Origin of the sequence: Methylobacterium symbioticum, from assembly GCF_902141845.1 — a bacterium.
GTDB lineage: Bacteria > Pseudomonadota > Alphaproteobacteria > Rhizobiales > Beijerinckiaceae > Methylobacterium > Methylobacterium symbioticum.
Genome location: NZ_CABFPH010000010.1, coordinates 54,906 through 99,027, shown reverse-complemented (window position 1 = coordinate 99,027; position 44,122 = coordinate 54,906). Strand labels below are relative to the sequence as shown.

Genomic DNA, 44,122 nt, shown 5'->3' with positions numbered 1-44,122 from the left:
CGGGCCGGCGCCCGCCGCGGAGGCGCGGCTCACCGCGCTCCTGTTCCTGGCCGGCGCCGCCGCGGGCCTCGTCTACTGGCTCGTCGCCGGGCGCCACGGCGCGCCGCGGCCGGCGCGCTGAGCGAGGACAGCGTGCCGCGCCCCTGCTATCTGGGGTCGTCCGGTCGAATGAAGGGGAGCGCGCCGTGAGCGAGATGCCGAGCCGGGAGGCGATCCGCAGCCATTACGGCGAGCCGACGCCGCGCTCGCAGGCCAAGGAGCGCGACCGGCTCGACGATCATGCCCGCGCCTTCATCGCGCGCTCGCCCTTCCTGGTGATCGCCTCGGCGGACGGGGCGGGCCGCTGCGACGCCACCCCCCGCGGCGACGCGCCGGGCTTCGTGGCGGTGCCGGATGCGGGCACGCTGCTGATCCCGGACCGGCCCGGCAACCGCCGGGTCGACACGATGATGAACCTCGCCGAGAATCCCCGCCTCGGGCTGCTGTTCTTCGTGCCGGGCCTGCAGGAGACCCTGCGCGTCAACGGCCGCGCCGCCCTCGTCACGGAGGCGGCGGCGCTGGCGCCGCTCTCCGCCCACGGCAAGCTGCCCTGCGCGGCCCTGCGGATCGCCGTGGAGGAGGTCTATTTCCACTGCGGCAAGGCGCTGATCCGCTCGGACCTCTGGGCGAAGGGCGCCGGCCCGCGGCCGGATTTCCCGAGCCTCGGGCGCATCCTGTCCGACCAGATCGGCCTCGACCGGGCGGAGACGGAGCGCTCCGTGGCCGAGGGCTACCGCGACCGGCTCTACTGAATTCAGGCGGTCGGCGCGCGGCGGCCGTAATAATCGTCGACGCGCCCGCCGTAGCGGGGATCGGCGAAGGCGTCCTCCCCGGGGCCGTGGCTCGGCGCGCCCTCAAGCACGCCCGGGTCGATGTCGACCACGTAGCCGCCGAGTTCGGTGCTGTAGGTCAGGGCCCGCCAGGGCAGGGGATGGTGGTTCTCGCCGAGCCCCAGGAAGCCGCCGAAGGCCAGCACCGCGTAGGCGACCTGGCCCGAGACCTTGTCGACCATGAAGTTGTGCACCGTGCCGAGATGCCGGCCGTCGCGGTCGTAGACATCGGTGCCCTCGACCTTGTTCGACGCGATCAGGCGCGGGGTCTCGTCGATGGCCACGCCCTCGCCCGTGGGGTCGAGCTCCATGGACCCGGTCTTGCGGATGCTGCGCTCGGTGGGCAGGTCGGTCGGCATGGGGTCTCCCGCGAGGATGCGCGCCGCGGCCGCGGCCGAAGGGCGCCGGTCACGGGAGTTAGCGCGCGGGCGCGGCCGACGGTTCCGTCCGCCGGTCCAGATGCCCGGTCAGGTCAGACCAGGCCGCAGCCCCGGCCAGGCGCGGCGGGGGCCGCCTCGGCGTTGATGCCGATCCCGAGGCCGAGAACGAGGCCGGCGGCGAGGAGGACAGCGAGGGCGAGCGCGGGCACGAGCATGCGCACGAGGCTTCGCCCGCGCGCCTTAAGGGATGGTTTCCGCGTGGCCGCGGTCCACAGGTCGTGCCCCGAGAGGCGCCCGAAGGCGCCTGCCCTGTGGATGAGAGCGGGGAACCGATGAAATTCCCCTTGGAACGGGTGCCTCACCGCTTAGTTGTTGCTGCTATGCTGCCTTCGCTGCGGCGCTGGCTCGTTCGCGCGCCGCAGCGGGAACCGGAGGAAATCCATGGCGACGAAGACGACGGACAAGGCCGCGCCCAAGGCGGCGAAGGCCAAGGCACCCGCGGCCACTGCCCCCAAGGCGACCAAGGCCGCTGGCGCCACCAAGCCGAACGCCCTGCAGCAGCCGCTCAAGCCCTCGGCCGAGCTCGGCGCCATCGTCGGCACCAGCCCGCTGCCGCGCGGCGAGGTGGTGAGCAAGGTGTGGGACTACATCAAGAAGCACAACCTCCAGAACCCCGAGAACAAGCGCGAGATCGTTGCCGACGACAAGCTGAAGAAGGTCTTCGGCAAGGACAAGTGCAGCATGTTCGAGATGAACAAGCATCTCGCCGCGCACCTCAAGGCCTGATCCCCTCCGGCAGCATCGGCCAGACCGCGCCGGGACGGACGAACCCGTCCGTCCCGCGCGTCGTCAGGCGATGCTGGTGAGAACGCCGCCGTCGACGCGCAGGGCCGCACCGCTCGTCGCGCTCGCCGCCGGGCTGCACAGATAGGCCACCATGCTGGCCACCTCCTCGACGGTCGCGAGACGGCCGATCAGCGAGGTCGGCCGGTGCTCGGCGACGAACTGCCGCCCGAGCGCGTCGAGGTCGGCGTCGCCCTCGACCCCTGCCATCTGCTTCATGAAGTCGGCCACGCCCTCGGACAGGGTCGGGCCGGGCAGGACGCTGTTGACGGTCACGCCGGTGCCGGCCACCGCCTGGGCGAGGCCGCGCGAGACCGCGAGCTGCGCGGTCTTGGTCATGCCGTAATGGACCATCTCGTTGGGGATGTTCAGGGCGGATTCGCTGGCGATGAAGATCACGCGGCCCCAGCCCCGCGTCGTCATGCCCGGCGTGTAGGCCCGCGACAGGCGCACCCCGCTCATCACGTTCACCTCGAAGAAGCGCTGCCAGTCGGCGTCCGGGATCTCGAAGAAGGGCTTCGGCTCGAAGATCCCGGTATTGTTGACCAGGATGTCGACCGCCGGCAGGGCCGAGAGCAGCGCGCCGACGCCCGCCGCGCTCGCCACGTCGCCGACCGCCGCGAAGGGGCTGCCGGCACCCGTCCGCCCCGCGATCTCGCCGCGCAGCCGTGCCAGGGCAGCCTCGACCCGCTCGGCCGTGCGCCCGTTCACCCCGACATCGGCACCGAGTTCGGTGAGCGCGAGGGCGATGCCGTAGCCGATGCCGCCGGTGGAGCCGGTGACGAGGGCGCGCCGGCCGCTGAGGTTCAGATCCATGGGCTCGCGAATCCGTGAGGGCAGGATCCGGGACAACGCGCGGGAGCGTGGCCGGTGGCATGCGCCGGACGCTGGCCCGCTCAGCGGACCGGTGCGCGGCGCAGGATGCTGGTGACGATGCCGGCGAGCGCCAGCATCACGGCCCACCACAGGGAGACATGGACGCCGAAACCCGCGCCCTGCGCATGGGTCAGCCCGAAGATCACGGCCACCAGGGCAGCCCCGAGGGACTGGCCGGTGAGGCGGGCGGTGGATTGCATGCCGCTGGCGCCACCGCTGCGCTCGCGCGGGGCGGCCGTGATGATCACCCGGTTGTTCGGCGACTGGAACAGGCCGAAGCCGAGCCCGCAGAGCGCGAGCCGCCAGGCGATGTCGAGGGCGTGCGGCTCGGGCGGCAGCAGGGCGACCGCGGCGAGGCCCGCCGCCATCAGGCCAAGCCCGATGCCGCCGAGCAGCCCCGGCGGGTAGCGGTCGGCGAGCCGGCCGGCGAGGGGCGCCATCAGGGCGATGGCGATCGGCCAGGGGGTCAGCAGGAAGCCGGCCTCGGTGCTGGAGCGGTGCAGCACGTCCTGGAAGTAGAAGGGCAGGGCGATGTAGGCGATGAGCTGCGACGAGAAGGCCAGGATCGAGGAGGCCATCGAGAGCGCGAAGGCCGGGATCCTGAGGAGGTCGACGGGCAGGAGCGGCGCCGCGAGCCGCATCTGCCGCCGCACGAACACGGTGCCGACGAGGAGCGCGCCGGCGAGGACGGCGAGCGCCTGCGGCAGCCGCTCCGGCTCGCCGAGCTTGTCGACGCCGACGATCATCAGGCCGAAGGTGAGGGCGTTGAGCACGGCGCTCACGCCGTCGAAGCGCGCGCCGCTGCGCGGCGTGACCGGCAGGGTGCGCGAGGCGACGGCCAGCGCCGCGAGGCCGACCGGCACGTTGACCAGGAACAGCCAGGGCCAGTCGGCGAAGGAGAGGATCGCGGCGGCGACCGTCGGGCCCGCCGCCGAGGCCATGGCCACCATCAGGGCGACGTTGCCGACGCCGCGGCCGATCATCCGGTGCGGATAGATGAAGCGCACCAGCGCGATGTTGACGCTCATCACCCCGGCCGCCCCGAGACCCTGCGCGATCCGGGCCGCGACGAGGAGGGAGAGGCTCGGCGCGAGGGCGCAGGCCAGGGAGGCCGCCACGAAGACGGCGAGCCCCGCGAGATAGACCCGGCGGTAGCCGAGGATGTCGCCCAGCGAGGCCAGCGGCAGCAGCGCCGCCGTCACCGCGATCTGGTAGGCGTTGACCACGAAGATCGCCGCGTCGGGCTGAACGGCGAGGTCGCGCGCCATCACGGGCAGCGCCACGTTGACGATGGCGCCGTCGAGCACGGCCATGGTCATGGCGAGCGCGATCGCCAGCATGGCGAGCAGCCGCTCGCGAACCGGCAGCCCGTCCTGCTGCGCGCGCGTCTCGGGTCCGGCCGCCTCGGCCATGATCGTGCCTGCTCCGTCTGCGGGTGACGCAAGGGGCCATCTCACCGCGCGGGCCCGCCGTCGAGGCGTGCGATGTGCCCTATGTCACGCCGCGTGCAGCGCGGCCGGTCCAAGCGGCGCCGGCCCCCGCGACGACGGAGCCTCCCGTGCGCCATGTCCTGACCATCCCCGCCCTCGGATTCAGCCTGGGCCTCGCCCTCCTCGCGGGGACGGCGCCCCCGGCCGCCGCCCAGACGGCCGAGCCGCTGGGCATCGCGCTCGAGGGCTTCGCCTACCCCTATCCGGTCTCGTACCTGCCGCTGACCCGCGACGGCGAGGCGCAGCGCCTCGCCTACATGGACGTGGCGCCCCAGGGCAGCCCGAACGGACGCACGGTGGTCCTCCTGCACGGGCGCAACTTCCCGTCGAGCTACTGGGCCCCGGTGATCGCGGCCCTGTCCGGCGCGGGCTACCGGGTGGTGGCGCCGGACCAGCTCGGCTTCGGCAAGTCCTCGAAGCCGGTCGGACCCTTCACCTTCGACCGCATGGCCGCCGACACCGTGGCGCTCCTCGATGCCCTCGCGCTGGCCCGCGTCGACGTGGTGGCGCACTCGATGGGCGGAATGCTCGCCGTGCGCCTCGCCCGCAACGCGCCCGACCGGGTGAACAGCCTGCTGCTGGAGGCGCCGATCGGCCTGGAGGATTACCGGTTCAGCGTGCCGCTGGTGCCGGATTCCGAGCTGCTGAAGCGCGAGGGCGCGCTCACGGCGGAGGCCTATCGCAAGCAGCTGATGACGACGCAGTCGATCTCGCTGCCGGAATCGGCGATCGAGCCCTTCGTGGAGATCCGCGAGCGGGTGAAGGGCTCGGGGGAATATCCGCGCTGGCTGCAATCCTTCGTGAATTCCTATCAGGCGATCTGGGGGCAGCCGGTGGTGCACGAGATCCCGCTGATCCAGGCGCCGACCCTGTTCGTGATGGGCGGCAACGACCACAACGCCCCCGGCAAGCCCTTCGCGCCGCCCGATCTCGCCGCGGCGATGGGCCGGAACGCCGAGCACGCGCGCAGCCTCGCCACCCGCATGCCGAGCGGGCGGGCGGAGGTCTTCGACGGGATCGGCCATCTCGTCCACATGGAGGCGACCGACCGCTTCAACGCCCGGATGCTCGATTTCCTCGACGGGCATTGAGCGAGGGCAGGGCTCACATCGTGGTCATCGGCTCGGATCGACCGGCCGAGGCGACCCCGCAGGCCGGCTCTCCGCCTGCCATCGGCGCGTGCATGTCGAGCGCTTGGGCGCCCGCGCCATCGTAGGCGTCGAACAGGGCGGTGAGGATCAGCCGCGCCGGGATGTCGAGATCGGGCGGCATGCCGAGATCGACGGTGCGCTGGAAATTGCTCTTCGGATCGGGCTGCGAGAAGCCGAGCCGATGCAGGGCCGCGACGGCCTCCGGTCTCAGGTGGCGACGGATGCCGGAATCGTCCCGGTCGCGATAGGCTCCCGACGAGGCTTCGCAGAGCATCGTCCGGTCTTCGTCAACGAAGATGCATTGCACGTAGCTCTGCGGCTCGCCGCGGATCGCGACGACGAGGAACCGGTTTCGGGAGGTGTCCCGCGGGCCACGCTCGTGGATGTGCGTCAGGCGCGTGCGCACGGCGCAGAGATGATCGGTGACAAACTGGTCCCGCGGGGTCGGGGCCGCCTCGGCGGCCTGCGCGAGCAGAAGAGCGAGGGCCGCCGCGACGAACGACCGTCGCGGACCCGTCACCGCGTGCCGTCCCGCCGCAGCAGGAACACGCCCTGCGCCCCGATCAGGTTCCAGAACCACCAGGGCATCGAGAAGCGCATCGGGCGGCCGCTGGCGTCGAGGGCGGCGGCGGTCTCGATCTTGGCGCCGACGAGCCGGCACAGGCCGACGAAGTCGCGGATCGTGCAATGGTGGATGTTGGGCGTCTCGTACCAGGCTTCCGGCAGGATCTCGGTCATCGGCATGCGCCCGCGGAAGGCGAGCTCGGCCCGCACGCGCCAATGCCCGAAATTCGGGAAGGAGATGATCACCTGCTGGCCGATGCGCAGCAGGTGCTCCAGCACGATCTTCGGGTTGCGCGTCGCCTGGATGGTCTGGGACAGCACCACCACGTCGAAGGCGTCGTCCGGGTAGTTGGCGAGGTCGGTGTCGGCGTCGCCCTGGATCACCGGCAGGCCGCGGGCGAGGCAGGCATTCACGCCTTCGCGCGACAGCTCGATGCCGCGCCCGTCGACGCCGCGCCGGTCGCGCAGGAGCGCCAGCAGGGCGCCGTCGCCGCAGCCGATGTCGAGCACGCGCGCCCCCGGCGGCACGAAGCCGAGCACCACGAGATGGTCGACGCGGGTGGCGCCGCCCTCGGCCTCGCTGCGCGGCAGGGCCTCGGTCGCCTGCCAGGGCGCGAGGCCGGTCTTGTGCGCGCCGCTCACAGGCCGCGGGCCCGGGCGGCGGCGTCGATGAAGCCGCGGGCGGCCGAGAACATCGCCGGCTCGTCGAGCAGGAAGGCGTCGTGGCCCTTGTCGCTCTCCACCTCGACGAAGGCGACGGGCGCCGCGGCCGCGTTGAGCGCGTGCACGATCGCCCGCGAATCGGAGGTCGGGAACAGCCAGTCCGAGGTGAAGGACATCACGCAGAACCGGGTCTTCGAGTCGCGGAAGGCGTTGGCGAGCACGCCGCCGTGGTCGGCGGCGAGGTCGAAATAGTCCATCGCCCGGGTGAGGTAGAGATAGGCGTTCGCGTCGAAGCGCTCGACGAAGCTCAGGCCCTGGTGGCGCAGATAGCTCTCGATCTGGAAGTCGGCGTTGAACGAGAAGGTCGGCGCGCTGCGGCCCTGGAAGCGCCGGCCGAACTTCCGGTGCAGGGCCGGCTCCGACAGGTAGGTGATGTGTGCGCCCATGCGCGCGACGCCGAGGCCCTTGGCCGGCCGCGTGCCGGCCTCCAGGTAGCGCCCCTCCGCCCAGGCCGGATCGGCCATGATCGCCTGCCGGCCGACCTCGTGGAAGGCGATGTTCTGGGCGGAGTGGCGGGCGCCCGTGGCGATCGGCATCGCCGCGAAGACCCGCTCCGGAAAGAGCGCGGCCCATTGCAGCACCTGCATGCCGCCCATCGAGCCGCCGATGCAGAGGAACAGGTCCTCGATGCCGAGATGCTCGATCAGCATCGCCTGGGCCCGGACCATGTCGCGGATGGTGACCAGGGGGAAGTCGAGCCCGTAGGGCCGCCCCGTCGCCGGATCGAGGGAGGCCGGGCCGGTCGAGCCCATGCAGGAGCCGATCACGTTCGAGCAGATCACGAAGTAGCGGTCGGTATCGACCGGCTTGCCGGGGCCGACGAGGCTCTCCCACCAGCCGGGCTTGCCGGTGACCGGGTGGCGGTGGGCGAAATACTGGTCGCCGGTCAGCGCGTGGCAGATCAGCACCGCGTTCGAGCGCGCCGCGTTCAGGGTGCCCGCCGTCTGGTAGGCGACCTGGAACGGGCTGAGATCGACGCCCGAATCCATCGCGAGCGGCCGGTCGGCGCCGAACAGGGCGACCGGGCTCTGCGGCTCGAGCGCCTGGCTGAGTTCGAGGCTCGGGCGCATCCCGCGGCCGGGCTCCACGGTGGGGCCGATGCCGAGGGCGGTGTCGGGGGCGTTGTCCATGACCGTTCGCGTGCGGGCGCGCTGCCGGATGAGGCGCGGGGCTCCGGGAGGCGCGCCGTGCGTGATCGCCCGAGGTAGTATGCGGGGCCCGCAGCGTCAACGAAACCCGGGCGGCGCCCCCGTTCAGAGGCGCCCCTCATGTCCGTCCGCGAGGCCCCGGCCCGCTGGCCCTCCGGCCTGCGGGATCGTACACACGGGGCGCAAGCCGTCCCGGCCGAACACGCGACACCCGATGCGCTTCTCCAGCAAAGCTTCGTCCCAGGCTTCACCGCGCGAGGATCTCGCGGCGCTCCGCGCCGAGATCGACCGGATCGACGCCGAGATGCACGCCCTCCTGATCCAGCGCGGCACGATCATCGACCGGCTGATCGCCGTGAAGGGCACCACCGCCTCCGGCTCGGCCTTCCGCCCGGGACGCGAGGCGGCGATGATGCGGCGCGTGGCCGAGCGCCATCGCGGGCTCCTGCCCCTCGACACGGTGGAGGGGATCTGGCGCGTCATCATCGCCACCTTCACCTATGTGCAGGCCCCGTTCTCGGTGCATGCCGATGTCTCGGGCGGCGATCCGGCGATGCGCGATTCCGCCCGCTTCCATTTCGGCTTCACCGTGCCCTACCGCCCGCACCCGACCTGCGCGGCGGTGATCGAGGCGGTGGCGGCCTCGCGCGGCGATCTCGGCATCTTCCGCTTCGAGTCCAAGGGGACCACCGGCGCGGTGCGCCCGCCCAAGGGCGAGGCGTGGTGGGAGGGGCTGATCGGCGAGGGCCGCCCGAAGGTGATCGCGCGGCTGCCCTTCATCGAGCGCCCGACCCATCCGGCCGGCACGCCGGTCTTCGTGGTGGCCAAGCCCCTGGAGGATCCGACCGCGGCGCAGCGCGACTGGGTGCTCCATGCCGCCCGCACCGCGACCTGGACGGCCGAGACGGAGCGCGCCCTGCAGGACCTCTACGGCGAGGTGGTGGGCCGGGCCAAGCCGCGCGGCGAGGGCGAGCGGCTGCTGATCGCGGTGCCCGGGGGCGTCGGTCCGCGCCAGCTGCGCGAGGCCCTCGACCGGGCCGGCGCCGAGGTCGCCGCCCTCGACGAGACCGGCAGTCACGCCGCCCGCTTCCGGGTCTGAGGCCGATCCCTCAGGGAGCCCCGACACGGCACGCGACCCGGCTCGCCCGGGGCCAGCCGTAATAGGTGACGCTGCCCTCGGCCCGGCCGGACAGCGCCGGCACCGAGCCCGCGACCTGTTCGAGCACCGCGCCGGCACCGTCGAGAAAGCGGCAGATGAAGGCGACGGGCCCCGCGCCGCCGGGCCCGTCCCCGTGCAGGATCACGTGGGCCCGCTGCGGCTCGTGCGAATCCGAAGGCTGGCCGAGGCGGGCCTCCGCCACGACCGGTTCGGCGCGCGCGGGCCCCGGCAGGCCGGCGAGCAGGAGCAGGGCCGGCAGGACCGCCCGTATCCGCAGCGCCGCAGGCGCGCCGCGGGCTTCATCGGCCGCGGAAATGCTGTAGAGGGGCGGCTCGGCTCTTCTGACCCCCGACGCTCCATGTCCGCCGCCCCGTCCTCCGCTTCTCCCCTCCGCCCCGTGCCGCGCCCCGGCGTGATGGCGATCGAGGCCTACGTGCCCGGCAAGAGCGGGGCGCCCGGCGCGACCAAGATCCATAAGCTGTCCTCCAACGAGACGCCGCTCGGCCCGAGCCCGGCGGCGATCGCCGCCATGCAGGAGACGGCCGGAAAGCTCGCACTCTACCCGGACGGCAATTCCACGGCGCTGCGCGCGGCCATCGCCGCGCGCTACGGGCTCGACCCCGCCCGCATCGTCTGCGGCGCGGGCTCGGACGAGCTGCTCTCCTTCCTCGCCTACGCCTATGTCGGCCCCGGCGACGAGGGCCTGTTCAGCGCGCACGGCTTCCTCGTCTACCGGATCGCGATCCTGGCCGCGGGCGGGACGCCCGTGGTCGCGCCCGAGCGCGACCTCACGACCGATGTGGACGCCCTGCTGGCGCGCGTCACCGAGCGGACCAAGATCGTCTACATCGCCAACCCCAACAACCCGACCGGCACCTACCTGCCCTTCGACGCGGTGCGCCGCCTCCATGCCGGGCTGCCGCCGCACGTGCTCCTCGTTCTCGACGGGGCCTACGCCGAATATGTCCGCCGCAACGACTACTCGGCCGGGCTCGACCTCGTGCTCGACGCCGACAATGTCGTGATGACCCGCACCTTCTCGAAGATTCACGGTCTCGCGTCCTTGCGCATCGGCTGGATGGTGGCGCCCGCCCATGTGGCGGACGCGGTCAACCGCATCCGGGGGCCGTTCAACCTCTCCGGCGCGGCGATCGCGGCGGGCGCGGCGGCGGTCGCCGACGACGCCCACCTCGCCGCAGCGATGACCCACAACGAGACGGGGCTGCCCCGCCTCACCGAGGGGGCGGAGGCGCTGGGGCTGACCGTGACCCCGAGCGTCGGGAACTTCATCCTGGTGCATTTCCCGCCTGAGCCCGGCCGGTCGGCGGCGGAGGCGGACGCGTTCCTCGCCGAGCGCGGGGTGATCGTGCGCCGCGTCGCCTCCTACGGCCTGCCGGACGCGCTCCGGGTCACCGTCGGCAGCGCCGAGGCGAACGAGGCCTCCCTCGCCGCCCTCTCCGATTTCGTGCGGGGCGGGCATGCCTGAGGCGGGCAGGGACGGCGCCGCACCCGTCTTCGGGCGGCTGGCCATCGTCGGGCTGGGGCTGATCGGCTCCTCGACCGCCCGCGGGGCCCGCCGCTACGGCCTCGCCGACACGATCGTGGCGATCGACGCGGACGCGGCGGTGCGCGCCCGCGTGAGCGAACTCGGCCTCGCCGACCGGGTGACCGGCGACGCGGTCGGGGGGGCCGCCGAGGCCGATCTCGTGATCCTGTGCGTGCCCGTCGGCGCGGTCGGCACGGTCGCGGCGGAGATCGCGCCGCACCTCAAGCCCGGTGCCATCCTGTCCGATGTCGGCTCGGTGAAGGGCTCGGTGGTGGCCGCGGTGATGCCGCACCTGCCCGCGGGCGTCGCCTTCGTGCCGGGCCATCCCGTCGCGGGCACCGAGTATTCGGGGCCGGATGCGGGCTTCTCGACCCTGTTCGAGAACCGCTGGTGCATCCTCACGCCCCCCGAGGGCACGGCGGAGGCGGCGACCGCGCAGGTCACGCGCTTCTGGGAGGGGCTCGGCGCCATCGTCGAGACGATGAGCCCCGAGCACCACGACCTCGTGCTGGCCATCACCAGCCACGTGCCGCACCTCATCGCCTACAACATCGTCGGCACCGCCGCGGACCTGGAAGAGGTGACCCAGTCCGAGGTGATCAAGTTCTCCGCCGGCGGCTTTCGCGACTTCACCCGGATCGCGGCCTCCGACCCGACCATGTGGCGCGACATCTTCCTGACCAACAAGGACGCGGTGCTGGAGATGCTGGGGCGCTTCAACGAGGACCTCGCGGCCCTCGCCCGCGCCATCCGCTGGGGCGACGGCGAGGCGCTGCACGCCCTCTTCACCCGCACCCGGGCGATCCGCCGCGGCATCGTGGCCATGGGCCAGGAGACGGCGGAGCCGGATTTCGGACGGCGGCCCAAGGTCGAGGGTTGATGACCAAGGGCTGATGGCCGAGGGCTGCGGAGGGCTGATCGAGCCCTCCGCAGCCCTCGGGCCGGCGCCGGGGTCAGCGCTGGAAGGCCGAGCGCAGGAGGCCTTGCTGGGCCGCCACCGGGCTCTCCAGCGGGATCGGCATCGGCCGGTCGTCGGAGATCAGGGTATCGAGGTGCAGGATGCGGGCGTGGAGCCGGCGGGTGCGCAGGACGAGATCCTGCAGCCGCACCGGCAGCAGGCTGAAGCTGTCGGGTTTCGGGGGCTCGGCCGTGGCGAGGCGGACCCGGTTCTTCTCCTGCAGGGCCTGATCCGCGGTCAGCTCGCCCTCGGCGACGGCGCGTTGCACCAGGAGCCAGGAGGCGACCTGCATCAGGAGCGTGGTCAGGCGCATGCTCTCGGAGGCGTAGCTCAGGGTGGCGTCGCGGGAGATCAACCGCGATTCCTCGCGCCCGTCACCGTCGAGATAGGCCGCGGTCTCCTCGACCAGCGCCATGCCTTCGCGGAACAGCACGCGGAACGCCTCGGAGCCGACATAGGTCTGGCCGAAATCCACCCAGTCGCGCTCGTCGCGAAACGTAACGTCGAAGCCGATCATCTTGCCTCCTCAACCCCGCTTCGGGCCGTCGCCTGTCCCGTTGCGGGACGCGCCGGCCGATCACGGGGTCACAGCCGCAATCCTAACGCCGAATGCGGCGGCACGTCGGACAAAGCTTTCCATACCGTTAACGCCGTCGATGCGCGCCGGTCCGGGGGGGGGCGGGGCGCCGATCCGCCTCACTCCCCGGATCGCACCGTCAGCCCCATCTCCCGGGTCTCGATCCGTGCGGGGAGGGCGGTGTTGACGCTGCGGGCGATCACTCTGGGGCCGGGCGCCGATCTCGCCGGCTTCCGTGCCGCCACGCGCGCCCTCGTCGGCGCGGGCGTCCCGCCCGAGCGGGTCGCCTGGAGCGTCGGCGGCGCGGCCCAGCTCTTCGGCGAGGAGGCCGGGGCCGGCGGCGCGCCCCTGCGCCTGCCGCGCGCGCTGGCCGACCTCGTGCCGATGGTGGTGCCGCACCGCGATCCCGAGCGCTACGGCCTGCTCTACGCCCTGATCTGGCGGGTCGCGGCGGGCGAGCGCCACCTCCTCGAAGTCGCGAGCGACCCGCTCGTGCACCGGCTCGGGCTGATGCGGAAGGCGGTGGCCCGCGACCTTCACAAGATGCACGCCTTCCTGCGCTTCCGCCGCGGCGAGGACGCCGGCGCTGAGCGCTTCACCGCCTGGTTCGAGCCCGACCATCACATCCTGGAGGCCGCCGCGCCCTTCTTCGTGGAGCGCTTCCGCGCCCTGCGCTGGTCGATCCTGACCCCGGAGGGCTCGGCGCATTGGGATGGCGCGGCGCTGCGCTTCGGCCCGCCCGGGCGCAAGGCGGACCTGCCCGAGGGCGACGGCTTCGAGGAGGGCTGGCGCGACTACTACGCCAGCACCTTCAACCCGGCCCGCACCAACCTCAAGGCCATGCGCGCCGAGATGCCGAAGAAGTACTGGCGGAACATGCCGGAGACCGCGCTGATTCCCACTCTCGTCCGCAACGCCGAATCCGGAACCCGCGCGATGATCGAGAGGAGCCCGAGCGTGCCAGCCAAGCGCAATCCCGAGCGGGCGGTCGCCGCCATGGCCGATCAGGAGCCGCGCTCCCTGGAGGCGCTGAACGCGATCATCGCCCGCAGCGAGCCGCTGGTGCCGGGCGCGACCCAGGCGGTGCTCGGCGAGGGTCCCGTCGGCGCAACCCTCGCCTTCGTCGGCGAGCAGCCGGGCGACCAGGAGGACCGGCAGGGCCGGCCCTTCGTCGGTCCGGCCGGCCAACTCCTGTCCCGGGCGATGCAGGAGGCCGGGATCGACCGGTCCGCGAGCTACCTCACGAATGCCGTCAAGCATTTCAAGTTCGAGGAGCGCGGCAAGCGCCGCATCCACCAGAAGCCCACCGCGGGCGAGGTCAGCCACTATCGCTGGTGGCTCGACCGGGAACTCGATTTCGTCGGGCCGCGCCTCGTGGTGGCGCTCGGCGCCACCGCCGTGCTGGCGCTGACCGGCAAGGCGGTGCCGATCACCCGGGCGCGCGGACCCTTCCGCTTCGAGCGGTTCCACAACCGCTTCGAGGGCTTCATCACCGTCCACCCCTCCTACCTGCTGCGCCTGCCGGACGAGGCCAAGGCGGAGGCCTACGCCGCCTTCGTGGACGACCTGTGCCGGGCCGAGGCGCTCGGGCGGGAGCTCGCAGGATGAGGCACGGTTTCCCTCCCCCGCAGAGGGGGGAGGGAATGCGCGTCTGCTGACGCGCGATGCCGTGCCGATGCGGGCCCAACAGGCCTCCGCGCTGCCAAGCCCGTCAGGCCAATCTCAACCTTTCCGGTTCATGAAGGGCGGATGAGAGGCGGGCCGGCGTATCCGGGCTCGCGGAGACGCGTGCATGAGCTCCAGTCTCGCGATCGGACATTCCGTGCCGGGCCGGCCGCCCGCCCGGCGGGAGAGCGCCCGTCCAGGCCAGGCGCCCGCCGGCGGCATCCGCGTGCTGCGGCTGGTGACCGGGCTCGCCAAGGCGCTGTTCGTCGCCTTCATCTTCTTCGCCTGCTTCGCCTTCTCGGACGCCTCGCCCTACGACCTCGTGGCGCTGCCGACGATGCTGCTCTGGCTCTGCCTCGGCCTCCGCCTGCACCGGGGCGTGGTGCCGCTGGTGGGGCTGCTGCTGCTCTATCTCGTCGCGATCGGCCTCGCGCTGATGCCCTATCTCGACGAGAGCGTGCCCGTGACTTGGACGGTCCAGCTCGTCTACCTCGCGGTCACGGGCATCTTCTTCGCGATGTTCTTCGCCGACGAGACCCAGTCCCGCATGGAACTGGCGCTCCAGGCCTATACCGTGAGCTGCCTGTTCTCGGCCGTGCTCGGCATCGCGGGCTATCTCGGCCTGATCGGCGTCGAGGACCTGTTCTACAAGTACGGCCGCGCGTCCGGCACCTTCCAGGACCCGAACGTGTTCGGCTCCTTCCTCACCCTCGGCGCGCTCTACCTGATGCGCAACCTGCTCACCGGGGAGACGCGCCGGCCGGTCCTCTCCTTCCTGAGCCTGCTCGTCCTGCTCGCGGGCATCTTCCTGTCCTTCTCCCGCGGCTCCTGGGCCGGCTCGGTGGTCGCGACCGCGGTGATGGTCGGGGCGGTCTACCTCACCTGCGAATCGCCGCGGCTGCGGCGGCGCATCCTGGTCCTCGTCGGCGCCACCCTCGTGCTCGGGATCGTCATCCTCTGCGCGCTGCTCTCCATCGAGAGCGTGCGGACGATGTTCCTGGAGCGGGCCACCGTCACCAAGGATTACGACGAAGGCGAGACCGGGCGCTTCGGCAACCAGATCCGCGGCATCGGCATGCTGCTCGAGATGCCGCTCGGCATGGGCCCGATGCATTGGCGCCTGATCTTCGGCCTGGAGCCGCACAATTCCTTCATCGGCAGCTTCGCCAATGGCGGCTGGCTCGGCGGCGCGGTCTTTCTCGGCCTCGTCCTGGCCACGGGCTTCGTCGGCTTCCGCCTGATGGCCCGGCCCTCGCCGTTCCGGGCCCATGCCCAGATCGTCTGGCCGGCGCTGCTGATGTTCTTCCTGCAGGCCCTGCAGATCGACATCGAGAAGTGGCGCCACGTCTACATGATGCTCGGCATGGTCTGGGGCCTGGAGGCCGCGCGGCTGCGCTGGGCCGCGCGGCGGACCCCTCACGCCGCCGGCATCTCCGCCTCGGGCTCCGGATCGGCCGTCCAGGCGGTGGCAAAGGCCGCGAGCTGACGCGCATCGCCGAAGGCGAGCACCGTCACCGTGCGCTCGGCCGGGGCGGCGCCCGGATGGGGCGCCAGCGCGATCGTCACCCGGACGAGCCGGGCGTCGGGCGCCTGCGCCGCGATCCAGCCTTGCGCCTCCGCGTTCAGCCGGTCGGGCGCCGCGAGCGCCCGAGAGTCGCCGCGCAGCACGATCACGTAGGATCCGAGGCTCGGATCCTTCTCCTGCACCGCCTTGACGATGTCGATCACGGGTTCAGCCTTCGGGGAATGCGTTGATCTGGACCTGCGCCTGCCGGTCGGTGAATTTCGGGATGTCGCCGAAGATCTCCGGCCCGTGCGCCGCCGCGGCCTTGGCGAAGGCGTCGGCCGAGTCCCAGGTCAGGAGCGCCATCACCTGGAAGGGGGCGGCCCCGCCATCCGGCGTCGAGACGCCCTTGACCACCTTCGCCTCGTGCAGGCCGAAGGAGGACCAGCGCTCCCGCACCAGCGGCATGTGGTGGCCGAGATAGTAGTCCATGTCGAACCGGCCGCCGGCCGGGTACATCACGCTGACGAGCACCATGGGACGTCTCTCCTGACGGACCCGTCTTCGCGCGGGCCGCGGCGACAGGAGCACCGAACGGCCCGGCACGCAACGGGCGGACGCCGAAGGAGCGGGTGTCGCGAGGGATCATCCCTCGCGCGGGTCCGGGCGGAGTCCGGGAACGCCTGCCGGGGCTTTGCCCCTGCACCCCACCGAAGGGATGATCCCTTCGGAATCCCGCGACCCCGCCCGCGGCCGCGTCTCCTCAGTGCAGCTTGATCCGCGGCTCGGTGCGCCGGGTCAGCGCCCGGGCGACGGCGTCGAGGGCCGTCTTGAAGGTGCCGTGCAGGGCCCGCTGGTGCATCTTGTAGAGCGAGCGGTACATCAGCCGCGCGAACAGCCCGGCGATGAACATGTTCTTGCCCTGGATGAAGCCCATCAGGCTGCCGACCGTCGAGTACTCGCCCAGCGACACGAGCGAGCCGAAGTCGCGGTACTTGAACGGGATCAGCGGCCGGCCGTCGATCTTCGCCGGGATCTGCTTGACGAGGTAGCTCGCCTGCTGATGCGCGGCCTGGGCGCGGGGCGGCACCGGGGTGTCCGAGCCCGCCTCCACCAGATAGGCGCAGTCGCCGATCGCGAAGATGTCGGGATCGCGCGTCGTCTGGAGCGTCGGCGTCACCACGAGCTGGTTGGTGCGCGTGGTCTCGAGGCCGCCGATCTCCTTGAGGAAGGGCGGCGCCTTCACACCCGCCGCCCAGACCACCAGCTCCGAGGGGATGAAGGCGCCGTCGGCCAGCGCTACGCCGTCGGCGCGCACCTCGGTGACGCGGGCGCGCACCCGCACCTCGACGCCGATCTTGGTGAGCAGCGCCATCACCTCCGCCGAGAGCCGGTGCGGCACCGCCGGCAGGATGCGGTCGGCCGCCTCGACCAGGGTGATCTTGAGGTCCTTGTCCGGATCGATCCGATCGAGCCCGGTCGAGACCACGTGCCGCAGCGTCCGGTGGAGCTCGGCCGCGAGCTCGGTGCCGGTGGCGCCCGCGCCGATCACCGTGACGTGGAGCTGGCCCGGCCGGACCGGCCCGGTCTGGGTGTGGGCGCGCAGCATCGCGTTGACGAGGCGCTGGTGGAAGCGCACCGCCTGGTTCTGGGTGTCGAGGGCGATGGCGTGCTCGGCGACGCCGGGCGTGCCGAAATCGTTGGTGGTGGAGCCCACCGCCATCACCAGCGTGTCGTAGGGAACGGCGCGCTCGGGCGTCACCTCGCGCCCCTCGGCGTCGTGGCTCGCCGCGAGCTGGATGGTGCGCGCCGCCCGGTCGAGCCCGACCATCTCGCCGATACGGTAGCGGAACTGATGCTCGTGGGCGTGGTGCAGGTAGTCGACCGCGTGGTGGCCGACATCGAGGCTGCCGGCCGCCACCTCGTGCAGCAGCGGCTTCCAGATATGGGTGCGGGCGCGGTCGACGAGGGTGACGTGGGCCTTGCCCTTCCGCCCGAGGGAATCCCCGAGCTGCGTCGCGAGCTGCAGGCCGGCGGCGCCGCCCCCGACCACGACGATGCGGTGCAGGCCGGCTTGGCTCTCGGCAGGTACCATCGATGCTCCCCTCGGACCCCGAAATCGTGTCGCGCGCGCTCGCGCCGACCGGTATCCGCTTCGGCGAACTGCGCTTTAGAATCGTTTCCGATCGCATTGCAATCGGAACGGTTCCAGGCGGTTGCGCCGAGGCGGCCCGATCCGCCGGGCAGGCCTCCGCGCCCCCGACCCTCGATCGCCCCGGCCGGGCTCGGCCACCCTCAGGACGTCGGCGCGCCGGGCTGGCGCAGCGGGTGCGCCGCCTGCACCTCCGGCAGCGCGAGGATCGCCTCGGCGATCCGGGCCACGGTCGGGTAGGGCTCGGTCGGCACCGCGAAGATCTTGGTGCCGACCCAGAGGCTGACGAGGCAGAGGTCGGCGTGGCTGATCGCGTCGCCCTGGCAGAAGCGGCCGGTGCCGGGCTCGTCCGCGAGCCGCGTCTCCAGGGTCTTCAGCCCGGTCTCGAAGCTGTGGCGCACGAATTCCATCATGCGCTCCTTGGGCAGGCCGTAGGCCTCCATCAGATAGGTGCGCACCCGCGGCACGTAGAGCGGATGGGTATCGCAGGCCACCACCTGGGCCAGAGAGCGGGCCCGGGCCCGGGCGCGGGGATCTTCCGGCAGCAGCCTCACGCCGCCCTTGGTCTCCTCCAGATAGTCCAGGATGGCCAGCGACTGGGTGAGGGGCGGCCCGTCGCCGTCGAACAGCGCCGGGACCGCGCCCTGCGGGTTGATCGCCCGGAATTCCGGCTTGTGCTGGTCGCCCGCATCGAGGTCGATGAAGGTCTCCTCGTAGGCGAGTCCCTTCAGCTTCAGGGCGATCCGGACCCGGAAGGCGGCGGCCGAGCGCCAGTTGCCGTACATCTTCATGGAGGAATCCAGTCTCCCGCTGCGTATCCCGGAGGACAGCGCACATCGCGCGGGACCGCAAGGGCCGACGCGCCCGACGCGCATCACATCCGCCGGGCGACATCCCCGCCGCCCGCGCGTTGCCCCGGGGCGCGGTTCCTGCGTAGACACCGGGAGAGCGGGAACTGGCGCGCGGGGCTCGGCGCGCTTCCGGGAGCGCAGCGCATGCAGATCGCCACACCCTACCTGATGTTCCTCGGCGACGTTCCGGACAGGCTGGCCGCCAAGACCGCCTACGGCATCGCCGACTGGCGCCCCGACTGGTGCGTCGGCCAGATGCGCCTGCCCGGCTGCGCGGCCGATCTCGGCATCCCCGACCTGACGCTCGACGAGGCGGTCGCCCAGGGCTGCCGCACGATGGTGATCGGCGTCGCCAATGCCGGCGGCGTGCTGCCCGAGCACTGGGTCTCCGAGATCGTCGCGGCGCTCGATGCCGGGCTCGACGTGGCGAGCGGTCTGCATGCCCGGCTCGGCGCCGTGCCGGCGATCGCCGAGGCCGCGCAACGCAACGGCCGCCAGCTCCACGACGTGCGCCACACCAGCGAGACCTTCGCCACCGGCAAGGGCACCAGGCGGCCCGGCCTGCGGCTCCTCACCGTCGGCACCGACTGCTCGGTGGGGAAGAAGTACACGGTGCTGGCGCTGGAGAAGGGCATGCGCGCGCGCGGCCTCGACGCCGATTTCCGCGCCACCGGCCAGACCGGGGTGTTCATCTCGGGGCGGGGCGTGGCCATCGACGCGGTGGTGGCCGACTTCATCTCCGGCGCCGTCGAGTGGATCGCGCCGGCCGCCGATCCGCGGCACTGGGACCTGATCGAGGGCCAGGGCTCGCTCTTCCATCCCTCGTTCGCGGGCGTGAGCCTCGGCCTCCTGCACGGGGCGCAGGCCGACGCCTTCGTGGTCTGCCACGAGCCGACCCGCACGACGATGCGCGGCGTCGGACACAGGCTGCCGACCATACAGGAGGTCATCGACCTCACGGTGCAGCTCGGCTGTCTCACGAATCCGGACATCCGCCCGGTGGGCATCGCCGTGAACACGCAGGCCCTCGGGGAAGCCGAGGCGCGCAAGCTTCTGGACGACCTCGCCGCCGAGCACGGCCTGCCGGCGACCGATCCGGTGCGCTTCGGCGTCGAGGGGCTGGTCGACCGGATCGTCGCCGAGTTCCCGGCCGCGAGCGTGGGCTGAGGACGGCGCCATGACCCGCCGCCTCACCGTCTCCGTCGAGCGCTTCCCGATCGCGGGCGCCTTCACCATCTCCCGCGGCAGCCGCACCGAGGCGGCCGTGGTCGTCGCCCGGGTCGCGGACGAGACCCTGCACGCGGCCGGCCAGGGCGAGTGCGTCCCCTACGCCCGCTACGGCGAGAGCGTGGAGAGCGTCGCGGCCCTGATCGAGGCGCAAGCAGAGGCGGTCGCCGCGGGGCTGACCCGGACCGAACTGCTCACCCGGCTGCCCGCGGGCGCGGCCCGCAACGCCCTCGATTGCGCGCTGCTCGACCTTGAGGCCAAGACGATCGGCCGGCCGGCCTGGGAGATCCTCGGCCTGTCGCCGCCGCAGGCCGCGGTCACCGCCTACACCCTCAGCCTCGGTACGCCGGAGAGCATGGAGGCGGCCGCCCGCGCGGCTTCCGCCCGGCCGCTCCTCAAGGTGAAGCTCGGCGGCGCGGGCGACCCCGAGCGCATCGCCGCCGTGCGCCGCGGCGCGCCGGATTCGCGCCTGATCGTCGATGCCAACGAGGCGTGGCGCCCGGAGACGCTCGAGGCCAACCTCGCGGCCTGCGCGACCGCCGGCGTCGGCCTGATCGAGCAGCCGCTGCCCGCGAGCGAGGACGCCCTGCTCGGGGAGATCGCGCGCAGCATCCCGATCTGCGCCGACGAGAGCCTGCACGACCGGGCCGGCCTCGACGCGCTCAGCGGCCGCTACGACGCGATCAACATCAAGCTCGACAAGACCGGCGGCCTCACCGAGGCGGTGATGCTCGCGCATGAGGCGCGGGCGCGCGGCCTCTCCCTGATGATCGGCTGCATGGTCGGCACCTCGCTCGCCATGGCGCCGGCCATGCTGCTCGCCCACCACGCCGACTATGTCGATCTCGATGGCCCGCTCCTGCTCGCCCGCGACCGCGAGCCGGCCCTGCATTTCGAGGGCAGCACGATTCATCCGCCCGAGCCGGCCCTGTGGGGGTGAGGCAGGCACTGGCATTGCGCGCGGTCCTGCACCATATTGGTGTCGTGCGGCCGTGACGGAGAAGCGGAAGCCGACCTACGATCTGGACGCGGTCCGGGCCTGGGCCCGGTCCTCGCGCTTCAGCATTACCGGATCCGCCCTGCGGAGCGCGGCTGCACTCGGATTCTCTTCGCCGGACGTCGTTACTGCAATCCAGACGATTGAGCGCAAGCACTTCGCGAAATCCATGACCTCGTATGCAGATCATCGCGAATGGCAGGATGTCTACCATGTACCCTCTGAAGCTGGGCTCCTCTACGTCAAGTTCCGAGCCGACCTCGTGACCGAGTTCCTGTTGCTCTCGTTCAAGGAGAAGTCGGATGGCTGATGCACCGCTCTGCCCGCTCAGCGGCCAGCCGATGCGGCGGGACGTCCGTCCTTTCACCATCACGTACAAGGGGCGCGGCCGAACGTTCGACATGCCGGGCTGGTACAGCGATGCCGGCGATGAGAGCGTCTTCACCCGGGCCGATCTCAAGGTCTCGGACCGCCACCTCGCGACGCTGAAGGCCGAGGTCGAGAACCTTGCCGGCCCGGACGAGGTCGCGCGCCTGCGCAGGCGGCTCCGACTCTCCCAGGCGGAGGCTGGCCGCCTTCTCGGTGGCGGGCCGCGCGCCTTTCAGAAGTACGAGAGCGGGGAGGTTGTCGCCAGCCGTGGCATGACGAACCTGCTGCGCCTGCTCGCGCGGCATCCCGAGGAGATGGCGCAGATCGCCGCGGAGGCGGCCGGCACTCTTCAGAACGCATCGCGCTGACCGCCGCTGCGCGCTACTCCGCCAGATCCAGGAAATGCCGCCCCGCGCGATCGTCGATCTCGATGATCCACAGATCCGAATCGAAGCGGATCTCCTTGGCGAGGCGCTCCTCCACGTCGAGCGGGCTGGCGCCCTGAAGCAGGGGGCTGAAGCGGCGCGCGCCGGAATCCTCCGCCTCGAACAGGGCCTGCGGGGCCGGCCCGTAGAGATCGGCGCTGCCGTCGAGGCGGTCGACCTTCACGAAGATCGCGCCGGCCTCGGCGGCGCCGCGGCGGCGCAGCGCCGCCGGGATGGTCGCATCGTTCAGGCGGCGCAGATGGGCCGAGACGAGGAAGTCGGAGCGCAGGCGCGGCATCGGTGTCTCCGGGGGAGCGATCCGCGGGCCCATGCGCGCATCCGCCGGCCGAGGCAAGGCGCGGGGCGCGGGCCCCGCCTTACCCGGCGCGGGCGGCGAGCTCCTTCAGCGTCCGGCCCGCGGCCTCGCCCTTCACGGGCAGCTTGCGGTCGCGCTCGAACTTCTCGATCGCGGCGCGGGTGCCCGGGCCGATCAGGCCGTCGGCCTTGAGGGGCCCGTAGCCGAGCTTGTTCAGGGCGCGCTGCGCCTGCAGCACGGACTTGTCGGCCTTGTCCCCCTTGTCCGTCTTCTCGGGCCGGTCCGCCTTCGGCGTCACCGAGGCGGTGGTCTCCTCCTGGCGGATCAGCGCGGCGATCGGGTCGCGGGTGGGCTTGGCGGCGGCCTCCTGCGGACGGTCCGGGGTACGCGGGGCGGCGCGGGCCTCGTCGGCCAGCTTCTCCACCGGCGGCACCTTCGCCTCGCGCGGCGCATCCTGGCGGACGGCGACCTTCGGCAGGATCGGCGCGGGATGGCGGCCGCTCTGCGAGCCGAGGGCGTTCAGGCAGACCACCACCACGGCGCCGAGCGCCGCCAGCGCCCCCAGGACCGTCGCGGGGCGGGCGCGGCCGTAGCGGGCGAGGCCGAGGCCCAGGCCGCGCCAGTCCACGGCCTGGACGGCGGCGGCCCGGCGCGGCGGGGCGCTCCGGCGTTGGGCCGGCTTGCGGGCGCCGCGATCCTCGCCGGCCACACTGATCTCGCGATAATCGGCCATCCTCGATCCTCTCAGGCGCTCCGCTTCAGCGGGACGGCGAGCCCGGTCTCGCCGTCGCCGTGCCCGGCCACGGGGCCGGCCTCGAACAGTCCCAGCGGCAGGCGCAGCAGCGGCGCGCCGGCCACCGCTGCCGCCGCAGCCGGGCGGCCGGCGCGCCGCACCGCCGTGGTGACCGGCGCGAGCGCGATCGGCGCGTCCGGCCGGCGGCAATCGAGCGGCAGGGTCACGGTCACGCTCGTCCCGGCCTCCGGCGCGCTCTCGATCGCGATGGCACCCCCGTGCAGCCCGACGAGGCCCTGCACCACCGAGAGGCCGAGGCCGGTGCCCTCGTGCATGCGCTTGTAGTCGCCGCTGCCGCTCTGGAAGAACGGTGTGCCGAGGCGGGGCAGGGCCGCCTCGCGGATGCCGCTGCCGGTATCGGCCACCGTGATGTCGAGGCCCGTGCGCGTCCGGCGCAGGCGGATCTCGACGCGGCCGCCGCGCGGCGTGAACTTCACCGCGTTCGAGAGCAGGTTGATCAGGATCTGGCGGCAGGCGCGCGCATCCGCCGTGATCTCGGTGCCGCCCTGCGCCGGCATCTGCACCAGGCTGATCCCGGCCGAGTCGGCGCGCAGCTTCATCAGGTCGCAGCAGGTGCGCACCAGCGCGTCGGCATCGATCACCTCGGGCGCGTAGTCGAAATTGCCGCTCTGGATCCGGCTCATGTCGAGGAGCGAGTTGACCACGTCGAGGAGGTGCCGGCCCGAGGCGCCGATGATGCCCGCATATTCGCGGGCGCGCTCCGGCCCGAGGGTAACCGCGCCCTCGCCGCCGAGCACCTCGGAGAAGCCGATGATGGCGTTGAGGGGGGTGCGCAGCTCGTGCGTGACGTTGGCGAGGAAGCGGCTCTTGATCTCGTCGGCGCGCTCGGCCTCGGTGCGGGCGCGCTCCAGCGCCTCGGCGTAGCGGCGGTGCTCGCTCACGTCGCGGGTCACGGCGACGACGCTGACGGGCCCCGAGCCGAACTGGCCGCGCTCGATCCGGTGCGCCCGCATCTCGGCATGGATCAGCCGGGCGCCGTCGGCGCGCTCGGCGCCGGGGTCGAGGTGGAGCCGGAACTGCAGGGTCGCCGGCTGGCCGTTGGCGGCGACGTTGCTGATCGCCTGCAGGAAGGCCGGCCGGTCGGCGACGTGGATGCGCTCCAAGAGCCCGTGGCCGCGCAGGCGGTCGGCCTGGACGCCGACGAAGCGCGCGGCGGAGCTCGCGGCCTCCAGAACCCGGCCGTTCGCGTCGTGCCAGGTCACGAGGTCGTCGATGGCCGACAGGAGCAGGCGGTCCCGGGCCTCGTTGTCCCGCATCCGGGCCTGCCACCGCTTCTCGGTGCGCAGATGCTCCAGGATCTGCGCCGCCACGTGGCCGATCGCGGTGATGACGAAGGCTGGCATCGCCACCGCCGCCGAGACGTCGACGATCCGCTGGCTGCCGAGCCAGGGCCCGGCACAGGCGACCACGAGCGCGCCGATGGCGGCGATGATCGCGGCCGCCACGGTCGCCCGGCGCGAGCCGGAGAACGCGGCCTCGAAGGGGATCGCCACCAGCCAGACCGCGGCGGCCGAGGCCGCCCCGCCGGTCATGCCGGCGAGGCAGACCACGAGACCGGTGAGGCCCGCCGAGGCGACGGCGTGGGCGAGCCAGAGGATGCCCGTGCGCGACAGGAGCGCCGCGCCCAGCAGCGGCAGCAGCAGACTCGCGACCGCCATGGCCTCGATGCCGGACGGCACGCCGCGCCAGAGCAGGTAGGGCGGCAGCGCCGCCATCATCACCGCCCCGGTGGCGAGCCGCGAGACCAGGAAGCGCTCGTGCCGGAAGCGCGTGCGCGGATCGGCCAGCGCGGAATCGTGCACGAGGCTCGCGAGACGCGCGTCGATCAGGGAAGGCAGAACATCGGGGATACGCAAGACAGGCACCGCAGCGCTGGGCCCAAAACGGGCCGTCGCGTCCCCCGCTCGACTTCGGAAGACGGGCCGAACCTCGCAAGCCCGGCTTAAACGAGTGTTGCGGCGCGAGGCTGATCGGTCCTGATGCTTTCCGCGAGGTAACCGGGCGGGCCGCCACTGCGGCGCTCCGGATTCACCATTCCGGAAGGTTTCCCGGGGGCGTTGACGGAGGCTTCAGGGCCGGCGCGGAAGGCTCGCGCGCGAAAGAAGGCGGAGTGGCTCCGATGGCCCTATCGTTCCTGCTGCGCGCGAGCCTCGTCATCGGCGCGCTCTCCTACCTCGCCCTCGAGCGCGGCCGGCAAGACCCGCGTGCCGCCGTCGAGGCGGCCGCGGGCGCGGTGTCGCATGCGGTGTCCCATGCCGTCACCGGCGCGGCGGGCGCGGCGCTGGCGCAGTCGGTCGCCGCGCTGCCGCCCGAGGCCTCATCCCGCGTCGCCCGCGAGGCCCTGGCGGGCCTCGTGCTCCGCGCCGGCCAGGCCGTGCCCGAGGTGCAGGACCCGCCCTCGCGCGACACCCTGCTCGCCGCCGACCGGGCGCCGCCCTGGCGCGGGGCGGATGCACCGCGCTGAGGCGGGCGCGCCGCAGCCGCGCGCGCCTGAGTGATGCTATAGGGCGAGCCCGAGCCGATCCCGCCGCGCTCCGAGGACCCTCCCCGTTGCCAACGACGACCCGCGCGCGCCGTCTCGGCCGACTCGCTCTGCTCGCGATCCTGCTCGCCGGTCCCGTCGACGCGCAGGCCGCCGACCCGAACCTGCTGCCGGCGGCGCCGGCCTATGCGCGGAACCCCGGTTGCGCGCCGGCGCGGATCGCCCTGCCGCCCGCCACCCACGCGCTGCCGGGCGGTGTCGCGATCTCGCCGCGGCCCGCCGACATCCCGGTGGGGCAGGGGGACAGCGCGATCTGCTTCGCCTACGCCACCGCCGACATGATCTCGCAGCGGGTCGGGCGCGCCATCTCGCCCCTCGACGTGGCGACGAAATTCTACTTCGCCGACCCCGCGCGGCTGGCGACGCTGAGGGACGGGCGCATCGCCGCGCATCTGCGGGCGCACCCGCACTACCTCGCCGACATCGCCTGGAGCCGCAACGCGGTCGATATCGCCAAGGAGCACAATCCGGGGCTGGAGCCGTATTTCGACAGGCTGGAGGGTGGCGAGGAGGATGCCGCCGCGCTCCTCTACAACCTCGACGGCCTCTGCGACGAGCGCGACCTGCCCTCGCACGAGGGCTACGCGCATTTCACCCGGTTCTTCCTGGCCGCCCGCTACGGCGCCGTGGTGCGCGCACCCCGGATGTGCTTCCGCAGCACCGGGGCGACCGTCGACAAGCTGCGCAGTCGCCGCGCCGACGCCGTGAACGACGCGTGGCTGCGGGAGGTCGCGAGGCGCTGCCGCCGCCGGCCGTCGCCGGTGCCGCTGCTGCCGGTCTCCTACCGGGTCGCCGCCAACCAGCTCGAATTCATGGATCTCCTGGAGGCCGGCACGCCGCCGGGCCGGGCCCAGCTCGACCGCATGCTCGCCATGGTGGACTACGCCCTCGACCATGGCCGGGCGCCGACCATCGGCTACAGCTGGTACATCCTGGAGGAGCGCGACCCGAAGGACCCGGATCTCGCCGCCGACCATTCGAGCACGGTGATCGCGCGGCGCAAGGTGGGCGGGCGCTGCCAGTACCGGGTGCAGGACAATACCGGCGAGTACTGCGCTCGCATGCGGCCCGGCATCCGCGAGCGCTGCGACAACGGCCGGATCTGGCTCACGGAAGCGGAGCTGCGGGCGACGCTCTACAGCGTGATCTACCTGCGCTGAACCGGAGCGCGCCCCGCCCCCGTGGAGGCCGGTTCGGCGGAGAGCGCTCTAGGCGACCGGCTGCGCCATGCGCGCGAGCCGCGGCGTCGCGCCGGAGGCCCGGCGCAGGGCGGTGACGGCCTGCTGCCTGCCCCCGGCCGCGATCGCGGGCGGGCGCTTCTGCGCCGGGGCGGGCAGGCGCACCAGAACGATGGTCCCGACATTGACCTCCGAGCGGAGCCGGAGGGAGCCGCCATGCAGCTCGGCCATGGAGCGGGCGATGGCGAGTCCGAGCCCCGAGCCCTTGTGGCTGCGGGTCATGTTGGTCTCGACCTGCACGAAGGGCTGGCCGAGGCGGGGCAGCACGGATTTCGGGATGCCGATGCCGGTATCCTCGACGAAGAGATGCGTGAAGCCGCCGGCCGTGCGGCCGCGGACGAGGACGCGCCCCTCGGGCGGCGTGAACTTCACGGCGTTCTGCAGCAGGTTGACGAGGACCTGATGCAGGGCGCGCTCGTCGGCGAGGAGGCGCAGGCCGGGCATGAGATCGATGCTGATCTCCAGGGATTTGGCGCGGGCCGCCTCGGCGACGAGCTTGAGCGCACCGCCGAGCGCCGCCTCGGCATCGATCTCGCGCGGGTTCAGCCGGACGCGATGCGCCTCGATGCGCGACATGTTCAGGATGTCGTCGATGACCGAGAGCAGGTAGTGCCCGCTCTCGCCGATGTCGCGGCAATACTCGGCGTAGCGCGGTGAGCCGAGGGGGCCGAACACCTCGTTGGCCATCACGTCGGCGAAGCCGATGACGGCGTTGAGCGGCGTGCGCAGCTCGTGGCTCATATTGGCGAGGAAGTCGGACTTGGCTTGGCTCGCGCTCTCGGCCGCGGCCTTCTGGTCGAGATAGCGCTCGGCGAGGTCGGCGAGCTGCTGCGTCTGCACCTCGAGGGTGCGGCGGGAGCGCTTGAGATCCTTGACCGTCTCGATCAGCTCGCGCTCGGAGGCGACGAGCTGCTCCTGATGGCGCTTCAGGCTGGTGATGTCGGTGCCGACCGAGACGTAGCCGCCATCCTTGGTCCGGCGCTCGCTGATCTGGAGCCAGCGCCCGTCGGCGAGCTCCGCCTCGAAGGTCCGGGCGGTGGCCGCACCGGTCTCGGGCAACTCGCGGCGGACCTGCGGGAGCACGCCCCGGCCCATCACCTCGGCGTAGCGGCGCCCCGGTTGCGCGTCCTCCGGATTGAGCGCGTGCAGGTGGCGGAACTTCGAATTGCACAGCACCAGGCGGTTGGTGGTGTCCCAGAGGACGAAGGCTTCCGAGATCGCCTCGATCGCGTCGCGCAGGCGCATGTCGGCGGTGGCGCTGCTCTCGGCGAGGTGATGCTGCTCGCTCACGTCGATGGCGATGCCGACGAGGTGATGGCCGCCATCGGTGGCGTCGGGCACCACCTCGGCGCGGGTCCGCAGCCAGACATAGGCGCCGTCGGCGCCGCGCATGCGGAAGGCGTGGTCGACGACGGTCTGGTTGGCGGCAAGCCCGCGGGCGAGGCTGTAGAGGTCGCCGTCATCCGGGTGGACGAGGGCGTTCACCTCGCCGAACGAGAGATATTCGTGCTCGCGCTGGTAGCCGAGCAGGGCGTACATCGAGTTCGACCAGTAGATCCGCCCGCGGGGGATGTCCCAGTCCCAGAGGCCGCAACCGCCGCGGCCGAGCGCGATGTCGAGGCGCTGGCGGATCTGCTCGCAGACCCGGTCGGCCCCCTCGGCGCGGCGGCTCTGCAGGCCGTAGGCGAGGCCCACGCCGACGATGACGAGGGCGGAGGCGCCGATCAGCACGATCTGGTCGCGGGTGCGCGTGTGCCAGCCCCTGAGCAGCGGCTCCAGGCTCTGCACCACCGCGATTCGCCGCCCGTCCGGCAGGCGGTGCATGGCGGCGATGAGCGGCTCGCCGTCGATCGGGGCGAGCTCGGTCGCGCCGAGGCGCTCGCCGAAGGTCGTGAGCGGCTCGCTCTCGCCGAGCAGGCGGGCGAGGCTCGTCCCGGCTTGATCCAGCGGCGGATGGGCCGCGAGGATCCGCTCCTCCGCGGAGATCAGGAGCAGGCGGCGGCCGTTACGGGCCGCGGCCTCGCTCGTCAGGCTGCGCAGGTCGCCCTGGTCGCCGGGCCGGGTCGCCGCGACGGCACGGGTGAAGGCCTCGATCTCGCTGGCCGCGGCGGCGACGATCTCGTCGCGCTGGCTGCGGATGTGCAGCGCCGCGATGCCGACGAGGCAGGCGAGGAAGGTCGAGAGCAGGGCCGGGATCGCGTAGCGCAGGGCCGCCTCGGCCCGGATCAGGCGGGCATTCCGTGCCCGCGCAGGCCAGTGGACACCGAGAATCGTGCCCGCACGCGCGGAGAAGGAAGCGGAAGCCGCCTCCGGCATGAGCGAACCTCAACCGTGGGAAGATTGCATCGCCGGGGGGCGCTCCGCGCCGCCCCGAATCTGGATGCAATATGAGCGGTCGCCGCGCTCCTTGTCCACGGGTTTTTCGGATTCGGCGTTGACTCTCGCAGCGTGTTGCGGAATCGCCCCGATTCGCGATTGTTCAAGGTTTACAATTGGTTAACCGGTGCAAGCGTCCGGGTGACGATGTCCGCCACGTCGCGGGACAGGCCCGGGATCGCCTTGATCCGGTTGAGCATTTCCTCCGCCTTTACAGCTCGCGATTTTTTCAACTTCCGCCAGGATCCGAAGGCTGTGAGCAGGCGCGCGGCGGCCTGCGGATTGGCCCCGTCGAGGGCCGCGACGGTGTCCGCGACGAGGGCGAAGCCGGTCCCGTCCTCCCGCGTGAACTGGGTCGGGTTGCCGAAGGCGAAGCTGCCGACGAGGGCGCGGACGCGGTTGGGATTCGTCAGCGCGTAGGCCGGATGCCGCTTCAGGCCCTCGATCCGCTCCGGCGTACCGGGCTCGGGGATGGTGGCCTGGAGGGCGAACCACTTGTCGAGCACCAGTGGCTCGTCGGCGTAGCGCGCGCCGAAGGCGGCGAGCGCCGCCTCGCGGGCGTCGCCGGGGATCAGAGCCAGGGTGCCGAGCGCGGCGAGCCGGTCGGTCATGTTGGTGGCCGCCTCCAGCCGCGCAGCGGCGCGGGCGGCGCCCGCTTGCGGGTCGCCCGCGGCGAGGAGGTCGAGGGCGGCGTTGCGCAGCGCCCGCCGCCCGGCCGCGGCGGCGTCGGGGCTGTAGGGCGTGCCCACGGGCTCGGCGAGCCGCGCCTCGATATCCTCCAGCCGGTCGCGCAGGGCGCGGCCGAGCGCGGCCCGGAGGGCCTTGCGGGCGCCGTGGATGGCGTCGGGGTCGACCTCCGCCTCGATCTCGTTGGCGACCTCGCCCTCGCCGGGCAGGCTGAGCATCAGGGCGGCGAAGGCCGGGTCGCGAGGGGCCTCGGCGTCGAGGAGGAGGCCGAGCGCCTCGGCGAAGGCCTCGGCGGGGCCCCCCGCCCGGATCAGCCGCAGGGCGAGGCTCTGGCCCGCCTGCCAGCGGTTGAACGGATCGGTGTCGCGCGCCAGCAGGACGAGATGGTCCGCCTCGGTGAGCGCGCCGTCGAGGCGCACCGGGGCCGAGAAGCCGCGCAGGAGCGAGGGCACCGGCCGTTCGGTGACACCCCGGAAGCGCAGCGTGGCCTCCCGATCCGTCAGGACGTAGACGCCGTCCGCGAGGTCGGGGCAGTCGGCGTCGAGCGCGCCGCCCGGGCCGACGAGGCCGAGCGCCACCGGCATCACCAGCGGCGGCCCGCCGTCGAGGCTCTGCGACAGGGTGAGGTCGCAGGTTCGCGCGGCCGGGTCGTAGGCGGTTCGGAAGGCGAGGCGCGGGGTGCCGGGCCGGGCGTACCACTGCGCGAAGGCCGCGAGGTCGCGCCCGCTGACGCTCGCGAAGGCGTCGAGGAAATCCTCGACGGTGGCGGCGCGGCCGTCATTCTCGGCGAAGTAGCGGTCCATGCCGGCGCGGAAGGCGTCGGGCCCGAGCAGGGTCTTCAGCATCCGCACGATCTCGGCGCCCTTCTCGTAGACGGTCGCCGTGTAGAAGTTGTTGATCTCGGCGTAGGCCGTCGGCCGCACCGGGTGCCTCAGCGGGCCGGCATCCTCCGGGAACTGGCGGGCGCGCAATTGGCGCACCTCCGCGATGCGGTGCACCGCGCGCGAGCGCATGTCGGAGGAGAATTCTTGGTCGCGGAAGACGGTGAGGCCTTCCTTGAGGCAGAGCTGGAACCAGTCGCGGCAGGTGACGCGGTTGCCCGACCAGTTGTGGAAATACTCGTGCGCGATGATCGCCTCGATCGCCGCGTAGTCGGCGTCGGTGGCCGTCTCCGGGCTCGCGAGCACGTATTTGTCGTTGAAGATGTTGAGGCCCTTGTTCTCCATCGCGCCCATGTTGAAGTCGGAGACGGCGACGACGTTGAACACGTCGAGGTCGTAGGGACGGCCGAAGGCCTCCTCGTCCCAGCGCATCGAGCGGACCACCGCATCGAGGGCATAGGCCGCGCGCGCCTCCTTGCCGGGCTCCACATGGACGGCGACGGCGACGTCCCGGCCCTCCATCGTCGTGAAGCGCGTGGCGACATGGCCGAGCCGCCCGCCGACCAGGGCGAAGAGGTAGGCGGGCTTCGGATGCGGGTCGTGCCAGACCGCGTAATGGCGGTTGCCGTCGAGGGCACCCGCCTCCACCGGGTTGCCGTTGCCGAGCAGCACCGGCGCCTCGTCCCGGTCCGCCTCGATACGGGTGGTGTAGACCGAGAGCACGTCCGGCCGGTCGAGGAAGTAGGTGATGCGCCGGAACCCGTCCGCCTCGCACTGGGTGCAGTAGACCGCGCCCGAGCGGTAGAGGCCCATCAGCTTGGTGTTGGCACCCGGATCGAGCTCGGTGACGATGGCGAGCGTGAAGGGCCGCCGCGGCGGCGCGGACAGGACGAGGCCGGAGGGGCTCACGGCATAGGCGTCCTCCGGCAGGGGCTGCCCGTCGAGCGCGAGGGCGACCAGGGCGAGCTCGTCGCCGTCAAGGCGCAGCGGCGCCGTCGGATCGCCCGCGGGGTTCGGGCGCAGGGCCAGCATGGCCGTCACCCGGGTCCGGCTCGGATGGAGCCGCACGTCGAGATCGACACGGTCGATCAGGAAGTCGCTCGGCCGGTACTCCGCGAGATGGATCAGCGGGGGCGTCTCGGTGCGCATCGTCGCGGGGCTCTCCGTTCGGGCTGCCGGGCCGGAAGGGAAGCCATGCCGGCTCCGCATCCCTGCCGCCTGTCCCGCCTGTCGGTCCTGCCCTGTCTAGAGCCGCGCCCGATCGCGTTGCAATCGGACGCGGCTCCGCCTGGTTGTCCCGACGCGCTCTCCTTCGCCGAACGGGGAGCCACGTCGGCTGAAGGGCGCTCCGAGGCGCAGTCCCGGCCCTGTCGCCAGGGCTTGCGCGGGCCCCGCCCCGCTGCGGGTCCACCGCCGGATCGGGCCGCTTGCTTGATTTCCCGGGCCGGATCGCGGAAAGGGTCTCACGGCAACGGGTTACCCGCGCACGGCCGGCTCACGCGTCCGCTGGCTCGGCTCACGGATCGAAGGCACGGATCAGGGTAGGCATGGCGAACGTCGTCGTTGTAGGCGCCCAGTGGGGCGACGAGGGCAAGGGCAAGATCGTCGACTGGCTCTCCGAGCAGGCCGACATCGTGGTGCGCTTCCAGGGCGGCCACAATGCGGGCCACACGCTCGTCATCGACGGCGTCACCTACAAGCTGGCGCTGCTGCCCTCTGGCGTGGTGCGCGGCGGCAAGCTCTCGGTGATCGGCAACGGCGTCGTGGTCGATCCCTGGCACCTCGTGGACGAGATCGCGCGGATCCAGGCGCAGGGCGTCGAGGTCTCCCCGCAATCCCTGCGCATCGCCGACAACGCGACGCTGATCCTGCCGCTGCACCGCGAGCTCGACCATTTCCGCGAGACCAGCAATGTCGGCCTGAAGATCGGCACGACGAAGCGCGGCATCGGCCCGGCCTACGAGGACAAGGTCGGCCGCCGCGCGATCCGCGTGGTGGACCTCGCCGATCCCGAGATGCTGCCGGCCAAGGTCGAGCGGCTGCTCGCCCACCACAATGCCCTGCGCCGCGGCCTCGGCATCGACGAGGTCGACGCGCAGGCCCTGCTCGGCGAACTGAAGGCCATCGCGCCGACCATCCTGCCCTATGCCGCCCCGGTCTGGTCGCTGCTCGACGAGGAGCGGCGTCAGGGCAAGCGCATCCTGTTCGAGGGCGCCCAGGGCGCGCTCCTCGACGTGGACCACGGCACCTATCCCTTCGTCACCTCCTCGAACATCGTGGCGGCCCAGGCGGCCACCGGCTCCGGCCTCGGGCCCGGCGCCATCGGCTACGTGCTCGGCATCGCCAAGGCCTACACCACCCGCGTCGGCGAGGGCCCGTTCCCGACCGAGCTGTTCGACGAGATCGGCGAGACGATCGGCCGGAAGGGCCGCGAGTTCGGCGTCAATACGGGCCGCAAGCGCCGCTGCGGCTGGTTCGACGCCGTGCTGGTGCGCCAGACCGTGCGCACCTCGGGCATCCACGGCATCGCGCTGACAAAGCTCGACATCCTCGATGGGTTCGAGACGATCGAGATCTGCACCGGCTACCGCCTCGACGGCCAGGTCATCGACCACCTGCCGGCGAGCCAGGCCGCGCAGGCCCGGGTCGAGCCGATCTACGAGACCATGCCGGGCTGGACGGAGACCACCGCCGGGGCGCGCTCCTTCGCGGAGCTGCCGGCGCAGGCGATCAAATATGTGCGTCGGATCGAGGAATTGATCGGCGCGCCGGTCTCGCTGCTCTCGACCTCGCCGGAGCGCGACGACACCATCCTGATGCACAACCCCTTCGAGGATTGAGCGCGTCTCGCAGGACGCCCGCTGCGCTGTCGCGGCTGGAGGGAGGACTTCCGGCGAGCGGGAGTTTTGTGAGGAGCACGTGGGGAGCCCGCGCGGAGGCGCGGGCTTCGAAGGGGATCGGACCGGGGCACGATGGCCGACTACTACCCGCTGCTGGCGCGTGCCTTGGAGGCTCTGCCCGACCGCACGCCGGCCATGCGCCGCGCCGTCTACGAGCGGGCCCGCAACGCCCTGGTGACGCAGCTCCGCTCAATCGAGCCGCCTCTCTCGGAGGGCGACATCGACGTGGAGCGCAAGGCGCTCGACGCGGCGATCGCCCGGTTGGAGGCGAGCTACGACGTCCCGGCCCCGGCCAACGACGCCGCGAGTCCGCCGCCCGCCCAACCGGCCGAGCCCGCCAGACCGCCGCAGGATTCCAAGCCGCCGGAGGCCTCGAAGCTGCCGCAGGCCTCGAAGCCGCCGGCGCCCGCGCCCCTGCCTGCGGAAGCCGAACGGATCGAGCCCGAGGCGCCTGAGCCCGTCTCCCGCGAGCCGAGGCCGTTCGAGCCGAGGGACCTGCAGACGCGGCGTCCCGAGCCTGCGGGGGCGCCCGACCCCGCCGCGCTGCCCGAACCGTTGCAGCCGGCGACGAAGCCTGAGCCGTTCCTGCCGCCGGCCCCACCGCCGCACTTCACCGCGGCGGAACCCGAGGCGCCGCGCGAGCCGGCAATCGCGATCGCCCCGCCGCGCACGGCCTCCGAACCCGCGCCCGCGGAGGCCGACGAGCCTGCCGCACCGGAGCCCGCCGCCGCGGCCGAGAGCCAGGCGCGCGGAGATCTGCCGGGCGTCCGGCAGCGGCCGCGCATCGACGTGGTCGCACCGCGCAGCCGCTCGCGGCTCCTGCGCAACGCTTTCGTCGGTGCCGTCCTCGCCGTGGTGATCGGCCTGATCGCGGTCGCGGCCTACTGGCTGCGCGACAAGCCGGCGGAGATCCAGGCCGGCGGCCAGACCGCCGCCGAGGGGCAGGCGTCCGAGAGCGCGGATGCCAAGTTCGCCGACCGGGTCGGGGGCGAGCCGGCCCCGGCCGAGCGTCCGACGCCGCAGCCGGCGCCCGAGGGATCGGGGCGCGCTGCCGCGCCGGCCCAGCCCGATCTCGCGGTGGCGCAGCGCGCCTCCCTGGCCGAGGAGGCGCAGGGCGGGGGGGATGCGCAGCCGGTCCTGAACCAGGGCCGCGTGCTCTGGCGGCTCGATTCCGTGAGCGGCGAGCAGGGCCAGCCTCTGCAGACCGCCGTGGTCGCGACGGTCACGATCCCCGATGCCGGCCTCACCCTGGTGATGACCCTGCAGCGCAACCTCGACGCGACGCTGCCGGCCTCCCACACGATCAGCCTCGCCTTCAGCGCGAGTGGACCCGACGCCGCCAAGCGCTCGGTGCAGGAGATCGGCCTGCTCCAGCCGAAGGAGGATGAGGCCGGGCGCGGCGCGCCGGTGGCCGGCCTGCCGGTGCGGGTGCGGGAGAACCTGTTCCTGATCGGCCTCTCGTCGCTGCGCGCCGATGTGGAGCGCAACACCGACCTGCTGCTCAACCGCAACTGGTTCGATCTCGGCCTGCGCTATGCCAGCGGCCAGCGCGCCGTCATCACCTTCGAGAAGGGTGGGGCCGGCGCCCAGGTGATGCAGCGCGCCTTCGAGCAGTGGCGATAGAAAGGTCCGGGATGCCGAAGGGATCATCCCTTCGGCGGGGTGTCGGGGCGGAGCCCTGACGGGAAATCCCGGGGCTCCGCCCCGGCCCCGCGAACGGGATGAGCCCTTTCGAAACCGGGGACGGTGCCCTCAGAGCATGCTCGGCAGGATGCGGTCCGGCGGCCGGTGCCCGTCCATGAAGGTCTTGATGTTGATGATGACCTTCTCGCCCATGTCGAGGCGGCTCTCATGGGTGGCCGAGCCCATATGCGGCAGCAGCACCACCTTGCCGGTGCGGGCGAGCTTGACGAGGCGCGGGCTCACCGCCGGCTCCTGCTCGAACACGTCGAGGCCGGCGGCCGAGACGTCGCCGGCCTCGATCAGGCGGGCGAGCGCGTTCTCGTCGATCACCTCGCCGCGGGCGGTGTTCACCACGATGGCCTCGCGCTTGAGCAGCTTGAGGCGGCGGGCCGAGAGCAGGTGGTAGGTGGCCGGCGTGTGCGGGCAGTTGACCGAGACGATGTCCACCCGTGCCAGCATCTGGTCGAGGGATTCCCAGTAGGTCGCGTCCAGCGCGCTCTCGGTGGCGGCCGGCACGCGGCGGCGGTTGTGGTAGTGGATCTGCAGGCCGAAGGCGCGGGCGCGGCGCGCGAGCGCCTGGCCGATGCGGCCCATGCCGACGATGCCGAGCCGCTTGCCGGTGATGCGGCGCCCGAGCATCCAGGTCGGCGACCAGCCGGTGTTCCACTCGTCGTCCGGAATGATGCGCGCACCCTCCGTCACCCGGCGGGCGACGGCGAGGATCAGCGCCATGGTCATGTCGGCGGTATCCTCGGTCAGCACGCCCGGCGTGTTGGTGACCGTGATGCCCCGCTCCAGGGCGGCGGCCACGTCGATATGATCGACGCCGTTGCCGAAATTGGCGATCAGCCGCAGGTTCGGGCCGGCCTGGGCGAGGATCCCGGAGTCGATCTCGTCGGTCACGGTGGGCACGAGCACGTCGGCCTCGCGCAGAGCCGCGGCGAGCGCGTCGGCCGACATCGGCCTGTCCTCGGCGTTGAGGCGCACGTCGAACAATTCGCGCATGCGCGTCTCGACGGCGTCCGGCAGACGCCGCGTCACCACAACGAGCGGCTTGCGCTTCGACATCGTTCCTCCCTCGCCCTGCGCCCGTTTCCGCAGGTTTCAGCCTCGGGCCCGTCGGCCGCATGCCTCAGGCGCGGCGCGTGCCGGGCTTCGGCACGGCGGCGCCTCAAACCTCCATTAACCGAACTCGGCCAGACAGGATCGGGCCGGGTCCGGAGCCGGCGACACGCAGGTTTCGGGCCTCCGGCCTCTCTATCAGAGCGAGGGCGGAACACAATCCGGCCCCTCGCCGGCGCCGGGCGCCTCCGGCTACGCCGCAGGCAGGATCGAGACGAGGAAGGATGGCGACGATGCGCGTGGCCCGGATTGCCCTGACGGTTGCCGCCCTGGCTCTGCCGCTGACGGCCGCGGGCGCGGCACCGGCCCCGCCCGCCGCGATGCCCGAGGCCGGGCTCGGCCCGGTCACGAAGCTGCCGCTGCCGCGCTATGCCAGCCTGAAGACCGACCGCGTGAATCTGCGCGAGGGGCCCTCCAAGGACCATCGCACGCTCTGGGTGTTCCAGCGCGCCGGCCTGCCGGTCGAGATCGTCGCCGAGTTCGAGACCTGGCGCCGGATCCGCGATTCCGAGGGGACGGAAGGCTGGGTCCTGCACTCGCTGCTGTCGGGCCGCCGCACGGCGATCGTCAATCCGCAGAAGGGCCCCGACAAGGGGGCGGTGCCGCTGCGCGCCAGCGCCGACGACGGTGCGCCGGACGAGGCGCGGCTGGAGGCGGGCGTGATCGGTAGCGTGAAGAGCTGCACCGGCTCGTGGTGCCGCCTCGTCGTGGCTTTGCCCTCCCGCCGTGGCGACGTGGACGGCTTTATCCGCCAGGACCGGCTGTGGGGCGTCTACCCGAACGAGAAGGTGCAGTGAGCGCGGGCGTGGAATGAAAAAGGCCCGGGCGCTGCCCGGGCCTTATTCATTGGCTTCGCGATGGCGCCGGGCCTCAGCCCTGGCGGCGGTTGCTGCCCCGGCGGCGCAGACGCACGATCACCTCGACGCCCGCGATCTCCATGCCCTCGGGCGCGTCGGGCAGCGAATCGACGGTGATGCCGCAATCGGGCATGTCGATCACCTGGCCCTCGTCCTCGAGGTAGAAGTGGTGGTGCTCGCTCGGGTTGGTGTCGAAATAGGCCTTCGACCCGTCGAGGGCGAGCTGGCGCAGCAGGCCGGCTTCCGTGAACTGGTGCAGGGTGTTGTAGACGGTCGCCAGCGAGACAGGCACCTTCGCCCGCATCGCCTCGTCGTAGAGCATCTCGGCCGTGAGGTGGCGGTCGCCGCGGCCGAACAGGAGCCAGCCGAGCGAGAGGCGCTGCCGGGTCGGCCGCAGGCCGGCGCGGCGCAGGCGGTCGCGCAGGTCCGAGAGCGGGCAGCCGCGGCGGCCGGCGGCGGACGCCTCCGCGGAGAGCGGGGCGATCCGGCCGTTCAGGACGGCCTGCAGGGGCAGCAGCTCGGACATTGAAGGACGGGACGCTCTTGCACGGACATGGGATTAATGCGGGAGTATACGAAACAGGCGTGGGCGTCGCAACCCAAGTTGGGCCCTGTAACCCCCTGCATCCCGCGCGAAGCTTTGAAGGCGCTCGGCCCCGTGCTAACGAGGCGCCGACTGAGGCGTCGGCCATGCTGGCGCCGCGCCCCGCGCCGCCTAGCGGCCGCGCCGAAGGCTCCGGCTCGGCACCGCCCGGCGGCCAAGCCTCCGGCGGCGATCCGAATCCAGGGAATCGAACCACCTCCATGTCCGCAGACGTCGACTCCACCGCGCAGACCGCACCCCGCGCGTCGAGCTATTCCTACGAGGAGCTACTCGCCTGCGGCCGCGGCGAGCTGTTCGGCGCCGGCAACGCCCAGCTTCCGCTGCCGCCGATGCTGATGTTCGACCGCATCGTGCAGATCACGAGCGAGGGCGGCGCCCATGGCAAGGGCCATGTCCGGGCCGAGTTCGACATCCGCCCCGACCTCTGGTTCTTCCCCTGCCACTTCAAGGGCGATCCGGTGATGCCCGGCTGCCTCGGCCTCGACGCCCTCTGGCAGCTCGTCGGCTTCTATCTCGGCTGGCTCGGCTCGCCGGGCCGTGGCCGGGCGCTCGGCGTCGGCGAGGTCAAGTTCACCGATCAGGTGCTGCCCACCGTCCGCCAAGTGGTCTACGGGGTCGACCTCAAGCGCGTGCGCCAGGGCAAGCTGGTCCTCGGCATCGCCGACGGCTGGCTGGAGGCCGACGGCAAGCGCATCTACGAGGCGCAGGATCTGCGCGTCGCCCTCTTCCAGAGCTGAATTTTCGCCCGTCGCGGGCGAGGGCTCGGCAACGGCTCTCGACCCGCGGCAGTTGAGATTGTGTCGGCTTCGTCCTAGCTGACCGGGAGCGCGGTGCGCAGCAGGCCTGCCGCCGCGGCGGAGACAAGTTCGTTCATGCGCCGTGTCGTCATCACCGGGATGGGTATCGTCTCGTCCATCGGCAACAACACGCAGGAAGTGCTCGCCTCCTTGCGCGAGGCGCGGTCGGGCATCGCCCGGGACGAGGCGCAGGCCGCCCACGGCTTCCGCAGCCAGGTCTCGGGCGCGCCGAGCCTCGATCCGGAGGGCGTGGTCGACCGGCGCGCCATGCGCTTCCACGGCGGCGGCACCGCCTGGAACCACGTGGCGATGGAGCAGGCGATCCGCGACGCGGGCCTCGAGGCCGGCGACGTCTCGAACGACCGCACCGGCATCATCATGGGCTCCGGCGGTCCCTCGACCCGCACCATCGTCGAATCGGCGGCGATCGCCACCGACAAGGGCCCCAAGCGCGTCGGGCCCTTCGCCGTGCCCAAGGCCATGTCCTCGACGGCCTCGGCCACGCTCGCGACCTGGTTCAAGATCCGCGGCGTGAACTACTCGATCTCCTCCGCCTGCGCGACCTCGAACCACTGCATCGGCAACGCCGCCGAGATCATCCAGGCGGGCCGCCAGGACATCATCTTCGCGGGCGGCTGCGAGGAGCTGGACTGGACGCTCTCCGTCCTGTTCGACGCCATGGGCGCGATGTCCTCCAAGTACAACGAGACGCCGGCCCGGGCGTCGCGCGCCTACGATGCGGGCCGCGACGGCTTCGTCATCGCCGGCGGCGCCGGCGTGCTGGTCTTGGAGGAATACGCGCATGCCAAGGCGCGCGGCGCCCGCATCTACGGCGAGGTCGCGGGCTACGGCGCGACTTCGGACGGGCACGACATGGTGGCCCCCTCCGGCGAGGGCGCGGTGCGCTGCATGCGCCAGGCGATCGAGGGCCTGAAGGGCGTCACGATCGACTACATCAACCCGCACGCCACCTCGACGCCTGTCGGCGACGACAAGGAGATCGAGGCGATCCGCGAGGTCTTCGGCCGCGGCGAGCACTGCCCGCCGATCGCGGCGACGAAATCGCTCACCGGCCACTCGCTCGGCGCCACAGGCGTGCAGGAGGCGATCTACGCGCTCCTGATGATGAACAACGGCTTCATCTGCGAGAGCGCTCATATCGACGAGCTCGACCCGGCCTTCGCCGACATGCCGATCCTGCGCGAGCGCCGGGACGGAGCCCGCCTCGGCCACGTGCTCTCGAACTCCTTCGGCTTCGGCGGCACCAACGCGACGCTGGTGCTCAAGCACCCCGACGCCTGAGGCCGGAACCTTGCCGCTGCACGGCTCATTGTCGTGCAGACGCGCAGGGAGAGAGACGTCGTGGTCCCGTTCATCGTCGGAACCTTGGCCGGGCTGGTCATCGCGGGCAGCGCGGCGGTGTTCGCCAAGCAGATGCTGCTCGAGGATGCCCGCGACCGCACCGGCGGATACTTCTGAGATCCCGACCCCGCGCGACCCCAGAGCCCCGTCCCCAGCGGGGCTTTCGCGTTTCCAGCCCCCTCTCAGCCCCGGATTGGACAGGCTCGCGACGGGCGGGCTATGGCTCGCCGCCTGGATCCGGTCCCAGCCGGGACCGCGCGGAGAGTGGGACGAACGATCGAATGACGGCATTGATGGCGGGCAAGCGCGGCCTGATCATGGGCGTTGCCAACGATCACTCGATCGCCTGGGGCATCGCCCGGATGCTCCACCGGCACGGCGCGCAACTCGCCTTCACCTATCAGGGCGAGGCGCTCGGCCGCCGGGTCGGTCCGCTTGCGGCCAAGCTCGATTCCGACGTGGTGATCCCCTGCGATGTGGAGGATCTCGCCTCGGTGGACGCCGCTTTCGACCGGCTCGATACGGCCTTCGACGGCCGGCTCGACTTCGTGGTCCACGCCATCGGCTTCTCGGACAAGGCGCAGCTCAAGGGCCGCTACGTCGAGGTCACCACGCGCGACAACTTCGTGCGCACCATGACGATCTCGTGCTTCTCCTTCACCGAGATCGCCCAGCGCGCCGCCAAGCGGATGAGCGAGGGCGGCTCGCTCCTCACGCTCACCTATGGCGGCTCGACCCGAGTCATGCCGAACTACAACGTGATGGGCGTGGCCAAGGCCGCCCTGGAGGCCTCGGTGCGCTACCTCGCCTCGGATCTCGGCCCGGCCGGCATCCGCGTCAACGCGCTCTCGGCCGGGCCGATGCGGACGCTGGCCGGCGCCGGCATCGCCGATGCCCGGTTGATGTTCAACCACCAGAAGGCGCATGCGCCGCTTCGGCGCACAGTGAGCCTCGACGATGTCGGTGGCTCGGCCCTCTACCTGCTCTCCGATCTCTCGGGCGGGGTCACCGGGGAGGTCCATTTCGTGGATTCGGGCTACAACATCATCTCGATGCCCCGGCCCGACGTGCTGCAGGCGCAGGACGCGGCCGGCGTCGTCGGCGACGAATGAGCGGCTGAGATCCGGGATTCCGAAGGGATCATCACTTCGGCGGGCTATCGGGGCGGAGCCCTGACGGAAGCCCCAGCGCTTCCGCCCTGGACCCGCCAAAGGCCTGAGGTCTTGGAAATTCAGGATTCGTCCTCAATCCGGGACCAGCCCCGGCGGCAGCGGGGCGAGTTCGGGCGGAGGTGGGGAACGGCGGATGCGCCGGGTGCGCACGATGCGGGGGTCGCGCCGCTCGACCACAACGGCTGGCGGCGGCTCGGACGGATAGTTCGAGGCGAAGGGGTTGGGCGGCACGCGCTCGACCTGCGCCTCGGCGGGAGCGGCGAGCCAGAGCGCGGCGACCGCCGCTGTGGCAAGGATCGGGCGCATGCGAGCCTCCTCGTGGGCCGGGCGCCCTGCCGCCGAGGGCGGCGTGCCCGCGCCGGCAGAGTTCGCCGGCCGGGCGTGCCGGGCAAGCCGGACCTCAAGCGAAGATAGGGCAGGGGCATGGAGCCGCATCGGTTCGAGAAGGGCGGCGCGACCTACGAGGTCCGCTTCGAGCGCGGGGAGGGCGGCTGGATCGCCCATATCCGCCGGGCCGAGGACGGCGCGGCGGTGAGCCTCGCCTTTCCCGACGGGGTCGGCTACGCGGCCGACGACGTGCGCGGCTCGCTGATCGCCGGTTGCGAGGCGGCGGCCGAGCGGCTCTCGGAACGGCCGCCGACCCGGCACTGAGCCGGTTCACCGGAACCGGTCCGCGTCCCGGACGGTTCGCGCTCAGCGATATCAGCGTCGAGGAGCGTCCATGTCCGAGGTCATCTACCACATCGTCGAGCACGACGGCGGCTTCGCCTACAAGGTCGGCGACGTGTTCTCCGAGACCTTCCCGAGCCGGGAGGAGGCCCTGCAGGCCGCTCAGGCCGCCGCAGCCGAGCAGCAGGTCCCCGGATCGACCGAGGGCATCCGCTACCAGGACAAGGCCGGAGCCTGGCACGACGAGACCGCCCGAGGTAACGATCGCCCGGTCGCCAAGGTCGAGGATTAGGGCCGGCGACGCTCTGGGGCTCGGTGCGGAGGTCGGACGACATGGCGGGCGCGCGGACCTCGAAGGCGGCGCGGCCTGAGCGGTCGAAGCTCGATCGTCCCAAACCCGATCGTCCCAAGGGCACACGCCGCACCACGCCCTCGCCGGAGACCCTGGCCGAGCTCGGGCCTGATCGCCTGATCGGTCTGATCCTCGGCGAGACCGCCCGCAATCCCGCCTTCAAGAAGCTCGTCAGCGCGGCGCTCGCCGCCCGCCAGGGGCCGGACGCCGTGGCTGCCATCGTCGACCGCCGGCTCGCCGCGCTGGAAGGCGCGCGCGGCTATATCGACTGGCAGAAGCGCCGCAGCTTCGCGATCGACCTCGACGCCACCGTCACGGTGATCCTGAACGAGCTGCGCCCCCTCGATCCGGAGGCCGCCCTCGACCGGCTCGTGCGCTTTCTCGGCGGCTCCGATGCGGTGCTGAACCGGGTCGATGACGGAAGCGGCCGGATCGGCGGGCTCTACGAGCGCGCCACGGACGCCGCCGTGGAGATCGCCGCGGCACTGCCGCTGGAGGCGGCGGCGCGGTTCGCACTCGGCCTCGTGCCCCGCATCATGGCCGATCCGGACGGGTTCCTCGGCACCCTGCTGCGGGACCTCGTGGCGCGGCTCGATCCGGACGCCCTCGGTGACCTCGACCGGGGTCTCGCCGAGGCGCTCGGCGCCCTGGGCGATGCTGCCAGCCAGGGCCGGCCGGATTGGGAGAGCCGGTTCCGCCGTGCGCTGATGCAGCGGGTGCGCCAGGACATCGCCGACCGGCGCGGCGATATCGACGCCTTCATCGCCCTGGAGGAGGCGCTGATGCCGGAGGCGCCGGACCAGGTGGCCATCGCCTCGCGTCTGGTCGAAGGGGGCCGAGCCGCCGAGGCTCTCGACTGGCTGCGCCGGCCGGCGCCGGCCGTCCGCACCACCACCCGTGCCGAGCTGATCGCTGGATTCGTGGAGGAGGCCCATCCGGACCGGGACCGCGTCGCCATCGAGATCCGGGCGCTCGAGGCCCTCGGCCGTGGGCAGGAGGCGCAGGACCTGCGCTGGGGGCGCTTCGCGGACCTGCTCGACGCCGCGATGCTGCGCGACTACCTCGCCAAGCTGCCGGATTTCGAGGACGACGAGGCGCTGGCGCGGGCCTTCGCCCATGCGGATTCCTTCCCCACCCGGCACCGGGCGCTCGCCTTCCTTGTCGGCTGGCCGAATCTGGAACGCGCCGCCCGCCTGGTCCTCGCCCATCCCGAGGCCTGGGACGGGACGCGCTACGCGATCCTCGCGCCCGCGGCGGAGGCGCTGGCGGACGACCATCCACGGGCGGCGACGCTGCTGTTCCGGTGCCTGCTCGACACCATCCTCGACAAGGGGCTGAGTGCCGCCTACCCCCACGCGGCCCGCTACTACCTCGAACTTGACGCGCTGGCCGAGCGGCTGGCGCCAGGCGCCGTCGCGCCGGAGCCGGACGTCTACAAGGCCGGCCTGCGCCGCAAGCACGGGCGCAAATACGGTTTCTGGGGTCTGATCGATGGGGCGAGCCTGTAGGAGGCCGGCCGAGGGCGCGTGTCCGGGGGAACCTGCTCGGGGCGGAACTTGGCCGGCGCTCCTCCGCCTTCCCGGGTAGAACCCGGAGATCTGTCCCATGACGCCATTCACGCGCACCGCCCTCGCCGCAGCCCTCCTCCTCGCCGCCATGCCCGCATCCGCGCAATCGATCGGCGAGAAGAGCGGGCTGAACTCCCTCGTCGGCCGTGCACCCGCGACGGCCGATTTCGTGACCGAGGCCGCGATCAGCGACATGTTCGAGCTGCAATCGAGCCAGCTCGCGGCCGAGCGCGGCGACGAGTCAGCCAAGGCCTTCGCCAAGCACATGATCGCCGACCACGAGAAGAGCTCGGGCGAGATGAAGCAGGTGATCCAGGACGGGAAGATCCAGGCGACGCTGCCCACCGCCCTCGACAGCACCCACCAGAAGAAGCTCGACACCCTGAAGGGCCTGCAGGGAGCCGCGTTCAACAAACAGTACCGCGAGGATCAGGTGAAGGCGCACAAGGATGCCGTCGACCTGTTCCAGCGCTATGGGAACGGCGGCGACAATGCGCCTCTCAAGGCCTTCGCGCGCAAGACCGAGCCCACCCTGGCCGAACACCTGAAGATGGCGCAGGATCTGCAGAAATAGGCCTCTCAGCCCTGCTCGATCGCGTCCACCCGTCCCGGATAGAAGGCGAGATGGCCGCGGATGGCGGCGACCGCCGGGAACGGGTCCTCGTAGCTCCAGGCGGCGTCCGCCCGCTCGGTCGCGCCGACCACGAG

Annotated in this window: 46 protein-coding genes (1 of these 46 running past the window's edge); 24 read left to right on the top strand and 22 right to left on the bottom strand. The window is 72.2% G+C overall.

The features are described 5' to 3' along the window. Window positions 1–194 precede the first annotated feature (194 nt). Window positions 195–791, top strand: a complete 597-nt coding sequence (locus MET9862_RS05935) for an MSMEG_1061 family FMN-dependent PPOX-type flavoprotein (RefSeq protein WP_142582189.1) — start codon at window positions 195–197, stop codon at window positions 789–791. Between the two features lie 2 nt (window positions 792–793). Here MET9862_RS05935 and MET9862_RS05930 read toward each other — a convergent pair whose 3' ends face one another. Together MET9862_RS05930 and MET9862_RS30415 are read right to left on the bottom strand one after the other, a co-directional pair. Then, on the bottom strand, window positions 794–1,228 hold the full coding sequence (locus tag MET9862_RS05930; RefSeq protein ID WP_142582180.1) for a PRC-barrel domain-containing protein: 435 nt from the start codon (window positions 1,226–1,228) through the stop codon (window positions 794–796). Window positions 1,229–1,341: 113 nt separating this feature from the next. Then, window positions 1,342–1,464, bottom strand: coding sequence for a hypothetical protein (locus MET9862_RS30415; protein WP_280178953.1), 123 nt, complete (start codon window positions 1,462–1,464; stop codon window positions 1,342–1,344). 226 nt (window positions 1,465–1,690) lie between these two features. On the opposite strand from MET9862_RS30415, the gene MET9862_RS05925 reads away from it, so the two are divergent. Continuing rightward, window positions 1,691–2,035 (top strand): SWIB/MDM2 domain-containing protein, encoded by a 345-nt coding sequence (locus tag MET9862_RS05925; protein WP_142582179.1) that lies wholly within the window; start codon window positions 1,691–1,693, stop codon window positions 2,033–2,035. Window positions 2,036–2,098: 63 nt separating this feature from the next. On the opposite strand, the gene MET9862_RS05920 is transcribed toward MET9862_RS05925, so the two are convergent. Both MET9862_RS05920 and MET9862_RS05915 read right to left on the bottom strand, forming a co-directional pair. After that, on the bottom strand, window positions 2,099–2,908 hold the full coding sequence (locus tag MET9862_RS05920; protein ID WP_142582178.1) for an SDR family NAD(P)-dependent oxidoreductase: 810 nt from the start codon (window positions 2,906–2,908) through the stop codon (window positions 2,099–2,101). An 80-nt stretch (window positions 2,909–2,988) separates the two neighbouring features. Beyond that, on the bottom strand, window positions 2,989–4,380 hold the full coding sequence (locus tag MET9862_RS05915) for an MFS transporter (RefSeq protein WP_142582177.1): 1,392 nt from the start codon (window positions 4,378–4,380) through the stop codon (window positions 2,989–2,991). A 146-nt stretch (window positions 4,381–4,526) separates the two neighbouring features. On the opposite strand from MET9862_RS05915, the gene MET9862_RS05910 reads away from it, so the two are divergent. Next, on the top strand, window positions 4,527–5,549 hold the full coding sequence (locus MET9862_RS05910; RefSeq protein WP_438616596.1) for an alpha/beta fold hydrolase: 1,023 nt from the start codon (window positions 4,527–4,529) through the stop codon (window positions 5,547–5,549). A 13-nt stretch (window positions 5,550–5,562) separates the two neighbouring features. On the opposite strand, the gene MET9862_RS05905 is transcribed toward MET9862_RS05910, so the two are convergent. Genes MET9862_RS05905 through metX form a run of 3 tightly spaced genes read right to left on the bottom strand, consistent with a single transcriptional unit; the run spans window position 5,563 to window position 8,026 of the window. Continuing rightward, a complete protein-coding gene (locus MET9862_RS05905) occupies window positions 5,563–6,129 on the bottom strand; it encodes a TY-Chap domain-containing protein (RefSeq protein WP_142582176.1) in 567 nt (188 codons plus the stop codon). Beyond that, window positions 6,126–6,815 carry a methionine biosynthesis protein MetW gene (gene metW / locus MET9862_RS05900; RefSeq protein WP_142582175.1) on the bottom strand — a complete coding sequence of 230 codons (690 nt, stop codon included), beginning with the start codon at window positions 6,813–6,815 and terminating at the stop codon, window positions 6,126–6,128. Before metW ends, MET9862_RS05905 begins: the two co-directional genes overlap by 4 nt. Next, on the bottom strand, window positions 6,812–8,026 hold the full coding sequence (gene metX / locus MET9862_RS05895; RefSeq protein ID WP_438616595.1) for a homoserine O-acetyltransferase MetX: 1,215 nt from the start codon (window positions 8,024–8,026) through the stop codon (window positions 6,812–6,814). Before metX ends, metW begins: the two co-directional genes overlap by 4 nt. A 232-nt stretch (window positions 8,027–8,258) precedes the next feature. Here metX and MET9862_RS05890 point away from each other — a divergent pair, with 232 nt between their 5' ends. Then, window positions 8,259–9,143 (top strand): chorismate mutase, encoded by an 885-nt coding sequence (locus MET9862_RS05890; protein ID WP_142582174.1) that lies wholly within the window; start codon window positions 8,259–8,261, stop codon window positions 9,141–9,143. 10 nt (window positions 9,144–9,153) lie between these two features. Here MET9862_RS05890 and MET9862_RS05885 read toward each other — a convergent pair whose 3' ends face one another. Further along, window positions 9,154–9,405, bottom strand: a complete 252-nt coding sequence (locus tag MET9862_RS05885; protein ID WP_142582173.1) for a hypothetical protein — start codon at window positions 9,403–9,405, stop codon at window positions 9,154–9,156. Window positions 9,406–9,561: 156 nt separating this feature from the next. Here MET9862_RS05885 and MET9862_RS05880 point away from each other — a divergent pair, with 156 nt between their 5' ends. Both MET9862_RS05880 and MET9862_RS05875 read left to right on the top strand, forming a co-directional pair. Next, a complete protein-coding gene (locus MET9862_RS05880) occupies window positions 9,562–10,689 on the top strand; it encodes a pyridoxal phosphate-dependent aminotransferase (protein ID WP_142582172.1) in 1,128 nt (375 codons plus the stop codon). Further along, window positions 10,682–11,629 carry a prephenate/arogenate dehydrogenase family protein gene (locus MET9862_RS05875; protein ID WP_142582171.1) on the top strand — a complete coding sequence of 316 codons (948 nt, stop codon included), beginning with the start codon at window positions 10,682–10,684 and terminating at the stop codon, window positions 11,627–11,629. Before MET9862_RS05880 ends, MET9862_RS05875 begins: the two co-directional genes overlap by 8 nt. Before the next feature lie 73 nt (window positions 11,630–11,702). Here MET9862_RS05875 and rcdA read toward each other — a convergent pair whose 3' ends face one another. Beyond that, window positions 11,703–12,224 (bottom strand): protease adaptor protein RcdA, encoded by a 522-nt coding sequence (gene rcdA, locus MET9862_RS05870; protein ID WP_142582170.1) that lies wholly within the window; start codon window positions 12,222–12,224, stop codon window positions 11,703–11,705. Window positions 12,225–12,473: 249 nt separating this feature from the next. On the opposite strand from rcdA, the gene MET9862_RS05865 reads away from it, so the two are divergent. After that, the gene (locus MET9862_RS05865) at window positions 12,474–13,892 is read left to right on the top strand and encodes a UdgX family uracil-DNA binding protein (protein WP_142582186.1); all 1,419 of its coding nucleotides are present in this window, start codon (window positions 12,474–12,476) and stop codon (window positions 13,890–13,892) included. 184 nt (window positions 13,893–14,076) lie between these two features. Next, a complete protein-coding gene (locus tag MET9862_RS05860) occupies window positions 14,077–15,435 on the top strand; it encodes an O-antigen ligase family protein (protein WP_142582169.1) in 1,359 nt (452 codons plus the stop codon). Here MET9862_RS05860 and MET9862_RS05855 read toward each other — a convergent pair. The 4 genes from MET9862_RS05855 to maiA form a co-directional block, all read right to left on the bottom strand. After that, a complete protein-coding gene (locus tag MET9862_RS05855; RefSeq protein ID WP_142582168.1) occupies window positions 15,366–15,677 on the bottom strand; it encodes a hypothetical protein in 312 nt (103 codons plus the stop codon). The genes MET9862_RS05860 and MET9862_RS05855 overlap by 70 nt on opposite strands. A gap of 4 nt (window positions 15,678–15,681) precedes the next feature. Next, window positions 15,682–15,990: an EthD family reductase gene (locus MET9862_RS05850; protein ID WP_142582167.1), complete on the bottom strand. Its 309-nt coding sequence runs from the start codon at window positions 15,988–15,990 to the stop codon at window positions 15,682–15,684. Window positions 15,991–16,216: 226 nt separating this feature from the next. After that, window positions 16,217–17,548, bottom strand: a complete 1,332-nt coding sequence (locus MET9862_RS05845) for an NAD(P)/FAD-dependent oxidoreductase (protein WP_142582166.1) — start codon at window positions 17,546–17,548, stop codon at window positions 16,217–16,219. A 200-nt stretch (window positions 17,549–17,748) separates the two neighbouring features. After that, entirely contained in the window at window positions 17,749–18,396 is a 648-nt protein-coding gene (gene maiA, locus MET9862_RS05840) for a maleylacetoacetate isomerase (RefSeq protein ID WP_142582165.1), read from the bottom strand. 204 nt (window positions 18,397–18,600) lie between these two features. Here maiA and dgcN point away from each other — a divergent pair, with 204 nt between their 5' ends. The 4 genes from dgcN to MET9862_RS05820 are packed head-to-tail and all read left to right on the top strand — an operon-like array spanning window position 18,601 to window position 21,417. Continuing rightward, window positions 18,601–19,623 (top strand): N-acetyltransferase DgcN, encoded by a 1,023-nt coding sequence (gene dgcN, locus MET9862_RS05835; protein WP_142582164.1) that lies wholly within the window; start codon window positions 18,601–18,603, stop codon window positions 19,621–19,623. A 10-nt stretch (window positions 19,624–19,633) separates the two neighbouring features. Continuing rightward, the gene (gene dgcA / locus MET9862_RS05830) at window positions 19,634–20,623 is read left to right on the top strand and encodes an N-acetyl-D-Glu racemase DgcA (protein ID WP_142582163.1); all 990 of its coding nucleotides are present in this window, start codon (window positions 19,634–19,636) and stop codon (window positions 20,621–20,623) included. A gap of 52 nt (window positions 20,624–20,675) precedes the next feature. Beyond that, window positions 20,676–20,990, top strand: coding sequence for a type II toxin-antitoxin system MqsR family toxin (locus tag MET9862_RS05825; RefSeq protein WP_244612590.1), 315 nt, complete (start codon window positions 20,676–20,678; stop codon window positions 20,988–20,990). Further along, window positions 20,983–21,417, top strand: a complete 435-nt coding sequence (locus MET9862_RS05820; RefSeq protein WP_142582161.1) for a type II toxin-antitoxin system MqsA family antitoxin — start codon at window positions 20,983–20,985, stop codon at window positions 21,415–21,417. Before MET9862_RS05825 ends, MET9862_RS05820 begins: the two co-directional genes overlap by 8 nt. A 13-nt stretch (window positions 21,418–21,430) precedes the next feature. Here the strand turns inward: MET9862_RS05820 and MET9862_RS05815 are convergent, their stop codons facing one another. The 3 genes from MET9862_RS05815 to MET9862_RS05805 form a co-directional block, all read right to left on the bottom strand. Then, window positions 21,431–21,772 (bottom strand): DUF1491 family protein, encoded by a 342-nt coding sequence (locus tag MET9862_RS05815; RefSeq protein WP_142582160.1) that lies wholly within the window; start codon window positions 21,770–21,772, stop codon window positions 21,431–21,433. A gap of 79 nt (window positions 21,773–21,851) precedes the next feature. Then, the gene (locus MET9862_RS05810; RefSeq protein WP_142582159.1) at window positions 21,852–22,523 is read right to left on the bottom strand and encodes a peptidoglycan-binding domain-containing protein; all 672 of its coding nucleotides are present in this window, start codon (window positions 22,521–22,523) and stop codon (window positions 21,852–21,854) included. A gap of 11 nt (window positions 22,524–22,534) precedes the next feature. After that, the gene (locus MET9862_RS05805) at window positions 22,535–24,469 is read right to left on the bottom strand and encodes a PAS domain-containing sensor histidine kinase (RefSeq protein ID WP_142582158.1); all 1,935 of its coding nucleotides are present in this window, start codon (window positions 24,467–24,469) and stop codon (window positions 22,535–22,537) included. Between the two features lie 254 nt (window positions 24,470–24,723). Between MET9862_RS05805 and MET9862_RS05800 the strand changes: the two genes are divergently transcribed. Both MET9862_RS05800 and MET9862_RS05795 read left to right on the top strand, forming a co-directional pair. Further along, window positions 24,724–25,068 (top strand): hypothetical protein, encoded by a 345-nt coding sequence (locus MET9862_RS05800; RefSeq protein ID WP_142582157.1) that lies wholly within the window; start codon window positions 24,724–24,726, stop codon window positions 25,066–25,068. 86 nt (window positions 25,069–25,154) lie between these two features. Further along, on the top strand, window positions 25,155–26,306 hold the full coding sequence (locus MET9862_RS05795; RefSeq protein ID WP_142582156.1) for a hypothetical protein: 1,152 nt from the start codon (window positions 25,155–25,157) through the stop codon (window positions 26,304–26,306). 48 nt (window positions 26,307–26,354) lie between these two features. On the opposite strand, the gene MET9862_RS05790 is transcribed toward MET9862_RS05795, so the two are convergent. Continuing rightward, on the bottom strand, window positions 26,355–28,700 hold the full coding sequence (locus tag MET9862_RS05790; RefSeq protein ID WP_142582155.1) for a PAS domain-containing sensor histidine kinase: 2,346 nt from the start codon (window positions 28,698–28,700) through the stop codon (window positions 26,355–26,357). Between the two features lie 170 nt (window positions 28,701–28,870). Beyond that, window positions 28,871–31,477: an aminopeptidase N gene (gene pepN, locus MET9862_RS05785; protein WP_142582154.1), complete on the bottom strand. Its 2,607-nt coding sequence runs from the start codon at window positions 31,475–31,477 to the stop codon at window positions 28,871–28,873. A gap of 398 nt (window positions 31,478–31,875) precedes the next feature. Here pepN and MET9862_RS05780 point away from each other — a divergent pair, with 398 nt between their 5' ends. Continuing rightward, window positions 31,876–33,168, top strand: coding sequence for an adenylosuccinate synthase (locus MET9862_RS05780; protein ID WP_142582153.1), 1,293 nt, complete (start codon window positions 31,876–31,878; stop codon window positions 33,166–33,168). A gap of 132 nt (window positions 33,169–33,300) precedes the next feature. Continuing rightward, the gene (locus tag MET9862_RS05775; protein ID WP_142582152.1) at window positions 33,301–34,851 is read left to right on the top strand and encodes a histidine kinase; all 1,551 of its coding nucleotides are present in this window, start codon (window positions 33,301–33,303) and stop codon (window positions 34,849–34,851) included. Window positions 34,852–34,980: 129 nt separating this feature from the next. Here the strand turns inward: MET9862_RS05775 and MET9862_RS05770 are convergent, their stop codons facing one another. After that, window positions 34,981–35,979 (bottom strand): 2-hydroxyacid dehydrogenase, encoded by a 999-nt coding sequence (locus MET9862_RS05770; protein ID WP_142582151.1) that lies wholly within the window; start codon window positions 35,977–35,979, stop codon window positions 34,981–34,983. A 287-nt stretch (window positions 35,980–36,266) separates the two neighbouring features. On the opposite strand from MET9862_RS05770, the gene MET9862_RS05765 reads away from it, so the two are divergent. Continuing rightward, window positions 36,267–36,830, top strand: a complete 564-nt coding sequence (locus MET9862_RS05765; protein ID WP_142582185.1) for an SH3 domain-containing protein — start codon at window positions 36,267–36,269, stop codon at window positions 36,828–36,830. Window positions 36,831–36,903: 73 nt separating this feature from the next. Here MET9862_RS05765 and irr read toward each other — a convergent pair whose 3' ends face one another. Then, a complete protein-coding gene (gene irr, locus MET9862_RS05760) occupies window positions 36,904–37,416 on the bottom strand; it encodes a Fur family transcriptional regulator Irr (RefSeq protein WP_142582150.1) in 513 nt (170 codons plus the stop codon). Window positions 37,417–37,694: 278 nt separating this feature from the next. On the opposite strand from irr, the gene fabA reads away from it, so the two are divergent. From fabA to fabI, 3 genes are all read left to right on the top strand, one after another. Next, entirely contained in the window at window positions 37,695–38,231 is a 537-nt protein-coding gene (gene fabA, locus MET9862_RS05755) for a 3-hydroxyacyl-[acyl-carrier-protein] dehydratase FabA (protein ID WP_142582149.1), read from the top strand. Between the two features lie 135 nt (window positions 38,232–38,366). Further along, window positions 38,367–39,593, top strand: a complete 1,227-nt coding sequence (gene fabB, locus MET9862_RS05750; RefSeq protein ID WP_142582148.1) for a beta-ketoacyl-ACP synthase I — start codon at window positions 38,367–38,369, stop codon at window positions 39,591–39,593. Window positions 39,594–39,934: 341 nt separating this feature from the next. Further along, a complete protein-coding gene (gene fabI / locus MET9862_RS05745; protein ID WP_142582147.1) occupies window positions 39,935–40,765 on the top strand; it encodes an enoyl-ACP reductase FabI in 831 nt (276 codons plus the stop codon). Between the two features lie 132 nt (window positions 40,766–40,897). Here fabI and MET9862_RS05740 read toward each other — a convergent pair whose 3' ends face one another. Continuing rightward, the gene (locus MET9862_RS05740) at window positions 40,898–41,131 is read right to left on the bottom strand and encodes a hypothetical protein (protein WP_142582146.1); all 234 of its coding nucleotides are present in this window, start codon (window positions 41,129–41,131) and stop codon (window positions 40,898–40,900) included. A gap of 117 nt (window positions 41,132–41,248) precedes the next feature. Here MET9862_RS05740 and MET9862_RS05735 point away from each other — a divergent pair, with 117 nt between their 5' ends. The 4 genes from MET9862_RS05735 (at window position 41,249) to MET9862_RS05720 (ending at window position 43,988) form a co-directional block, all read left to right on the top strand. Then, window positions 41,249–41,476, top strand: coding sequence for a hypothetical protein (locus tag MET9862_RS05735; RefSeq protein WP_142582145.1), 228 nt, complete (start codon window positions 41,249–41,251; stop codon window positions 41,474–41,476). 70 nt (window positions 41,477–41,546) lie between these two features. Further along, window positions 41,547–41,786: a DUF2188 domain-containing protein gene (locus MET9862_RS05730; protein WP_142582144.1), complete on the top strand. Its 240-nt coding sequence runs from the start codon at window positions 41,547–41,549 to the stop codon at window positions 41,784–41,786. 41 nt (window positions 41,787–41,827) lie between these two features. Further along, the gene (locus tag MET9862_RS05725; RefSeq protein ID WP_142582143.1) at window positions 41,828–43,354 is read left to right on the top strand and encodes a DUF6880 family protein; all 1,527 of its coding nucleotides are present in this window, start codon (window positions 41,828–41,830) and stop codon (window positions 43,352–43,354) included. Window positions 43,355–43,451: 97 nt separating this feature from the next. Then, on the top strand, window positions 43,452–43,988 hold the full coding sequence (locus MET9862_RS05720; RefSeq protein WP_142582142.1) for a DUF4142 domain-containing protein: 537 nt from the start codon (window positions 43,452–43,454) through the stop codon (window positions 43,986–43,988). A gap of 5 nt (window positions 43,989–43,993) precedes the next feature. Here MET9862_RS05720 and MET9862_RS05715 read toward each other — a convergent pair whose 3' ends face one another. Continuing rightward, window positions 43,994–44,122: the 3' end of a DUF427 domain-containing protein gene (locus MET9862_RS05715; protein WP_142582141.1), read on the bottom strand. The gene runs 228 nt beyond the window's last position; only the last 129 of its 357 coding nucleotides appear in the window; its start codon lies off the right edge, out of view; it ends in the stop codon at window positions 43,994–43,996.

What these genes read in the sequence shown, in the direction of transcription:
- MET9862_RS05740 (WP_142582146.1), bottom strand. Translation starts at nt 41,131, where the DNA reads ATGCGCCCGATCCTTGCCACAGCGGCGGTCGCCGCGCTCTGGCTCGCC.
- MET9862_RS05860 (WP_142582169.1), top strand. Translation starts at nt 14,077, where the DNA reads ATGAGCTCCAGTCTCGCGATCGGACATTCCGTGCCGGGCCGGCCGCCC.
- MET9862_RS05775 (WP_142582152.1), top strand. Translation starts at nt 33,301, where the DNA reads ATGGCCGACTACTACCCGCTGCTGGCGCGTGCCTTGGAGGCTCTGCCC.
- MET9862_RS30415 (WP_280178953.1), bottom strand. Translation starts at nt 1,464, where the DNA reads ATGCTCGTGCCCGCGCTCGCCCTCGCTGTCCTCCTCGCCGCCGGCCTC.
- MET9862_RS05720 (WP_142582142.1), top strand. Translation starts at nt 43,452, where the DNA reads ATGACGCCATTCACGCGCACCGCCCTCGCCGCAGCCCTCCTCCTCGCC.
- MET9862_RS05880 (WP_142582172.1), top strand. Translation starts at nt 9,562, where the DNA reads ATGTCCGCCGCCCCGTCCTCCGCTTCTCCCCTCCGCCCCGTGCCGCGC.
- MET9862_RS05915 (WP_142582177.1), bottom strand. Translation starts at nt 4,380, where the DNA reads ATGGCCGAGGCGGCCGGACCCGAGACGCGCGCGCAGCAGGACGGGCTG.
- MET9862_RS05770 (WP_142582151.1), bottom strand. Translation starts at nt 35,979, where the DNA reads ATGTCGAAGCGCAAGCCGCTCGTTGTGGTGACGCGGCGTCTGCCGGAC.
- MET9862_RS05875 (WP_142582171.1), top strand. Translation starts at nt 10,682, where the DNA reads ATGCCTGAGGCGGGCAGGGACGGCGCCGCACCCGTCTTCGGGCGGCTG.
- MET9862_RS05730 (WP_142582144.1), top strand. Translation starts at nt 41,547, where the DNA reads ATGTCCGAGGTCATCTACCACATCGTCGAGCACGACGGCGGCTTCGCC.
- MET9862_RS05725 (WP_142582143.1), top strand. Translation starts at nt 41,828, where the DNA reads ATGGCGGGCGCGCGGACCTCGAAGGCGGCGCGGCCTGAGCGGTCGAAG.
- MET9862_RS05790 (WP_142582155.1), bottom strand. Translation starts at nt 28,700, where the DNA reads ATGCCGGAGGCGGCTTCCGCTTCCTTCTCCGCGCGTGCGGGCACGATT.
- MET9862_RS05780 (WP_142582153.1), top strand. Translation starts at nt 31,876, where the DNA reads ATGGCGAACGTCGTCGTTGTAGGCGCCCAGTGGGGCGACGAGGGCAAG.
- metX (WP_438616595.1), bottom strand. Translation starts at nt 8,026, where the DNA reads ATGGACAACGCCCCCGACACCGCCCTCGGCATCGGCCCCACCGTGGAG.
- MET9862_RS05815 (WP_142582160.1), bottom strand. Translation starts at nt 21,772, where the DNA reads ATGCCGCGCCTGCGCTCCGACTTCCTCGTCTCGGCCCATCTGCGCCGC.
- MET9862_RS05890 (WP_142582174.1), top strand. Translation starts at nt 8,259, where the DNA reads ATGCGCTTCTCCAGCAAAGCTTCGTCCCAGGCTTCACCGCGCGAGGAT.
- MET9862_RS05845 (WP_142582166.1), bottom strand. Translation starts at nt 17,548, where the DNA reads ATGGTACCTGCCGAGAGCCAAGCCGGCCTGCACCGCATCGTCGTGGTC.
- MET9862_RS05810 (WP_142582159.1), bottom strand. Translation starts at nt 22,523, where the DNA reads ATGGCCGATTATCGCGAGATCAGTGTGGCCGGCGAGGATCGCGGCGCC.
- MET9862_RS05930 (WP_142582180.1), bottom strand. Translation starts at nt 1,228, where the DNA reads ATGCCGACCGACCTGCCCACCGAGCGCAGCATCCGCAAGACCGGGTCC.
- dgcN (WP_142582164.1), top strand. Translation starts at nt 18,601, where the DNA reads ATGCAGATCGCCACACCCTACCTGATGTTCCTCGGCGACGTTCCGGAC.
- irr (WP_142582150.1), bottom strand. Translation starts at nt 37,416, where the DNA reads ATGTCCGAGCTGCTGCCCCTGCAGGCCGTCCTGAACGGCCGGATCGCC.
- MET9862_RS05800 (WP_142582157.1), top strand. Translation starts at nt 24,724, where the DNA reads ATGGCCCTATCGTTCCTGCTGCGCGCGAGCCTCGTCATCGGCGCGCTC.
- fabI (WP_142582147.1), top strand. Translation starts at nt 39,935, where the DNA reads ATGACGGCATTGATGGCGGGCAAGCGCGGCCTGATCATGGGCGTTGCC.
- MET9862_RS05935 (WP_142582189.1), top strand. Translation starts at nt 195, where the DNA reads ATGCCGAGCCGGGAGGCGATCCGCAGCCATTACGGCGAGCCGACGCCG.
- maiA (WP_142582165.1), bottom strand. Translation starts at nt 18,396, where the DNA reads ATGAAGATGTACGGCAACTGGCGCTCGGCCGCCGCCTTCCGGGTCCGG.
- MET9862_RS05850 (WP_142582167.1), bottom strand. Translation starts at nt 15,990, where the DNA reads ATGGTGCTCGTCAGCGTGATGTACCCGGCCGGCGGCCGGTTCGACATG.
- pepN (WP_142582154.1), bottom strand. Translation starts at nt 31,477, where the DNA reads ATGCGCACCGAGACGCCCCCGCTGATCCATCTCGCGGAGTACCGGCCG.
- dgcA (WP_142582163.1), top strand. Translation starts at nt 19,634, where the DNA reads ATGACCCGCCGCCTCACCGTCTCCGTCGAGCGCTTCCCGATCGCGGGC.
- rcdA (WP_142582170.1), bottom strand. Translation starts at nt 12,224, where the DNA reads ATGATCGGCTTCGACGTTACGTTTCGCGACGAGCGCGACTGGGTGGAT.
- MET9862_RS05925 (WP_142582179.1), top strand. Translation starts at nt 1,691, where the DNA reads ATGGCGACGAAGACGACGGACAAGGCCGCGCCCAAGGCGGCGAAGGCC.
- MET9862_RS05735 (WP_142582145.1), top strand. Translation starts at nt 41,249, where the DNA reads ATGGAGCCGCATCGGTTCGAGAAGGGCGGCGCGACCTACGAGGTCCGC.
- MET9862_RS05765 (WP_142582185.1), top strand. Translation starts at nt 36,267, where the DNA reads ATGCGCGTGGCCCGGATTGCCCTGACGGTTGCCGCCCTGGCTCTGCCG.
- fabA (WP_142582149.1), top strand. Translation starts at nt 37,695, where the DNA reads ATGTCCGCAGACGTCGACTCCACCGCGCAGACCGCACCCCGCGCGTCG.
- fabB (WP_142582148.1), top strand. Translation starts at nt 38,367, where the DNA reads ATGCGCCGTGTCGTCATCACCGGGATGGGTATCGTCTCGTCCATCGGC.
- MET9862_RS05920 (WP_142582178.1), bottom strand. Translation starts at nt 2,908, where the DNA reads ATGGATCTGAACCTCAGCGGCCGGCGCGCCCTCGTCACCGGCTCCACC.
- MET9862_RS05820 (WP_142582161.1), top strand. Translation starts at nt 20,983, where the DNA reads ATGGCTGATGCACCGCTCTGCCCGCTCAGCGGCCAGCCGATGCGGCGG.